This is a genomic window from Vibrio sp. SCSIO 43140, assembly GCF_023716585.1.
In the GTDB taxonomy this organism is placed as follows: domain Bacteria; phylum Pseudomonadota; class Gammaproteobacteria; order Enterobacterales; family Vibrionaceae; genus Vibrio; species Vibrio maritimus_B.
In genome coordinates this window covers 230687-288357 of sequence record NZ_CP071850.1, presented here as the reverse complement: position 1 = coordinate 288357, position 57671 = coordinate 230687, and the positions used below count along the sequence as shown (strand labels likewise).

The following is a 57671-nucleotide window of genomic DNA, read 5'->3' as shown; positions in this document are numbered from 1 at the left end:
AATAAAGAGATTCAAGCTCTCGAAGAGAGAATCAATGATATGGAGTGCAAAATGGCATTCCAAGAGCAGACCATCGAAGAACTCAATGATGCGTTGACTCAGCAACAGCTGCTGATCAGTAAAATGCAAGACCAGATGAAATATGTGGTTGGCAAAGTGAAAAACATGGATACCTCAAACTTGGCAGATCCATCAGAAGAGACACCACCACCGCACTATTAAGTCACTGTGTCATCAAATAGAAAAAACAAAGCCCCAGTTTCTTACTGGGGCTTTGTCGTTCGAGCATACTAATTACAGAGCGCGTTGGCGAACCGCTTCAAAAAGACAAATACCTGATGCCACCGAGACGTTTAAGCTCGATACCGCACCAGCCATTGGGATCTTGATAAGGTCATCACAGGTTTCACGAGTCAGGCGACGCATACCATCACCCTCTGCGCCCATAACAACCGCTAGAGAGCCAGACAGCTTCGCTTGATAAATATCGTGCGTCGCTTCGCCTGCAGTTCCAACGATCCAGATGCCTTTCTCTTGCAGCGCGCGCATTGTACGTGCCAAGTTGGTCACACGGATAAGAGGAACAGTCTCAGCAGCGCCACACGCTACCTTGCTAACTGTCGCGGTCATTGGTGCAGAGCGGTCTTTCGGTACAATCACCGCCGCCACACCCGCCGCATCCGCGTTACGCAGACATGCGCCAAGGTTATGCGGGTCGGTGACACCATCTAAAATAAGCAGTAACGGCTGTTCATGCTGCGCTAATACATCATCGAGATCGTTTTCGTTGAGCTGCTTAGCCGGTTTTACCTTAGCAATGATGCCTTGGTGATTCGCACCGCTGGCTTTGTCATCCAGTGTTTTGCGGTTCATTTGCTGAATCGACACACCAATTTGGTTGAGTTCGTTCAACAGCGGCATCAAGCGATCGTCTTGACGCCCTTTTAGTACATAGGCTTCCACAAAGCGCACTGGATCTTTTTCAAGAACCGCTTTAATCGCGTGGATACCGTAAATAAATTCATTACTCATGGAATAATCCTGAATTCGTTATTTCTTCGCTTTACTACGAGCCTTATTTTGGCGCGCCTTGCTCTTGCGTGATTTGGTGGCTTTGGACTTCTTGCGCTTATGAGGAAGCACATCCTCTTCTTGTCCATCTGGGCGTTTGGTAGCTTCGACCATCGGCTTCGCTGCTTTAGGGCTGCGCTTGCCTCTTACCTCAGCGACACGCTGTTTCGCTTTGGCTTTTTTCTTTTCAGCTTCAGCCATGCGTTTTTTCGCCGTCTTTCCTTTGCCGCGTAGCTTACGACTTGTTTCGACTAATTCAAAGTCTATTTGCTTGTCATCTAGGTTAACCGACAGCACTTTCACTTTAACGGCATCGCCCAAACGGTATATCGCACCGAAGCTTTCACCGATAAGTCTTTGACCAATAGGGTCAAATTGATAGTAGTCGTTCGCCAGTGACGAAATATGCACTAGTCCATCGATGTGCAGCTCTGTTAAGCGCACGAAGAAGCCAAAACCAGTCACGTTGGCAATCACGCCATCAAGGACTTCACCTACATGGTCTTGCATGTACTCACACTTGAGCCAATCGGCCACATCACGGGTTGCGTCATCGGCGCGACGTTCGGTCATAGAACACTGCTCACCGTAGTAATCCATATCGTCAAACGAGTAATGGTAACCACCAGTTGGTGTCCAGCGATCTGTATTGCGGCCTTCTTGCTTGGCAATGAGGTACTTGATTGCTCGGTGCAGCAGCAAATCTGGGTAACGACGAATTGGCGACGTAAAGTGCGCATAGCGTTTTAGCGCCAAGCCAAAGTGTCCGGCGTTATCGGCATTGTAGACTGCCTGCTTCATGGAGCGAAGCAGCATGGTTTGAATCAGCTCTTTATCTTGGCGCTCACCAATCTTTTTAATCAGCTCAGCATAGTCGGTCGGTGATGGTTCAAGACCGCCAGATAGATCAAGACCTAACTCGCCAAGGAAATCCCTAAAACCTTGCAGTCTCTCTTCACCGGGAGTTTCGTGCACTCGGTATAGAGCTGGCTCCTTGGCTTTTTCTACCAAAGAAGCAGAAGCGATATTCGCCAGAATCATACACTCTTCAATGATCTTGTGTGCGTCATTGCGAACCACAGGTTCGATGCGGTCGATCTTACGCTCGGCATTGAAAATAAACTTAGTTTCAACCGTTTCAAACTCAATCGCACCACGGTTATCACGGGCACCCTTGAGCACTTTATACATGTTGTGCAGCTCATGAAGGTGAGGAACCACAGCGCTGTAGCGCTCACGAAGCTCTTCGTTACCCTCAAGAATGTCGCTCACCTTGTTGTAAGTCAGACGCGCATGGGAGTTCATCACCGCTTCATAGTGTTTGTAGCCTGAAAGCTTGCCTGTCTCAGAAATGGTCATTTCACACACCATACACAAGCGATCCACTTGTGGGTTGAGTGAACAAAGGCCATTAGAGAGCACCTCTGGAAGCATAGGCACGACCTGAGACGGGAAGTAAACCGAGTTACCGCGCACGATCGCTTCTTTGTCGAGTGGTGTATCTGGGCGAACGTAGTAGCTGACATCCGCAATGGCGACCCATAAACGCCAACCACCGCTTTTCTTACGCTCACAGTAAACCGCATCGTCGAAGTCTCGGGCGTCTTCACCATCGATTGTGACCAGAGGCAGGTCACGAAGATCGACGCGCCCTTCTTTGGCTTCTTCTGGAACAAACTCGCCAAACTGTTTGACCTGCTTGTCGACTTCTTCAGGCCATTCATGAGGAATTTGATGAGTGCGGATCGCGATTTGCGTCTCCATACCCGGCGCCATGTTCTCACCGAGTACTTCCACCACTTGTCCCATCATGCCACGAGAGCGACTGCCGCGGTCGGTTACTTCAACCACCACCACATTACCCATACGAGCACCACCACGATGTTCATTTGGGATCAAGATGTCTTGGCTAATGCGAGAATCATCTGCAACCACGTAGGCGTAGCCGTATTCCATAAAGAAACGACCGACAACTTGGGTTTTTCGCTCTTCTAGAACGCGAACCAAACGACCTTCTTTTCGGCCACGCTTATCGGTACCCGATGGTTGAACCAATACGAAATCACCGTGTAGCAAGGTACGCATTTGATGATGTGGCAACAGCACATCATTGTCTTTATTCATGCTCCCTTCAGGTCGAACCCAGCCATGACCATCTTTATGGCCGATGACATAGCCTTTGATCATTTCTAGCTTGTCTGGGAGTGCATAACACTGACGTCGAGTAAACACCAACTGCCCATCGCGCTCCATTGCGCGCAAGCGACGGCGCAATCCTTCATACTGCTCTTCACCAGATAGACCCAATGCTTCGAACAGATCGTTTCTGTTCATGGGTACGTTAACACTTTCTAGGAAATCAGAGATGAACTCTCGGCTTGGGATGGGATTTTCGTAGTTCTCAGACTCTCTTGCTGCAAAAGGGTCGTCTACTTTTATATCGCTAGGCTTGTTCGACATAGTCTGACCTATATTTTAGGAGGGATAGGTCGATTATAACTGACGCAGCAGATAAGCTACAGAATTGCTTTACCTTTCTGCATCAGATTTAGAAGATTTAACGGCTACCAGAAGGTCGAACGACGCTTTGCTCGTGCAATGATGTTTTCCGGCATGCGCTGCTCAAGACCGCGCCTTAGCATAGAGATACGTTTGTGCTTACGACCGTCCGGTGTGACCGAGTTATAAAGCCAACGGTAAGCATCTTCATAATCAAGCGGGCTGCCGTAATCTCGCAGTAGCAGTTCAGCAAGTTGAATCCTCGCATCAATGTTGCCCATCGACGCGGCCTCTCGGAAATACGGGATAGCCCGCTCTTTGTCTTGTTGAACAAAAGTGCCTTTTGAGTAGTAGCGACCAAGTTGTTCAAGGGCAACAGGCAGACCTTGATGAGCGGCGTTCTCCATATAATAGAGCCCAAGCTCAACGTCTTGAGGAACACAGACGCCCCATGCCAGCATGTCCCCATAAAGAAACTCATAAGATGGCAGACTGATACGTGTGGCACGAGCCATGATGTCTTCGACAAGCTGACAATTATCTTCTTTCACGCGGGCTAGGTGTCGGTTCTCTTCAATCAAACCGATCAGCTCATCCTCGGAGTAAATAGGGATAGGCGCACCCACTTCTTTACTGTGCACTGCTTTTACAGGGCCGAGTAGCGCCATGCAAACAAGTGCTGCCAGTTTGTGTCGCTTAATCACTAATCCTGCTCCTCATGCTTAGAAACTGCCATCCACCAATAACTTGTCATTGGTCTCATTTTTATCGGCAGTCATCCGCCACGCTTTAGAAAAAACGGCAATATTTTGCCACTTTTCTTTCATCGAGTCGAAGCAACGTCAAATACTTGGCACAAGATCACACTAAGTAACTGAGTAAAGATAAAAATAGCAGGTACAAAAAAGCCAGCGACATGTCGCTGGCTCTCAATACTTACAAGGCTAAATTAAGACTCAAATGGGTGAATCTTGATGATAGTCTCGTTACGGTCAGGACCAGTAGAGATGATGTCTACAGGCACACCGGTTAGGTCTTCGATACGCTTGATGTAATCTAGAGCGGCTTGAGGTAGCTGCTCGATAGAAGTTGCACCAAATGTCGTTTCAGACCAGCCTGGCATGGTTTCGTAGATAGGCGTTGCTTCTTCGAATGACTCAGCAGCCATTGGAGAAACTTCTAGGATAGAGCCATCTTTCATCTTGTAACCAGTACAGATTTTTAGCTCTTCTAGACCATCTAGTACGTCTAGCTTAGTTAGACAGAAACCAGAGATAGAGTTGATTTGGATAGCGCGGCGCATTGCCACGGCATCGAACCAACCTGTACGACGAAGACGACCAGTCGTTGCGCCAAACTCGTGACCAACTGTACCTAGGTGCTTACCGATTGGATCTTGCTTGTCTACACCGTCGTATAGCTCAGTTGGGAATGGACCCGAACCTACACGAGTACAGTAAGCTTTAGTGATACCAAGGATGTATCCGATGTGACGAGGACCGAAACCAGAACCTGCCGCAACACCACCTGCTGTCGTGTTAGAAGAAGTTACGTACGGGTATGTACCGTGGTCGATATCTAGAAGCGTACCTTGAGCACCTTCGAACATGATCTTATCGCCACGCTTGCGCGCCGCGTCAAGTTCGTCAGTTACGTCGATAACCATAGAAGTGAGTAGGTCAGCGTAACCCATGCACTGCTCTAGTACGTCTTCGTAGCTTACTGTTTCAGTCTTGTAGAAGTGCTCTAGTTGGAAGTTGTGGAACTCCATCACTTCTTTTAGCTTCTCAGCGAAGACTTCTTTGTCAAACAGGTCGCCAACACGTAGACCACGACGAGCAACTTTGTCTTCGTACGCAGGACCGATACCACGACCCGTTGTACCAATCGCTTTTTTACCACGAGCGATTTCACGCGCTTGGTCGATAGCGATGTGGTAAGGAAGAATTAGAGGACAAGCTTCAGAAACGAAAAGACGCTCACGAACTGGAATGCCGCGCTCTTCAAGAGGCTTCATTTCTTTAATTAATGCTTCAGGAGATAGAACAACACCGTTACCGATAATGCACTTGATGTTATCGCGAAGAATACCTGATGGAATCAAATGAAGAACGGTTTTTTCACCGTCAATGACTAGAGTGTGACCTGCATTGTGACCGCCTTGGTAGCGAACCACGTATTTTGCATCTTCAGTTAAAAGGTCTACGATTTTACCTTTACCTTCGTCACCCCATTGGGTGCCCAGAACGACTACGTTATTTCCCATCTTTCCAATCTGATTGCTAGTTAAAAAAGGATTCTAGCACCGAAATCACAATTATGCAGTCATTTTTTAAGCATAAAAATGTCACAAAGGGGTAAGTCCCTGATGCTCACTAATAAAAAGTCAAATATTGCGGTTAATTTAACAACATAAACGTGATCACTGCCCCTGCGACGACAAGGCAGCCACCGACTCTACGAATCTGCTCGTCTGGCTGCTGAGCAAGCTGCAACACCATATTACGCCACCCTTTTGGGGCCAATAACGGTCCCAGCCCCTCAACAATCAAAACCAGACCGAGTGCCACCCACAATGATTGAGACATGTTTTTTCTCCAAAAAGATAGGGCTCCCTGAGGAGCCCTATTGTACAGTTTGTTAAACTCTTATTTCGCCGCTGGTGCGCCGTTCATGTCATTCATGTAACGGAAGAACTCGCTCTTAGGATCCAGAACGAGGATATCGCTCTTGTCCGCAAAAGAGGTCTTGTACGCAGATAGCGAGCGTAAGAAGCTAAAGAACTCAGGATCTTTGCTGTAAGCATCTGAGTAGATAGCCGCAGCTTCTGCATCCGCGCCACCTCGTGTTACACGAGCTGTTCTGTCCGCTTCCGCTAGTAGTGTCGCCACTTCTAGTTCCGCTTGTGCACGAATAACCTCAGCCTTCTCACGACCTTGAGAACGGTGCTTACGAGCAACCGATTCACGCTCTGCACGCATACGACGGTAGATCGATTCACTGATTTCATCAGGTAGGTTGATTTTCTTGATACGGAAATCCACCACTCGAACCCCTAAGTCGGTCATTGCGCTATCACGTGTATCTCTCAATACGTTGCTCATAACCTTGTCGCGCTCACCATCAATTTCTAGTGCTTGGCGTGCCGCTTCTGTTGTGACTTCTTCACTGTCCGCACTGTCTGGAAGTACATCGGTGTTACGAGGTCCAGAAACGATTTGCTTGATTTCACGCGAACCGATTTCAGAACGAAGTACGTCCGTCACCTTACGCTCTAGAAGCGCTTGTGCTGTTAGCGCGTCACCGCCACCTGTTGCCAGGTAGTACTGGCGGAAATCTTCAATCTTCCATTTAACATAGGTGTTAATGATTACGTCTTTTTTCTCAGACGTAACGAAGCGGTCACCGCGTCCATCCATTGTTTGAATACGCGCGTCTAGTGTTTTCACACGGTCAAACAGTGGCATTTTGAAATGCAGGCCCGGCTCGTAAATACGAGACACCTGATTATCATCAGAAAGAACACGACCAAATCGAATTACGATGCCACGCTCACCCTCAGGGATCACAAACAAGGACATCAGCATCAATGCTAAGGCAACGACTAATACTGGTATCATCAATTTACGCATTATTAGTATCTCCCTTGACGAGTCGAGTTATTACGAGACGTGTTGTCATTTGACGAAGTGCTGCTAGACGAAGGATCTAGTTGAATCTCTTCATAAGCCGACGTTTCTTTTGGCTTACGGGATTTCGATGCCCCTTCCTGGCCTGCTAGCTTGTCAATTGGCAGATACAGCAAGTTGCCGCTAGATTCAGAGTCAATCAACACCTTAGACGTGTTCGAATACACCTCTTCCATTGTGTCGAGGTATAGACGGTTACGCGTTACTTCTGGAGCTGATTGGTATTCAGGTAGCAGTTTCTCGAATTGAGCTACTTGACCTAGCGCTTCGTTAGTAATGCGCTCGGAGTAACCTTGCGCTTCTTTCTTCAAACGCTCAGAACGACCTGTCGCTTTAGGAATGATTTCGTTTTTGTACGCTTCCGCTTCACGGATGAAACGCTCTTCATCCTCACGCGCTGCAATCGCGTCATCAAACGCATCTTTAACCTGCTCAGGCGGACGTGCCGACTGGAAGTTGACGTCTACAATAGACAGACCCATGTCATAGTTGTCGATGATTTCGTTCAATGTTTCTTGTGTGCTCTGACGGATTTGCTGACGACCACTGGTCAAAATGCTATCCATTAGAGAATCACCAATTACCGCACGAAGCGCAGAGTCAGTCGCCTGGCTCAAGCTATCGTCAGCGTTAGTGACCACAAACAGGTATTTATACGGATCAGAAACGCGGTACTGAACGTCCATTGAGACGGATACTACGTTTTCATCCTTAGTCAGCATCGTTCCCGACGCTCTCAGAGAGCGAATCGCTTGAACGTTGACTGGTTCATATTCGTCGATAAAGCGAGGACGCCAGTTAAGACCTGGATCGACAATACGATCAAACTTACCTAGACGGAGCACGACGCCGCGCTCACCTTCGCTAATGGTGTAGAAGCCAGAAAAGAACCAAATGACAACCGCGATCAACGCAATCACGCCGAAGCCAATTGCACTACCACCGCCGCCAATTGATGGGCCACCGCCACCACGCTTGCCAAACTTACCACCGATTTTTTGACTCAGCTTGTTAAAGACTTCATCTAAATCAGGCGGTCCTTGATCACGACCACCGTTGTTACGGTCGCCTTGATTACGGTCTCCGCGATTGTTGTTCCCCCAAGGGTCCTTATCGCGGCCGTTGTTTCCATTGTTATTACCAGGCTCATTCCACGCCATTAGGAAGCTCCATCATTTAGTATGACGTTATACTGTAGCAGTCCTTTAAGTAACTATAAAGTCACCTAAAACTGCCCCTTCTCTTTTTTCAAGTCTAGACCAATCTACTTGTTGCATCCGAATATCAATCAACAAGTTACCTTCTGAATCATACTCTTCTCGTTGAATACAATTCATCTGGAAAAATGTGCTACGAAAACGCCCCTGAAATTGCGGCGGAATTCTCAGTTGATACTGAACCATTTGGCTTGCTAAACGCTCTGTGAGCGCTTCAAACAACAGTTCGATGCCTTGCCCTTCCATGGCAGAGACCCAAACGGTTCTCGGAATACCTTCGTCGTCACGTTCTATACGTGGACGCTGGCCATCTAGATTATCTATCTTGTTCATTACTACTAGTGTTGGTACCTCATCGGCATCAATTTCTTCTAGCACGTCATGAACAGCTTGAATATTCTCACGAAAACGCTCATCACTGGCATCGACAACATGTAACAAAATGTCAGCTTCCTGCGTTTCTTGCAGTGTTGCCTTAAATGCCGCGACCAAATCATGCGGAAGATGGCGAATAAATCCGACCGTGTCCGCCAAAATTGCCGAACCAACGTCCGCCAATTCTATTTTTCTCAATGTGGGGTCTAGAGTTGCGAATAACTGGTCAGCTGCATACACCCCAGCTTCAGTAATGCGGTTAAACAAGGTTGACTTGCCCGCATTGGTATAACCCACGAGGGAAATAGTGGGAATTTCGGCTCTATTTCGGGCTCGTCTGCCTTGTTCACGCTGTTTGGCAACTTTCTCTAAGCGACGCAAGATCGCTTTGATGCGGTCACGCAGCAATCGGCGGTCAGTTTCAAGCTGAGTTTCACCGGGACCACGTAGACCGATACCACCTTTCTGCCTCTCAAGGTGCGTCCAACCACGGATCAATCTTGTTGAGATATGACGTAGCTGTGCTAGCTCAACCTGCAACTTACCCTCATGGGTACGTGCGCGCTGGGCAAAAATGTCGAGGATCAGACCAGTACGGTCCAACACTCGACATTTACACAGACTTTCTAGGTTACGCTCTTGGGCAGGAGAAAGGGCATGATTGAAGATCACGATATCAGCACCAGTCAATTGAACCGTTTGTGCAATTTCCTGAGCTTTACCTTCCCCAACATAGTATTTGGGGTGAGGGGATTGTCTGCTACCCGTTACGGTCTGTAACGCGTTAACACCTGCAGAAGAGACCAGCATTTCAAATTCGCTAAGATCTTCCCACTCACCTTCTTGCGTGAAGTTGATATGAACAAGTACAGCCTGTTCACCCGATTCGTAACGGTCAAACAAGCGACCAACTCCTATTTAAGTATCTGTTTTTATTTATCTGGGTATTAATCGTCAGATTTCTCTTGTTGACGGTCACCACCAGAACGCTCACCACTGTGATGGCTAACAGCACGTGCTGGTACTACCGTTGAAATCGCATGCTTGTAAACCATTTGGTTTACAGTATTTTTCAGAAGGATCACAAACTGATCAAACGATTCAATCTGGCCTTGAAGCTTGATGCCGTTTACAAGGTAGATCGAAACAGGAATACGCTCGCGACGTAGTGCATTTAGGAATGGGTCTTGAAGAGATTGCCCCTTAGCCATTTTTATTTTCCTTATATTAGTATTGTAGTTTTAATTATTTAGCTATTGGTGCACTGCAATTTGGTGCTGCCTTTGCATCTGAGCTAAACCAATGAAATACCCCTTAGTTTTATAATCATAGAACAACAATCGTCTTTGAAAACAAAACTCAGTTCCTTTTTGGGTATTTGTACGCAAAAGCGACCACATTATACACAGTTAATACCATCAGATGCTATGGCGTCTGTGAGAGTTTTCATTGAATCCTCAATGTGTTCGCTATCGAGCCAAACCAAATCATCCCAACTCCTTAACCAGGTGATTTGTCGCTTGGCCAATTGTCGAGTCGCACAGATTCCGCGGAAAATCGCGTCGTCTAACGTACTCTCTCCATCTAAGTATTCCCACATCTGTCTGTAGCCGACACAACGGATCGACGGCAGATCTGGGTGAAGATCTTCTCGAGCATATAACGCTTTGACTTCATCTTCAAAGCCTGCTTTTATCATTTTCTCGAAGCGCAATTCAATGCGTTTATGTAACAAAGCGCGATCTTTGGGCGCTACCGCAAATTGTTTGACGCGAAACGGCAAAGGCTCCCCTTTGGTTTCAGTCAATTCTGTCAGAGACTTACCTGAGATTCGATACACCTCAAGTGCGCGTGACAAACGCTGCGGATCATTTGGATGAATCCTCTCTGCTGAGACAGGATCTATCTCTTTAAGTTCATTATGAAGTGCTTGCCAGCCCTTTTCTTGCGCCTCTTTGTCGATCTGCGCTCGAATGTCTGGATTAGCAGCAGGCAACGGCGATAATCCTTGAAGCAAAGCTTTGAAATACAGCATGGTCCCGCCAACCAATAGCGGTATCTTGCCCTCAGCATGGATCTTGGCAATCTCATTTAATGCATCGCGGCGAAAATCAGCCGCAGAGTAGGCCTCTGACGGGTCTAATATATCGATAAGACGATGAGGCGCTAGCGCAAGTTCTTGCGCATCCGGCTTCGCGGTACCGATATCCATACCTTTGTAAATCAGCGCAGAATCGACGCTGATGATCTCCACAGGGTACTGCTGACGAAGACGAATCGCTAACTCCGTCTTACCAGAGGCAGTAGGACCCATTAAAAACAGAACAAGTGGTAATTGTTGATTCATGATGAAAACGCTGCAATTGTGGCCGTAAAATCGACAGGGCGGACAAATTTAGGGTCGCTCAAAGGTAGCTTACCGTCGTAAAGCTGCTCTAGATTACCGAGTATCTGAACAGACTCAGATAAAGTGTAGCTACTTTTCACTTGCAGCACTTTTTTGGTTAGCCAAAGGCTCAAACGGCTCTTGCTAATGTCTTGCTGCTCAAGGGTCGCCAAGTATGACAGCATTTCATCAATTAACAATTGCAAATTTTGCTGACGAAGTGGCGACGGAACCCCCATCACCATAAGCGTCTGTTTGTTTCGAACCTTGATGTCGATACCAAACGCCAAAAGTAAGTCGACCTGAGCTTCTGCAAGCTCTCTTTGCTGATCCGTCACCTTAAGTGATAAAGGCACTAATAGAGGCTGCATCTTCAGGGGCTCAGCTTTCGGATCAAGCTGGGCAAATAATCGATAAAACTCGGCGCGGCGAAGAGAAACTAGGGCACAACAAGGCTCTGCTTTCACTAACACGTATGTGGGATCAGCCATAGCAATTGCTTTACCAACGCGCTCTATCATTACGTCATTGATCGCATCGTCACGCTCTACCGCTTGCTCCATGTCATTATCGGTCACAGGCGCTGGAAGATCTGGCGTTTGCATCAACTCTTGATAGACACGCACCTCTTCTGCGCTCGGGGTCTTTTCCGGCACTCGCGCTCCAGACTTCGTGCTGTTTCGCTGTGGTGTTGAACTTGACGTCCACTCATTGCGAGGGGTCGCCTCTGCCACTCCCTCGTCTTTGCGATTTGATTTTGAAGAATACTCGCTGTCGCGATTAGGCTGATAATCTGATCGCCCAGGATAAGCGGGAATACTCTCTACCGCCTGAATCAGTGATTCAGACACAGTGTGTGTGTCACTCTTTTCTGGGCGATTAGCATCGGTAACATTATCGAGCTCTGAGGCAGCGGGTTTTGCCTCCGCCTCAAAACGACTAAATGCAGAGGTTGACGCCGTAGGCGCTTCAATGGACTTCGCTTGCACCAAGGCATCACTGAGCGCTTGATAGATAAAGTCGTGTACCAACCTTGCCTGATGGAAGCGCACTTCGTGCTTTGCAGGGTGCACATTGACATCCACCTGATGCGGGTCAATCTCAATGAACAACACGTACGCGGCATACTGCTCAGGCGCTAGACTGGTTTCGTAGCTCTGGCGAATAGCATGATTGATGAGTTTATCTTTCATCATGCGCCCATTCACGTAGCAATATTGAAGATCGCTTTGAGCCCTAGCCCCTTCCGGGATGGTGATCCAACCATGAAGCTTTAGGTCATTGTGCTCTAACTCGATTTTCAACATATGACGAACAAATGGTGCACCACAAACGGCCGCAATTCGCTTCTCCATTTGCGCATCATTTTTCGCAGCACGATATTGCCTAATGAGCTTGCCGTTATGCTTTAAATTGATAGAGACATCGAAGCGGCTCAACGCAATTCGCTTTAGTAGCTCATCGATATGGTTGAACTCGGTTTTTTCCGTACGAAGAAACTTGCGACGCGCCGGAGTATTAAAAAACAGATCCAGCACTTCAAGTGTGGTACCAATCGGGTGGGCGGCAGGTTTAAGCTTCACCGCCATATCACGACCTTCGGCGTAGGCGCTCCATGCCTGCTCTTGAGTCGTAGGGCGAGAAGTCAGAGTGAGCCGTGCCACTGAGCTGATACTTGCCAATGCCTCACCGCGAAAGCCAAGACTCATAATAGCTTCGAGATCATCGAGCGTATGGATTTTCGAGGTGGCATGGCGACTGAGCGCCAACTGAAGCTCGTCTTTTGGGATACCTTTACCGTTATCCCTAACTCGAATCAGCTTGGCGCCGCCTTTTTCAATGTCGATATCGATTCGGGTCGCACCAGAGTCTAGGCTATTCTCGACCAGCTCTTTGACTACCGAGGCTGGCCTCTCAACCACCTCACCTGCTGCGATTTGGTTTGCCAGTCGAGCAGGTAGAATCTTTATCGTCACTCTGTTTCTCCGAACGAATCTGTCTAGATGAAATTACTTATGCGGAATCAACAACACTTGCCCAACAGCGAGTGAGTCTGAACGCAACTTATTGGCATCGCGGATGCTCTTAACACTCACCCCGTATTGCGACGCTATCTTGCCGAGATATTCTCCGCGCTTCACTGTGTGTTTGCGAAGTGGGAGATCCTTGAGGCTGACAGTGATCTTGAGCTTTTGACCCAACTTAAGCACGTCAGATTTTAAGTTGTTCTCACGCTTAATGTCCGCGACCGACACTTTATACTTGTTGGCAACCTTTCCAAGATAATCCCCCTTGACCACGGTATGAGTCACGGTCTTGGTTTCCACAGTATTCACTTTATTACTGACTTTGACAGGCGCGCTGCTGCCAGGAATTACCAGGGTTTGACCAACCGCTAATGACGTACTCTTAAGGTTATTCGCACTCTTAATTGCCGATACCGAAGAGCCATACTTCTGAGCGATCACTGATAGAGACTCGCCACGCTTCACTGTGTGCTTGCGCTGTTGTCCACGATTAGCGAACAACGTACCTTCAGGCGGATTTGCTTCAAAATATTGAACAATCGCTTTTGCCAATGCACGTGCGAGTTTGTCTTGGTGGCTGCGAGTGGTCAGAAGACGCTCTTCAGCCGGATTAGAAATAAAGCCTGTTTCAACCAGTACCGATGGAATATCCGGCGACTTCAATACCGCAAGACTGGCATTGACTGGTTCTTTCTTGTGTAAGTGTGCAACTTTACCCATCTCTCGCAGTATCTTGGTCGCCACCTTATAGCCCTCTTTCTGAGAGTGGCTAAACTGAAGATCGAGTAGAGTTTGGCTAACATTTCTATCATTGGTGTTCTTGGCGAGCACTTCCCCTGCACCGCCCAGAAGCTCTGATTGTTGCTCATGGTTTTCTACCCAACGAGCAATCTCTGTATTTGCTCGGCGAGTATTGAGAACAAACACCGACGCTCCGCGAGGCTGAGGCGTTCTAAATGCATCGGCGTGAACCGACACCAGTAAGTGAGCACCATTTTTACGAGCAATCTCAGAGCGTTTGTTGAGGTTTACGAAATAATCTCCGCGGCGCGTAAGCACGGCCTTCATCCCAGGGATCGCGTCAATTTGTGCGGCCAGCTTCTTAGACACGCTCAAGGTGACATGCTTTTCGTATTTCTTCGTTGGACCAATTGAGCCTGGGTCCTCACCGCCATGGCCTGCATCAATGGCAACAACAATGTCGGCATTGCCACGCAATTGCGACGCATCACGGCTCACTTTGGTTTTACTGCTTGGTGTGCTGACAGCAGGTTGGCTGGTCGCCTTCCCGTGAGGTAAATCAATCACCAATCGGTGGCCATACTGACCACCCGGCGTCGGGTTTAGCTTAAATATCTGTGGCGTCGAAGACTTCTTTAACTCAAAGACCAGCCTGTAGGTTCCCTTATTAGGCGGAGAACTTTTGCGAATTTTGCTAAGGACAGGGCTATCCGATACCCCTATCGGCAGCTTGGTATTGAGTGAGGTGTTTTTTAAATCAACCACGATTCGAGAAGGCCCCGTCAACGAGAAGTAGCTGTAATCCGCTTCAGACTTGAGGTCGATAACGACTCGAGTCTCGTCTGGAGATGGCCAAACACGAATACCCTCTAATGCATTTGCAAGAGTGATGGCAGGAAACAGTAAGCATAACGGCAGCATGACTTTCATCATGCTGCTAAGAAAACGACTGATCAATTTAACTCCAACTGACTAATTAACTCTCTTCCATAATCGCTATTTGCCGTGAAGGCGATCTCTCTCGCTTCTCCTACATAACGGATTTCGATATCCAGATCAGCAGAAGGCAAAATACCCTGGCCTTTCTCTGGCCATTCGACCAGACAAATGGCATCGTCTGAGAAATAATCACGGATGCCCATAAATTCCAGCTCTTCGGGATCCGCAAGACGATAAAGGTCAAAGTGGTAGACATTCCAACCATCAAGCTCATAGGGCTCAACTAACGTATAGGTTGGGCTTTTCACATTACCTTTGTGACCTAAGCTTTGAATAAAGCCACGACTGAATGTGGTTTTCCCCGCACCAAGGTCACCGTGCAAATAGATCGTTGTCTGTTTTGAACAGAGATTAGCCAGTTTAGTTCCAATTAAAATGGTTTCTGATTCATTAGCTAAGGAAAATTTTTTAGTACTCATCACATTTTTCTCTGAGTGGTGCCTTTGAGAGCCGAAATAGTAAACTGTGTCGCTTTTCACAGACAAGTGATCTTCTGTAAGTAATCAGAAAATTTACCATTATTTTCAATTTAACCCTACTGTGAAAGTACAAAATAGTCGCCGAAAGTTTGTACAAGGCAATAAAGCACTGAGCAATCCACAATGGATCATTGCTTTTTTGCCGCTCATACTTGGGTAGCATTGGTTTTGAGTATAGAATACGCGTCCTTTTCTACTTGGGTAATCGTGATGGACTTAAACAAGCTGGCTAGCGACATTAAAGTTTGGGCACAGGAACTCGGATTTCAAAAAGCCGGTATCAGCGATATCGACCTTCGAGATCAGGAGACTGTACTCAAAAGTTGGTTAGAAGCGGGCTATCACGGTGATATGGCTTGGATGGAAACGCATCAAGATCTGCGAATCCATCCTGACAAACTACATCCCAACACGTGCAGAATCATCAGCGTTCGCATGGATTACCTACCAGAGGATGCAAGCTTCGCTACTAACCTAGAAGACAAACATTCGGGTTATATCAGTCGCTACGCGCTTGGGCGTGACTATCACAAGCTTATCCGCAACAAACTTAAGAAACTTGGTCAACGTATCGAGCAAGAGGTCTCTGAACTGGGCTATCGACCATTTGTCGACTCGGCACCTGTCCTCGAACGACCGATTGCTGAAAAAGCAGGATTAGGTTGGACAGGAAAACACTCCCTATTACTCGATAAAGACGCGGGTTCTTGGTTCTTTCTTGGTGAGCTGTTTATAGACCTGCCGCTACCAGTAGATGCGCCTGTCGAGAATCAATGCGGTAAATGCTCTGCCTGTGTGACATCATGCCCCACCAACGCCATTCTTGATAATGGTGTCATTGATGCGAGACGCTGTATTTCTTACCTAACTATCGAATATAAAGGCGTGATTCCGGAATCATTGCGCTCTGCAATGGGCAACCGTATCTATGGCTGTGATGATTGCCAACTTGTTTGTCCTTGGAACCGCTTTGCCGATCTGGGTCAGCAACCAGACTTTCAAAGACGCCCTGCTTTTAATGACACCGACCTTGCCACTCTACTTACATGGGATGAAGCCAGGTTTCTAAAATATATGGAAGGCTCAGCGATTCGAAGAATTGGTCATGAGCAGTGGCAGAGAAACCTAATCATAGCGATAGGCAACGCCCCTTATTCCGAGCGATATATTGAGGCACTAGCATCGATTCAAGGTCAATCAGAGCTTCTTGATGAACATATTGTGTGGGCGCGTAAGCAACTACTCGATCAGTTGCCTAATTCCGTCGACTCCCAGCTCGCGACGAAAAACCAACGATTGATTCGTATCGTGAGAAAGGGATTGCCCCGCGACGCCTAGCCGCCAATGGCTGCAAAAAAATCAAATTAATTTTCTTGACTAACATCCCAAAATTCGATTTGTGGAAAAACTACATTTTCATCGACAGTTAGTCGTTGAGAAATCAGGTTAAACACAGATTCAATATATGACCAGGATCAAAAAAACGTCACTTGCTGATCATTTTACTGTCAAGTAAAAAGTAAAAACAAAATGACATATCCAATTAAAAACAACCACTTACACGTGTAAATTTAGTTTTCTATAACACCACTGTCATGTAAAGATCTTTCAAGTTTCACTATTTAAACAGTCTCAAAAACAATTTATCAACCAACTTATCCACAGAATAATAATGTGGATAACTCTGTTAATTTAAGTGTAACTGACCTGCAGCTAAGGCAATTGCCTACTGCGATAGCGGTGTGTAGAAAATAGAATACACAGCAAATATTTTCGATGACGTAATCAGTACAAATCGAAAATTAATAAGCGTTAAATTTTAGGGAGTGATGCTTCTCAGCATTAGGAAAGAGCATGCGGTTGTGGGACTAAGTTTCTCAACTTTGTTATAACCGCTTCTTAAACCATTTCGGGGGAGAAATGGAGCGACACACGAGGTTCGAACTCGTGACCTCAACCTTGGCAAGGTTGCGCTCTACCAACTGAGCTAGTGTCGCATGTTCTCATAGAGAGAATTGGTTGCGGGGGCCGGATTTGAACCGACGACCTTCGGGTTATGAGCCCGACGAGCTACCAAGCTGCTCCACCCCGCGTCCGTATTGTGTCACCGTTAAGTACGATGAAGACTATTTATTGGAGCGACACACGAGGTTCGAACTCGTGACCTCAACCTTGGCAAGGTTGCGCTCTACCAACTGAGCTAGTGTCGCATTTTGTCACCGTTAAGTACGATGAAGACTATCTATTTGGAGCGACACACGAGGTTCGAACTCGTGACCTCAACCTTGGCAAGGTTGCGCTCTACCAACTGAGCTAGTGTCGCATTTTGTCACCGTTAAGTACGATGAAGACTATCTGTTTGGAGCGACACACGAGGTTCGAACTCGTGACCTCAACCTTGGCAAGGTTGCGCTCTACCAACTGAGCTAGTGTCGCATGTTCTCATAGAGAGAATTGGTTGCGGGGGCCGGATTTGAACCGACGACCTTCGGGTTATGAGCCCGACGAGCTACCAAGCTGCTCCACCCCGCGTCCGTATTGTCTCACCGTTAAGCACGATGACAGCTATTAATTTGGAGCGACACACGAGGTTCGAACTCGTGACCTCAACCTTGGCAAGGTTGCGCTCTACCAACTGAGCTAGTGTCGCATGTTCTCATAAGAGAATTGGTTGCGGGGGCCGGATTTGAACCGACGACCTTCGGGTTATGAGCCCGACGAGCTACCAAGCTGCTCCACCCCGCGTCCGTAGTCATCATTCAAAGCATGATGAGAGCTTTTTAAACTGGAGCGACACACGAGGTTCGAACTCGTGACCTCAACCTTGGCAAGGTTGCGCTCTACCAACTGAGCTAGTGTCGCATATCAACAGCAGACGCTATTGATTAAATTTGGTTGCGGGGGCCGGATTTGAACCGACGACCTTCGGGTTATGAGCCCGACGAGCTACCAAGCTGCTCCACCCCGCGTCCGTAGTCACCATTCAAAGCATGATGAAAGCTTATTAATTTGGAGCGACACACGAGGTTCGAACTCGTGACCTCAACCTTGGCAAGGTTGCGCTCTACCAACTGAGCTAGTGTCGCATGTTCTCATAAGAGAATTGGTTGCGGGGGCCGGATTTGAACCGACGACCTTCGGGTTATGAGCCCGACGAGCTACCAAGCTGCTCCACCCCGCGTCCGTAATCATCATTTAAGGCATGATGAAAGCGCCTATCAAACTGGAGCGACACACGAGGTTCGAACTCGTGACCTCAACCTTGGCAAGGTTGCGCTCTACCAACTGAGCTAGTGTCGCATTGAACGTCTTTCGTCGTTCAGGGCTGCGAATTATAAGAGCATTTTTTTGTGATGCAAGTCCTTATCAGCAAAAAAATGATCTTTTTTCCCGTTTGATGAAAAAGCACACAATTTTGCGATGACTTCTTATCTTTCGCAGCTCAAAGTCATTGTTTTTAACAAGTATTCAACGATCAAATAGTGAAAATGGTTTCACGATAGAACTTAAGCTCAGCGATCGATTCTCGAATATCATCTAGCGCTAGGTGCGTACCCTGTTTAGTAAAGCCATCAAGCACCTCAGGCTTCCAGCGACGAGTCAGTTCTTTAATCGTGCTGACATCGACGTAACGGTAATGGAAGTACTCTTCAAGTTCTGGCATGTGTTTATACAAGAAACGACGATCTTGACCGATACTGTTGCCGCAAATAGGCGACTTACCTTTTGGTACCCACTTTTCCAAAAACGCGATAGTTTCACGGATCGCACTCTCCTCATCGTGGTCGCTTGCTTGAACACGAGCCACCAACCCACTCGCTGTGTGAGTATTGGTGCACCAGTCATCCATCTTCGCTAGTTCACTTTCTGGTTGATGGATGGCGATTACCGGTCCTTCAGCCAAGATATTCAACTCACTATCGGTCACAATGCTCGCGATCTCGATGATTTTGTGTGTCTCAGGATCCAGCCCGGTCATCTCCAGATCAACCCAGATCAAATTGTCATCGCTGAAAGACATAACGCCCTCGTCTATTTGTTTTCTGTCAAAAGAGGTACTATACCGAAATTAAATTCAGTAACCAAAATGGTTTGATGCGAATCGCATCAATGAAATATCGTGGCGAAAAAGAAAAAACTGACCAAAGGTCAAGTGCGTCGTGTACGCAGCAACCAAAAGAAGAAGCTAGCAAAAGAAGAAACCATCCAGTGGGATGAGACCATGCTTGGCAGCGTCAAGCAGGGGCTAGTGATCACTCGATTCGGTCAACATGCTGATATCGAAGATCTTGAAACCAAAGAAATCCATCGCTGCAACTTGCGTCGTGGCATTGAATCCTTGGTGTCTGGCGACCGCGTGAAATGGCGCATTGGTCTGGAATCAATGCACGGGATCTCCGGTGTCGTCGAGGCCGTTGAACCAAGAAGCTCGATGCTGACGCGCCCAGATTACTACGACGGCCTCAAGCCCGTCGCCGCTAACGTTGATCAAATGGTTATTGTGTCAGCAGTAGTACCAGAGCTTTCACTGAATATCATCGACCGCTACCTTATCGCCTCGGAAACACTTCAGATTGCTCCATTAGTCGTGCTAAACAAGATTGACCTACTTCCAGAAGAGAGTCGCGACGAGTTTTACGAGCTGTTGGAGGTGTATAAAAACATCGGCTACAAGGTGCTACTCGTCAGTAAAGAATCTGGTGAAGGCATTGCGGAGCTTGAAGCTCACCTCAAAGACAAAATCAACATCTTCGTTGGTCAGTCTGGCGTAGGTAAATCTAGCTTGGTCAACGCACTCATGCCAGAGCTTGATGTGGAAGAAGGCGCGGTTTCTGAAAACTCAGGCCTAGGTCAGCACACCACGACAGCCGCTAGACTTTATCACTTCCCTTCCGGTGGTGATTTGATCGATTCTCCAGGGGTTCGAGAGTTTGGTTTGTGGCACTTAGAGCCGAGCGAAGTCACTGAAGCCTTTGTCGAATTCAGACCTTATCTGGGTGGATGTAAGTTCCGCGATTGCAAGCACTTGGATGACCCTGGCTGTATTTTGCGTGAAGCAGTGGAAGATGGAAAAATCGACCCGGTTCGATTTGATAACTATCACCGCATCATTGATAGCATGGCAGAAGGTAAAGCCAACCGTCAGTACTCACGGAACAAGAAAGCCGATCTGTAGTTCATGATAAAACTCGGACTGGTTTAACACTCTGTCCGTGTACTTGTCACAATTTGCTGACATTTGAAGCGATTTCCATTAGTATCTCGCGCCCTGAAGTAATATCAATCAATTAACGTTGGAATTTTAGACAATGGATAAGATTAAAGTTGGACTGCAATACTGGATACCTCAACATGGGCTAACGCGCCTAGTAGGTAAGCTGGCATCAGCAAAAGCTGGCGGTCTAACAACAGCGATCATTCGTTGGTTTATCAAGCAATATAACGTCAACATGGATGAAGCGCTGCACAGCGATCCAAAGCACTTCAAAACGTTTAACGAGTTTTTCGTTCGTGAGTTAAAGCCGGGTATGCGTCCTATCGCCGAGGGCGAGTCAGTGATCGCTCACCCAGCGGATGCGTGTGTGAGCCAGTTTGGACCTATCACCGACGGTAAGCTTATCCAAGCGAAAAACCATGACTACACCGCTCAAGAACTACTAGGTGGCAGCCCAGAGCTTGCAGCCGAGTTTGCTGAAGGTGAGTTTGCGACTCTGTACCTATCTCCACGTGACTACCACCGCGTTCATATGCCGTGTGATGGTACACTGCGTCAGATGATTTACGTGCCAGGCGACTTGTTCTCTGTAAACCCTCTAACGGCTGAGAACGTACCCAATCTGTTCGCTCGTAATGAGCGAGTGGTATGTATCTTCGATACCGAGTTTGGTCCTATGGCACAAGTACTGGTTGGGGCAACCATCGTAGGTGCTATCGAGCTCATCTGGGCCGGTACGGTAACTCCACCACGTGGTAATACCGTTTACACTTGGGACTACCCTGCTGAAGGCGACAAAGCGGTTGTACTCAAGAAAGGTGAGGAAATGGGCCGCTTCAAGCTTGGCTCTACCGTCATCAACCTGTTTGCTAAAGACGCCATTCGTTTTGATGAGACTATGGCCAACAATGCGCCGACGGTAATGGGCACACCTTACGCACACGCAGTGAAACCAGAAGCTCAAACTGATTCTGATAGCGAGTCAGAAAGCGAAGCTTAACAAAAGAAAACGGCGCTAAGGCGCCGTTTTTATTGGCAAAAAGATCGTGCTACCCGCCGCTTTCCTTGCTCAAATACCGACGCGATTTTTGATACAAAGCAAAACACCATTCAAATCTTCCCTCGACTTTTCAAAACTTTAACGCCAGTCTAAGACCAAACGACGTTTATATTTTAACCTAGGTGGCAGTCTAACTTTTAACCCTGGTGCCGCGCCTATGCCGAAGATGAATCGCGGGACACTAATCAGGCTGCTGATCTGCTTCTTAGTGCCCCTTGGCGTCTTAATGATGCCAATTGATTGGATTCCAATCGATGACCTCACGTTGATCCAACACCGTCTGTTGGCAATATTCTTGCTCGCAGCCCTACTTTGGGTACTGGAGCCTGTCCCTGTTTTTGCTACCTCCATTCTGATTATTGCACTTGAGCTTGTGATGATTTCAGATAAAGGGCTGCATCTATTCCGTACACCACCAGCCGGTCATGATATTGGTGAGTTATTGGTGTATACCGATATCTTTAGTGCTTTCTCCTCACCGATAATCATCCTCTTCATGGGTGGTTTTGCTCTGGCTATTGCGGCTTCCAAATATGAATTGGACAACAACTTAGCCCGTGTACTTTTGCGCCCTTTTGGTGACCAACCCAAATTCATCATGCTTGGACTGATGCTGATTACTGCCGTGTTCTCGATGTTTATGTCTAACACGGCGACGACCGTCATGATGCTGGCTCTGCTTGGCCCCATCGTCGCCTCCGCCCCTAAAGGGGACCTTGGCATCAAGGCGTTGGTCCTCTGTATTCCGATTGCCGCCAATACTGGTGGCATTGCAACGCCAATAGGCACACCACCTAACGCTATCGCCTTGCAATACTTAACTGGTGAGAACACGATCGACTTCTTGCAATGGATGATGATGGGGCTCCCCTTCGTGATTATCCAACTCACTATCGCTTGGTTCCTACTGCAAAAGCTATTTCCATCCTCAGAAGGAAAGATGGTGCTCAAGCTCGAAGGCAAGTTCCAGCGTAATTGGCGAGCCATGGTCGTGTACGCCACCTTTGCAGCGACTATTTTATTGTGGATGACCACAAAGCTTCACGGCATGAACACCTATGTTGTGTCCATTATCCCACTCGCCGTGTTCACCCTGACGGGCATCATGGGCAAAGAGGAACTCAAGCTGATTAACTGGGATGTACTCTGGCTAGTTGCCGGTGGTATTGCGATCGGTATTGGTTTGGATAAAACGGGGCTCGCAGAAGCGCTCGCTCATGCCATCGATTATGAATCTTTGTCTCCATTTGCCGTAGTGATTACCTTGTCTATAGTCTGCTGGTTAATGGCAAACTTCATGTCTAATACCGCAACCGCTAACTTGCTCATGCCAATTGCCGCAGCGATTGGGGCATCAATGGAAAGCTTGGCAGCCATTGGTGGCTTGCAAGGCTTACTCGTTGTGGTCGCCTTCTCTGCATCACTTGGCATGATCTTACCTGTTTCGACACCGCCTAACTCTCTCGCCTATTCGACAGGGCTTATTGAGAGTAAAGACATGGCGAAGACCGGTCTTATCATAGGTATCATTGGTCTGCTTATCGTCTACGCGGCAATGCTAATACTGACCTAGGCATCCCTCTACATTCAAACCAGAAATCCTCTCGCTAACGTGAGAGGATTTCAATTGCACTTTCTCACACCTCATAGTAAAACCTAGTTAAATCATTAATTAATCACTTATGCCCGCGTCGTCGGGTATCAAACACGCACTAGGGATAGCAATGGGATTTGAATGGCTGGCTCTTATCGCCGCATTTTTGTGGGCGGTCTCAAGTATTATTTCAGTCAAACCAGCTAAACACCTTGGTTCGTTTTCTTATAGCCGTTGGAGAATGGGCTGTACCGCGTTCATACTCTCTTCGATGGCGGCGATAACGGGTGGCTGGACAAGTGTCGAATCGGTACACATCACCCCAATGATGCTGTCTGGTCTTATCGGTATCTTTATCGGTGATACCGCTCTGTTTGCTTGCTTAAATCGAATGGGACCAAGGCAGGCTGGGCTTCTGTTCTCTTGCCATGCGGTGTTTTCTGCGGTACTGGGCTACTTCCTGTTTTCAGAAACTATGTCACCACTGGAACTACTTGGATCTGCTCTGGTGTTCTCTGGTGTCGCCACAGCGATTTTCTTTGGTCGTAAGAGCTCTAACAAACAGACTGGCTCACAAAACAACAAAGCATCCGAGCTTGAAACCATCAAAGGTAATGTTTGGTTTGGCGTTGGACTCGGTATTACAGCGGCACTGTGTCAGGCATTAGGGGGCATAATTGCTAAACCTGTCATGCAGACCGAGATTGATCCTGTCGCCGCTTCTGCTATTCGCATGATCACAGCATTCATCGCCCATAGTCTGTTCCTATTTACAGGTGCCAGACACGCCAAAAGCCTTAACCCTATCAACTGGTCTATCTTTGGCATTACTGCGCTGAATGGCTTCTTAGCCATGGCTGTCGGGATGACCTTGATTCTGTTTGCATTGCAAACGGGGAATGTGGGAATGGTCGCCTTACTGTCATCGACCACACCCATTATGGTTCTGCCGCTACTGTGGATTTATACTAAGCAGAGACCAAACAAATACGCTTGGCTCGGCGCCGCCCTTGCCGTCGCGGGTACCAGCATTTTGGTCAGCTAGCCCAGTTAGTTAAGCTCGAGGTTAAGCTCGAGGAAACGGAAACGCCACAACCTCATCAATATGAGTCGCCCCTAAGGCCAACATAATCAGTCTATCAATACCTAATGCCACACCAGCACATGCGGGCAGACCTGATTTCAGCGCTTCAATCAAATGATAATCAATGGGTTGAGGTGCAAGCCCCATCTTCTCGCGCTTACTATTATCGTCTTTAAAGCGCGCCAATTGTTCATCCGGGTTATCCAGCTCATGAAAACCATTGGCTAATTCGACTCCCTTGAAATACACCTCAAACCGATCCGCGACACGTTCGTCATTTAGGTTCACCTTAGCGAGCGCCGCTTGCGATGCGGGAAAGTCATAAACGAACGCGGGGACTTGTTTACCGATTTTCGTTTCAACACCCATACTAAAGAGCAATTGAAGCAAGGTATCGCGATCTTCTTCTTGATCAGCGATATCACTCAGCCCCAAAGGAGCCGCCGCCTCTTTCAGAGAAGACATTTCGGCCGTTAGTGGGCAAACGCCAAGCTGTGAAATAAACGCCTGTTGATAGGTCATACGCTCAGCTTTAGCACAGTTAAGTACCATCATGAGTAAGTCGTCCATCTCATCCATTAACTGATGATGATCAAACCCCACACGATACCATTCGAGCATAGTGAACTCAGGGTTGTGGTAACGCCCACTCTCTTCGTTGCGAAAAGCTTTGTTAATCTGATAAATCGATCCACTGCCAGCAGCGAGTAATCGCTTCATATGAAATTCAGGGCTCGTCATAAAGTAAAGCTGACGTCCATCCGCGTAGCCCGGGCCAACAAACTCGGTTTTAAAGGTATGCAAATGCACATCGGTCACCGTTGCATGGCTCATTGCAGGGGTATCGACTTCCATTACCTCTCTTGACAGAAAGAAGCTACGAATCGCCTGTATCAGCTCGGCACGCTTTTTAAGTAAAGCCATAGAGGCTGTGGGCTGCCACTGGTTGGTAATCATTATCATGCTCATTAGTTAATGTTATTAATTATTGTAAGTGCGCACTCAAAAGTTCTCAATCACAAGTGATATTAATCACACATCATAGAAATACTATGCCTCGCAGTGCATTACCGAAGCAAAAACCTAACTCAGTCAATTTTTTTGCCATCTCGCTTATCTACACTGATTGCCTAAATAAAAAAGCTTTCAAGCCTTTAACTATAACTCGCGAGCAAAACTCGCTCTCACACACTGGAGGATAACTGTGAAAACAATTACCACAGATATCGCAGTCATCGGCGCAGGCGGCGCTGGTCTTCGTACTGCCATTGCAGCAGCAGAAGCTAACCCAGAAATGGAAGTAGCTCTGATCTCGAAAGTCTACCCTATGCGTTCACATACCGTGGCGGCTGAAGGTGGTTCTGCGGCTGTAATTAAGGATGAAGATAGCCTAGATAACCACTTCAACGATACCGTTGGCGGTGGTGACTGGCTTTGTGAACAGGATGTTGTTGAATATTTCGTTGAAAATGCCACACGTGAAATGATCCAGATGGAACAATGGGGGTGTCCATGGAGCCGTAAAGAAAACGGTGAAGTGAACGTCCGTCGTTTCGGTGGTATGAAGGTAGAACGCACATGGTTTGCGGCGGATAAAACCGGCTTCCATATGCTACATACGCTGTTCCAAACGTCGATGAAGTACGAGCAAATCAAACGATTTGATGAGTACTTTGTGGTTGACCTACTTGTGGTTGAAGGCGAGGTTCAGGGCCTGATTGCAATTCATATGTCTGAAGGTGAACTGGTCACTATCAAGGCAAAATCAGTTGTCCTAGCAACCGGCGGCGCGGGTCGTGTGTATCACTGTAATACTAACGGCGGTATCGTGACTGGCGACGGTATGGCGATGGCGTATCGTCACGGCGTTCCACTGCGTGATATGGAGTTTGTTCAATACCACCCAACAGGTCTACCTGGTACCGGTATCCTGATGACCGAAGGTTGTCGTGGTGAAGGCGGTATCATCGTCAACAAGAACGGCTACCGTTACCTACAAGACTATGGCATGGGCCCTGAAACACCGGTTGGCGAGCCGAAAAACAAATACATGGAACTCGGTCCTCGTGACAAGGTTTCTCAAGCATTCTGGCATGAGCAGCAAAAAGGCAACACCATCAAGCACCCACTGGGCGATGTGGTTCACCTTGACCTTCGCCACCTTGGTGAAGAGTACCTGCAAGAGCGTCTACCGTTTATCTGTGAGCTTGCCAAAGCGTACGTCAACGTTGACCCAGCAAAAGAGCCAATCCCAATTCGTCCAACCGTGCACTACACCATGGGTGGTATCGAAACCAACGGGACTTGTGAAACTCGTATCCAAGGTTTATTCGCGGTTGGTGAGTGTGCGTCTGTTGGCCTTCACGGTGCGAACCGCCTGGGGTCTAACTCTCTCGCTGAGTTTGTGGTCTTCGGCCGTGTTGCCGGTGAGCAAGCGGTTGAGCGCGCTAAAGCGTTCAAGGGCTGGGATGACAGCGCTATCGAAGAACAAGTGAAGGCAGTAGAAGCACGCATTGCCGCGCTAATGGATCAAGAAGGCGATGAAAACTGGGCTGAAATCCGCACTGAAATGGGTCACACCATGGAAGCGGGCTGTGGTATCTACCGCCAAGAAGATCTGATGCAAGCAACGCTTGAGAAGATTGCCGAGCTTAAGCAGCGCTATAAGAAAATCAGCATCAAAGACAAAGGCAAAGTGTTCAACACAGACCTTCTGTACGCCATTGAAGTGGGTTATGGCCTAGAAGTTGCGGAAGCCATGGTTCACTCTGCAATCTTGCGTAAAGAGTCTCGTGGTGCGCACCAGCGTCTTGATGACGGTTGTACTGAACGTGATGATGAGAACTACCTAAAACACTCGCTAGCCTTCTTTAACGAAGATAATGCACCAAGCATTGACTACAGCAACGTTACTATCACTAAGTCGCAGCCTAAGGCACGTCTATACGGTGAGGCAGCTGAAAAAGCAGCAGCAGAAGAAGCGGCGAAGCAAGCCAACAAAGATCAAAATGCGGAGGAGCAAGCATAATGTCAGCAAACCGTATTCAGAAAGTGGAAATCCTGCGCTACGACCCAGAGAAAGACGCAGAGCCGTATTTCCAAACCTTCGAAGTACCGTTCGATGAGACCATGTCTGTGCTCGATGCGATTGGTTACATCAAAGACCACCTAGACAAAGATCTGTCTTACCGCTGGTCTTGTCGTATGGCGATTTGTGGCTCTTGCGGCATCATGGTGAACGGCGTGCCAAAACTGGCGTGTAAGAGCTTCCTCCGTGATCATCAAAATGGTCTGAAGATTGAGCCTCTTGCGAACTTCCCAATCGAGAAAGACTTGATTGTCGACATGACGCCGTTTATCGAGCGCCTAGAAGCCATCAAGCCATACATCATTGGTAACGACCGCAAGCCAGAAGACGGCACCAACATCCAAACACCTGAGCAAATGGCGAAATACAAGCAGTTTGCTGGTTGTATCAACTGTGGTCTTTGCTACGCGGCATGTCCTCAGTTTGGTCTAAACCCTGAGTTCATCGGTCCTGCGGCGCTCACGCTGGCGCATCGTTATAACCTCGACAGCCGTGATAATGGTGCGGCTGAACGTATGAAGATGATCAACGGTGAGAACGGTGCATGGGGCTGTACGTTTGTGGGCTACTGTTCTGAGGTTTGCCCGAAGAACGTTGACCCTGCCGCGGCAGTAAACCAAGGCAAAGTGGCGTCTTCACAAGACTTCGTTATTGCCATGCTAAAACCACAGGAGGCATAAGATGAGCAACAGAAAACCTTATGTTCGTGAAATGAAGCGAACTTGGTGGAAAGATCACCCATTTTATCGCTTCTACATGCTACGTGAAGCCACCGTACTGCCACTGATCCTATTCACGATATTCCTGACATTTGGTCTAGGTTCGCTAGTGAAAGGCCCAGAAGCTTGGCAAGGCTGGCTAGACTTTATGGCTAACCCAGTGGTTATCGCGATCAACATCGTGGCACTTGCGGGGAGCCTGTTCCACGCGCAAACCTTCTTCAGCATGATGCCACAGGTAATGCCAATCAAACTGAAAGGCAAGCCAGTCGAGAAGAAGACCATTGTCCTCGCTCAGTGGGCGGCGGTTGCGGCTATCTCACTAGTTGTTCTCATCATTGTATAAGGAGTGAATCGTGATTAATCAAAACCCAAAACGCTCTGACGAACCAGTATGGTGGGGACTATTTGGTGCCGGTGGTACATGGTTTGCCATGATCACCCCTGTGACAGTACTCGTGCTAGGCATCCTAGTACCAATGGGCATTATCAGCCCAGAGGCGATGAGCTATGAGCGTGTGGCTGATTTTGCTACCAGCATCATCGGCGCGCTATTTATTATCGCTACCCTAGCACTGCCAATGTGGCATGCAATGCACCGTCTACACCACGGTATGCACGATCTTAAGATCCATGCGGGTGTGGTTGGTAAGATTGCTTGCTACTTTTTTGCAGCGCTTATCAGTGCACTGTCGGTTATCTTCATTTTCATGATCTAATCGCTCGGTAAAGAAAAGGCCGATGAGCAGTTAAGCTCATCGGCCTTTTTTATGTCTTGCGTTAAGACTACTGCTCAGCGGCTAATTGCTTGGTCTGGTTCATCAGCCCTAGAGCGCCAAAACCGGTAATCACATCTAGGTTGGTCGTCAAACCTTGCTCTTGTCCACCGCCAATGTAGTTTTGCGGCATTTGCACCTGGAAGTTAGTTAAGTTGTTGTAGAGCGAGTTCGCCACATCTCGATTGAGCTCAGCCAGGTACACCTCGTGATTAGCCCCCAACGCGGCGTATTTTGCTTTCAGTACCTCCGCTTCTGCGCGACCTTTCTCCAAAATCGCCTTAGCTTCAAACTCTGCTGACAACGCATTGGCTTTTTGAATCGCTAGGTTAGCCTCTGCAATGGCTAGCTCTTTCTCTTTATCTACCTCAGCCAGACGCTTAGTTTTCTCAACTTCTACGATTTCCCGCTCGGCAATTTGTCTAGCAACTTCAACTTCTTTTTGCTGCGAAATGATCGCCAACTCTTTCTGACGCTGCGCATCTTGAACTTCACGCGTACGTTGGATCTCTTTACGCAGTTGCTCCGTTTCGGCTTGAGCCTTTGACGTTTCTTGCTCTTGGATTGCGCGAATACGATCGGCAACCAAACGCTTTTTGTCGGCAAGTAACTGATCAAGCTGCTTTTCCGGTTGTGGGTCACCAATCGTAACCTGAGTTACCTGAATACCGTATTGCTGCAACGGGTTATCTTGACGTATCGGCTGACCCGTAGAGTCTGCAACGGGCACCGTTTTCCAGACTAACTGTTTAGTTCTCTGCAATTGATTGGCATTCGATTGATCTACCCCAACAGGAGCCAGATCCATCTCCTCCACTTCAACCTGTCTACGCTCTGTCAGGTAAATACCTTCACGCAACTGATCGCCAAGCTTAGACTTGAACTGGTTGAGACCACCTTGGAAAAACTCTTCACCCGTGTATTGGGTCGCGGTTATCACGGTTACATTGCGCGCATTTTTGACCAGAAGCGCATCGATTAAGTTGCTGTTATTTCGAAATTCTCGGTGCATTTTCTTCATTGCTTCCGGATCGTTACTCAGCTTAAAGCGAAATGTGACCGGTATTTGACCTATGTAGGTATCGGCAAATCTCACCTGAATCGGATCTTGTGCTTGAAGTCGCTGATACAAGTTCTCTTCGATGCTATTGCCAAAAGAGACCGTGATGACTTGATCATACTTAGTGATCTTTGACAGGAACGGCATTCGAAAATGAATCCCCGGCTCTGTAAAGACATCCAACTCGCCCGTTAGGTTATTCTGATGGACGTAGCTGTAACCGGCATCCGTCATTAACACGGAACTGTTCACCGTTAGCCCCACTGCCAGAATCGGCAATGCATAGACCATGGCTTTGATCCCATTGTGTAGCCATTTACGACGTTCAGTTATCTTCAGACTCTCTCCTATTCCACGACTTTCCATGTATATCTCCTGTTTGTTGTCGTTGCGAAAATTTGACTTCAAAATATGCAACCAATTGACAACGCAATTAATGTATCAAAATGTTAACTGATGTAAAAATCGAATAATTCGCTTATATAACAAGGAATGGCCGAAGTAATTAGCAATTGAGAAAGTTGCGAGCCAGTAGACGCCATATGGACTCAGTGAACATTCGTGTGACACGGTAAGCGCGTGTACATACCCATACATTGTTACCGACACTCTATCGATAAAATCATCAGCGATTTATAACAACAAGAGATGTAACAATGAAAAAGTCTATTTGCGCACTACTGATTTCCAGTGCGCTGTTTGGGTGCGGTTCTACTGTCATGATGAAAAAATCGGAAGCGGTGGCTGCACAGCCTGAGCTACTGCTCAAGACCGACGGATCTTTCTGGGGATTTGGCCCAGAAGGCACCTTCGATATCGCGGGACGCTACCACGGTAAGTACTCCCGTAGCGCATCAACCAGTTCTTGGTTCAACACCATCAATACTAAAGATGGTGAAATGGTCGCTGAAGTCACACGCAATGATAACGGCGAAACCTGGACCCTAGTTTGTAGTGGCGGTGGTACCAGTGTTGATATTGGTAGCTTCTCATTTGGTGGCAATGACCCGTACATCTGCCAAATCAGTGAGCAAGGCGCTAACATTGGCGAGTATAAGATGGAACGCAAGTCTGAAGCGATCAGTCTCTCTACCGCAAAAAAAGAGCACGGTTTTATCCGCCTTGGCAGCACACATTTCAATGTCGCTTCGGTACACGATGGTGAAGGGCTAATGATGAGCGTTGATAATCCACTTGGTTATAGCTTTAGTCGTGGCAGCGTAGAGGTTGCTGCGGCGCAAACCAATGGCAGTATCACACTGCAAACCCTCTCTGGATTACCAGAAGCAGAAATGGACACCTTGGCACTAGGCACCGTCGCCAGTGCTCTGAGCTGGCGACCTGAAGAGTAATCCCCTCAAACTCAAATAGTCAGCGCTAAGTTGCCGATACAAAAAAGGTCGCCCTTGGGCGACCTTTCAAATTCTTAAGTATCTCTATTGATTACTTAACGCGACCTACGTATTCCGCAGTACGAGTATCAACTTTGATCACTTCACCAATCTGGATGAACAGCGGTACACGTACCACAGCGCCAGTTGTTAGTGTTGCAGGCTTACCACCAGTACCTTGAGTATCACCTTTCAGACCTGGATCCGTTTCTGTTACTTCTAGCTCAACAAAGTTAGGCGGAGTCACAGTAATTGGGTTACCATTCCAAAGAGTAATCATACAAGTGTTGTTTTCTACCAACCATTTCGCGTTATCGCCAACCGCTTTAACGTCTGCAGCGATTTGTTCGAATGTTTCGCTGTTCATAAAGTGGTAGAATTCACCATCTGTGTATAGGTAATCTAGGTCGATATCCATCACGTCAGCAACTTCAACAGTTTCGCCAGACTTGAAGGTTTTCTCTAGAACTTTACCAGACAGTAGCTTACGAATTTTAACGCGGTTGAACGCTTGACCTTTACCTGGCTTCACGTATTCGTTTTCTAGAATTACGCAAGGCTCGTTGTCCAGCATTAGTTTAAGACCGCCTTTAAATTCATTGGTGCTAACAGTAGCCATTGTATCCTCTTAGTGTTCTTCGAGTTAAATTTAATGTCGCCTATCATAACCCGAAATCTTGTTTCTGTTGAGCAAAACTGGCTCAAACAGCTATCGAATGCGATCTCAGACCCTTACAAACTGCTTGAACAGTTAGAAATTGAGGCGACCCCTTGGGAAAACGGACTCAAAGCAAGACGATTGTTTCCCATGCGCGTTCCTCAAAGCTTTGTCGATCGCATGGAAAAAGGCAACCCGTACGATCCTTTGCTTAGACAGGTGCTGCCCCTCAGCCAAGAGTTTGAGGTCCATGACGGCTACTCAGAGGATCCTCTTGAAGAACAAGACAATGCCGTACCCGGCTTGCTCCACAAATACCGCAATCGCGCTTTAATGATTGTCAAAGGTGGCTGCGCCGTGAACTGTCGCTACTGCTTTCGCCGCCATTTTCCGTACGACGAGAACAAAGGTGGCAAAGGCAACTGGCAACTGGCGCTCGACTACATCGCTGACAAGCCGGAGATTGATGAGCTCATCTTATCTGGTGGCGATCCATTGATGGCCAAAGATAGTGAACTTCTTTGGCTGATTGAGCGTGCTGAACAGATCCCACACCTTAAAACGCTTCGAATTCATTCTCGCCTTCCGGTCGTGATACCAGCGCGAATTACAGAGCAGCTTTGTGACATGCTAGCCAACACTCGCCTCAATACTGTGCTGGTCACTCATATCAACCATGCCAACGAGATAGATAATGAGCTCAAGCTAGCGATGGCGCGTATTAAAGCTAGCGGTACGACACTTCTCAATCAAGGCGTACTGCTCAAAGGAGTCAACGATAGCGTGGAGGCTCAGTTCGAGCTCAGTCACGCGCTGTTTGGCGCAGGAATTCTGCCGTATTACCTGCATGTACTCGATAAAGTGCAAGGTGCAGCGCATTTCTACGTCAGTGATGAACAAGCGAAAGCGATCATCCAAGGTCTGATTGCTCGTGTTTCAGGGTACCTAGTACCTAAGCTCACGCGAGAAGAAGGCGGTAAGGCGAGTAAAACGCCACTTGATCTGCATCTCGAGTAATTTTTTCCGTCTCGACAAAATGATTTTGTTCGATCAGGCGGTCTTTTAGTCAGATACTGCGCTTTTTAGGAGGCAATGTGGAACTGACACAACTACTCGATATGGGACCATTCTCATGGCAAGCTTTGGGAGCCTGTGTTCTCAACGGTGCACTGGTGGGTCTTGAACGACAAACTCGTGGTAAGCCAGTAGGTATTCGCACCGCTATCTTAATCGTCTCTGGTACTTACCTGTTTATGTCCATGGCGGTATCGCTCTCCCCTAACACGCTCGATCAAGCGCGCGTACTCGGTCAAATCATTACTGGTGTGGGCTTTTTAGGCGCAGGGGTAATGATGACTCAAGACGGTAAAATCCATGGGGTGACGTCGGCTGCGGTGATCTGGGTGTTGGCCGGTCTCGGCATGATGATAGGGCTGGGGCATCACAAAGAATCGGTGATCTTAACGGTGTTAGCACTAACGGTACTACTTGGTGTCGATAAGATTGAGAGCAGCTTTAAGAGCTTGCGACGTGGTGTGCACCAAACCATGAAAAACCGCAATCGCATGAGAAAGTAAAAAGCCCTGCTTGTGCAGGGCTTTATCGACTTTTAGCACTCTAAGCTAGAGTCAAAATTACTTCGCAAAGTTGATGATCGGGAAGCACTTGAAGAAGCCGTTGTCAGCACAGTTGATTAGACCAATCTGTACGCCATCAATGTTGTTTGTCTTGTTGAAAAGACCAAACTGGAAGTTAGACTTGTTTGAGAAGCTCGCGATACCAACGTCTGCCATTGTGTAGCCTTCAGAGTAGTTCACCGCACTCCAGTTAAGACCTTTCACATCGTTAGTGACGTTCACTGCTGCAAGGTTAACACCTGTCGTTTTACCTGTGTTCCAGTTGAAGATACCTAGAGACGCACCTTTCATTTCTTGCGTTACTTTAGAAGCACCAAAGAATAGACCGAAGTTCACACCCGTTGTACGCTGAGTTTCAGACATACCTAGTACAGAGAAGTCTACACCTTTAACTTCGTTCACTTGACCGTGAAGAACCGCTAGACGTACCCCACCTACTGCATTTGCATCAGGTGCGTTGAAACCGTTTAGTGATGAGAACATCACTGGGGTGCTTTCTGCTAGCGCCAATGGTGATGCCATTGCTGCTGCCACTGCTAGTACTGCTACTGCCTTTTTCATAATAGTCTCCACTGACTTTTTTTTGTTATCGACTGATAAGTGTAGGTGATGCTAGTGACGCTGACCATATGTTTTGTCAGGGTTTTGTCATATCCTGCAACACTCTCACGAAACATTGGTTAATTATGAAGCAAGCACAAAAAAAGCCGAAGGTTTCCCTTCGGCTTTGTCAGAATCGTCTGATGGATTACATCATACCTGGCATGCCACCCATACCGCCCATATCAGGCATAGCTGGTGCGTCTTTCTGAGGTACGTCAGTCACCATCGCTTCTGTTGTGATCATCAGACCTGCAACTGATGCTGCGAACTGAAGTGCAGAGCGAGTTACTTTTGTTGGATCTAGGATACCCATTGCGATCATGTCGCCGTACTCACCTGTTGCTGCGTTGTAGCCGTAGCTGCCTTCGCCTGCTTTCACGTTGTTTGCAACCACAGACTCTTCGTCACCTGCGTTTGCAGTGATTTGACGAATTGGTGCTTCCATAGCGCGAAGTGCAACGCGGATACCCACATTTTGTTCTTCGTTAGCACCTTCAAGACCTTCCACTTTTGACGCCGCGCGAATAAGTGCAACACCACCGCCCGCTACTACGCCTTCTTCAACCGCTGCGCGAGTTGCGTGTAGTGCATCTTCAACGCGGTCTTTCTTCTCTTTCATTTCAACTTCAGTTGCTGCGCCAACTTTGATTACCGCAACACCGCCAGCTAGCTTAGCTACGCGCTCTTGAAGCTTCTCTTTATCGTAGTCAGACGTCGCGTCTTCGATTTGTTGACGAATTTGAGTTACACGGCCTTGAATCATCGCTTCTTCACCCACGCCATCGATGATAGTCGTGTTTTCTTTAGTGATAGAAACGCGCTTCGCTTGACCTAGGTCTTCTAGCGTTACTTTCTCAAGGTCTAGACCGACTTCTTCAGAGATCACGGTACCAGCAGTTAGAACAGCGATATCTTGAAGCATAGACTTACGACGGTCACCGAAACCAGGCGCTTTAACAGCCGCTACTTTCACGATGCCACGCATGTTGTTCACAACGAGCGTTGCTAGTGCTTCACCTTCTACGTCTTCTGCAATGATAAGCAGTGGACGAGATGCTTTAGCAACCGCTTCTAGTGTTGGAAGTAGCTCACGGATGTTCGATACTTTCTTGTCAATAAGAAGGATGAATGGGCTCTCTAGATCAACAGAACCCGCTTCTTGGTTGTTGATGAAGTATGGAGATAGGTAACCACGGTCGAACTGCATACCTTCAACCACGTCTAGCTCGTCTTGTAGAGCCTGACCTTCTTCAACCGTGATAACACCATCACGACCTACTTTTTCCATCGCTTCAGCAATGATGTTACCTACGCTCTCATCAGAGTTCGCAGAGATAGTACCAACCTGAGCAATCGCTTTAGTATCTTCACAAGGAACAGACAGCGCTTTTAGCTCTTCAACCGCAGCGATAACTGCTTTGTCGATACCGCGCTTAAGATCCATTGGGTTCATGCCAGCAGCAACGGCTTTTAGGCCTTCGTTTACGATAGCTTGCGCTAGAACTGTTGCTGTTGTTGTACCGTCACCAGCAGCATCGTTCGCTTGAGATGCTACTTCTTTAACCATTTGCGCGCCCATGTTTTGGAACTTGTCTTCAAGCTCGATTTCGCGCGCTACAGATACACCATCTTTAGTGATAGTTGGTGCACCGAAAGATTTATCTAGAACTACGTTACGGCCTTTAGGACCTAGTGTTACTTTTACTGCATCCGCTAGAACGTTTACACCTTCTAGCATTTTAACTCGTGCGTCGTTACCAAACTTAACGTCTTTAGCAGCCATTGTTATTTCCTTATCTAAATTCAGTGGATAGCTTGTTTAGAGTAAAAAATTACTCAACGTCTACTTAATTATTCAACGATAGCCATGATGTCATTTTCAGACATGATCAGAACTTCTTTACCGTCGATCTTTTCTGTCTTAGTGCCGTAGCCTTCAGCAAAGATCACCGTATCACCTACTTTCACGTCTAGCGGCTGTACCGTACCGTTTTCTAGGATGCGGCCTTTGCCCACAGCCAAAACTGTACCACGTGTTGATTTTTCTGCCGCAGAACCAGTTAAAACGATGCCACCAGCAGATTTAGATTCAACTTCTTGGCGCTCAACGATAACTCGGTCGTGTAGAGGACGGATATTCATCGGTCGATTCTCCTGATTATTTTCCATTTAGCTTATTAGGTTGCCTTCAAGGCCTTGTGTTGAATATGTTGGGGGCATTTTTGACAATCCCAAGGGGAAGATGCCAAAAAATTGTGACAAAAATAACGAAATTTAAGATTGGGTTGCGAAAGCTGGGCTGCTGCGAGCCCGTTGTCGCACCAACTGGTTAATTACTGTATTCTAGCCACCTGTTTACCAAGCTTAGAATGCCATGCAAGACAAACACGGCCTGCTGTCCGCGCCGATATCCACTGTGCTTCGAAATATGACCGTGCCTATGGTCTTTGGCATGGTGGCGATACTGGCATTCAACCTTGTCGACACCTTCTTTATCTCGCTGCTTGGAACCCAAGCCCTCGCAGCCATTAGCTTCACTTTCCCTGTGACCTTTGGTGTTAACTGCATCACCATGGGCATTGGTATGGGATTGTCCACCAATATCGGACGCCTACTTGGTCAAGGGAATACGCAACACGCAGCCCGTTTCTCAACACATGGTTTATTGCTAGCTGTGGTTTTAGTCATGCTAGCTTCCACCTTGGGTCTCTACACCATCGAGCCACTATTCAAACTACTGGGTGCCAGCGATGACATTATTCCGCTGATCCGAGAGTATATGGTGATCTGGTACTTCACTGTGCCACTGTTGGTGATTCCGATGGCGGGCAACAGCGCTATTCGAGCCACCGGCGATACCAAAACACCGGCTAAGATCATGATGCTGTCTGGCTTTATTAATGGCCTTCTCGACCCACTGCTGATTTTTGGTATCGGTCCATTTCCTGAGCTCGGCATTCAAGGTGCAGCGATTGCGAGTGGTATCGCGTGGCTTGGGGCACTTACTGGCTCTCTGTATGTACTCACCAAGCGAGAAAAACTCCTCGGCCAACTCAAACCTTCGCAGATTTGGCAAGATTGGATAGCAATACTGCGCATTGGCATGCCTTCTGGTTTATCGACGGCGATGTCGCCCATCTCAGGGGCAATCTTAATGAAGATGCTCTCTGTTCATGGTACGGCCGCTGTGGCAGCCTATGGGGCGGCGCAGCGTGTTGAGTCGATTCTTATCTTAGTGCTGATATCACTCAGCTCGGCCCTCACGCCATTTATGTCGCAAAACTTTGGTGCCAAGCAAGCCGACCGCAGCTTTGCTGGACTGTTCCTGAGCATGCGTTTTTCGTTGTTATTTCAATTGCTGGTCTTTGTGATGATGGTGCCGCTCAGCATTCCAATCTCTGCGTTATTCTCTCAAGAGCAAGCGGTGCGAGATATCCTTTGGCACTACCTGCTCGTCGTGCCATTTAGCTACGGCTTTCAGGGCATCATCATGATGCTTGGTAGTGGCATGAATGCGCTGCATGAGCCCAACAAAGCATTTATGTGGAGTGCCATGAGGCTGTTTTTGTTTACACTTCCAGCCGCCGCACTGGGTAGCATGCTATATGGTGTTGAGGGAATGTTTATTGGTGTGGCTTTAGGGAATGTCGTTGGTGGCGTGCTTGCCTACTTGTATGCACTGTCGGTTAGGCGAAAACATCTGCCTTCACTGGCCAAATAGACAGAAAGCCAAGGCACTGCCTTGGCTTTTTAGCATTCTGCTTCGGTTATCGGTTAGATACCATCGCCGCCCATAAAGGTCTGTGACTTGCCATTAAACTGCTGATCCATGTCCAGAGATGGCATATCCGTTTTAGGCTTACCAACAATTTTCGCAGGTACACCCGCTGCCGTAGTATGAGGAGGGACAGGCTGAAGCACCACTGAGCAAGAGCCTATTTTGGCACCTTTACCCACTTCGATATTGCCGAGGATCTTAGCACCAGCACCAATCATCACGCCTTCGCGGATTTTAGGATGTCGGTCACCACATTCTTTACCTGTACCACCCAGTGTGACGTTCTGTAGGATAGAGACATCATTCTCCACCACCGCCGTTTCACCAATAACGATGCCCGTCGCATGGTCAAGCATGATGCCTTTACCGATACGCGCTGCCGGATGGATATCCACCTGACACGCTACTGAGATTTGATTCTGAAGATACGTCGCCAAAGCGTTACGCCCCTGAGACCAGAGCCAGTTTGCGACTCGATAACCTTGCAGGGCATGATAGCCTTTTAGGTATAGAAGCGGCATTGAGTACATGGATACCGCAGGATCTCGATTCACTGTTGCACAAATATCACACGCCGCTGCATCGGTAATGCTCGGGTCAGCATTAAATGCTTGCTCAACCACTTCACGCACAGCCATAGCCGGCATTGACGCTGTCTTTAGCTTGTTAGCAAGGATGTAGCTTAGCGCTGCTCCAAAGCTTTCATGGTTAATTATGGTGGCATGATAGAAGCTGGCCAGCATCGGCTCTTGTTCCGCAGACTCACGGGCTTCTCTTACAATGCACTCCCAGACATTTTGTTTTTCACAGTGTTTCATTTTCGGTCCTACGATGAATACTCAATCATCCGTCGAGCGATTATTGCTGCTCGGCTTTTTTATCCCTAGCGAGTAGATCTTGCGCCGCAAGGCGCGCGTCCTTTCCTTGATACAATACTTGATAGATTTGGTCAACAATTGGCATCTCTACACCCATGCGTTGAGACAACAACCACACCTCTTTGGTATTGCGATAGCCTTCCACTACCTGACCAATTTCGGTTTGTGCGGTATCGACATCCTTACCTTCGCCCAGCGCAAGACCAAAGCGACGGTTGCGCGATTGGTTATCGGTACACGTCAATACCAAATCGCCCAGGCCTGCCATTCCCATAAAGGTATCAGGCTTAGCGCCGAGCGCTGCACCCAGGCGAGTCATCTCCGCGAGACCACGAGTGATAAGTGCGGTACGAGCATTGGCACCAAAGCCAATGCCATCCGACATACCCGCGCCAATCGCGATGACGTTCTTCACGGCGCCGCCAAGCTGCATACCAGTGAAGTCATCGTTGGCATAGACGCGGAATGTTTTGCTGCAGTGGATCTTTTCTTGTAGATCCGCCACAAACTGCACATCTGGAGAGGCAACGGCGATCGCCGTCGGTAGGCCAGCTGCCAGCTCTTTAGCAAAGGTTGGGCCTGATAGTACCGCTAGCGGGTAATTCTCACCAATGATGTCGTGTGCTACATCTTTAAGTAAGCGCCCTGTCTCCGGCTCAAGCCCTTTCGTCGCCCAGCAGATACGACTGTCTTCTCTGAGGTGTGGCTTAATGCTGTTGAGCACGATACCAAACACATGGCTTGGGACCACAACCAGTAAGTCACGACTCGCCTGAACCGCTTTCTGCAGATCCGATTCAACAATCAAAGACTCTGGAAACTCAATGCCAGGCAAGAACTCATGGTTTGCACGATCGGCTTCTAGTTTTGCCATGTGTTCAGGTTCGTGTCCCCAAATCACCACATTCGCACCGTTTCTCGCTAGCGAAATCGCAAGCGACGTGCCATAAGAGCCAGCACCAATAACGGTCATTGCGATTTCTTTTCCATATGCGTTATTCATAACACCACCTAATTTGTCGGTATGATTATGTTTCTTTGTTATACCCAAGTGACCCTAAAAGCGGCAATCTCTCGAGATGACTTGGGTATAAGTCTAAACCTGTATAAGCAAATAAAAAATGCACATCGCGGCGCGCTGTGCATTTTCATTACATAGACTCGTTAACGCAGAATCAGTCTGCGAAGGAGATTAAGCTTCCGCTTGACCTTCTTGCTGAGCTTGCTGCTGTAGGTAGTTCATGAACAGTGCGTCAAAGTTAACTGGCGCTAGATTCAGTTGAGGGAACGTACCTTTCATCGTTAGGCTTGAGATAGTTTCACGAGCGTATGGGAATAGGATGTTCGGGCAGAATGCACCTAGGCAATGTGCAAGTTGACCAGCTTCCATTTGCTCTGCAGTGAAGATACCACCTTGTTGTACTTCACATAGGAATGCAGTTTCTTCTGCATTTTTCACTGTCACTGTCAGGCGAAGAACAACTTCGTATACGCCTTGACCTAGTTCACGGCTTTGAGTGTCAAGATCTAGCTTAACATCAGGGTTCCAGTCTTTCTGGAACATATCTGGCGAGTTTGGCGCCTCAAATGATACGTCTTTTAGAAAGATACGTTGGATTGAGAAGTTTTGTTGTGCTTCTTGTGGAGCTGCTTCAGCCATGATGATTTCCTTAAATACGTCTAAATTTGTCAAAACGTTAATGAGTTTTCTTGCAGACTAGCCGAGCCAATGTTTGATGACTAGGCGAGCCGTGAATTCCGTGGCATTTATCACATCCCTTAGTCATAACTGCCGCGAAATTACTCAAAATTCTGTGTTACTTCTTGCCTTTGATCAGCGGTAGGTTTGCTTCGCTCCAAGCCACTAGACCATTTTTCAGCAAGTAAACCTTTTCAAACCCTGCTTTTGCAAGCAAGTTCGCGCTCTCTTGCGCCGTTTGACCAGTCTTACATACCACAATGATTGGGTCTGATTTGTGGTTTTCAAGGCTGCCGAAAGAACCCGCTTTGATATCTGAAGGTAAAACGTGAAGTGCGTCAGTAATGTGACCACGTTTGAATTCGTCTTTTGAACGAATATCCACCACGATGCCATTCTCACGGTTCATCATGTGTGTGACTTGTGCTGCAGAGACTTCTTTATATGCTGCGTTCGCTGATTTAAAGATGTTAGCGATCAGAGCAACAAATAGTGCAACCCACACTAGCGACATGATCATGTTTTGTTGAAAAAATTCTAAATACTCTTGCATAGCTTGCGCTCTTAGATAGTTGAACATTAAATCAGTCGAGGAGTATAGCGGCTTAGCCTCGCCGTGGCGAGAGGGGAAAATGTTTCGAACGGAGAATTGGGATCCTTCTCCTCGCCTTGCCTGGCAATAGCGGCGCTAGACACTATTGCAGAGATAGAAAAAACCGATTAGTCAAAGCGACTGAACAAGGCGTATTAATAGAGATAAAGCCGAGGTATCTCACGATAATAACGTCTATGATTACCTCACAAAGAACATAAACAGACGAATTAGCTAGATAAAACTGTAACCCAGCAACGGTAATCACAAACATTATTTGATCTGCCACTACAGTTATGGGTAAAAAGTGTAGTAAAATTACGCTAATTTGTTTTCTGTAAAGTTACTATCGATTTGACGAGGTTATAACTATGTCAGCTAAGAAGCCAATGGCTCTAGTGATTCTTGACGGTTGGGGTTACCGTGAAGACAACGCAAGCAACGCAATCAACAACGCAAAAACTCCAGTAATGGATGGCTTGTGGGCAAACAACCCACGTACTCTTATTTCGGCTTCTGGTATGGACGTAGGTCTACCAGACGGTCAAATGGGTAACTCAGAAGTAGGTCACACTAACATCGGCGCGGGTCGTGTTGTTTATCAAGACCTAACTCGCATCACTAAATCAATCGCTGACGGTGAGTTCTCTCAGAACGAAGCGCTTGTTGCCGCTATCGACAAAGCAGTCGCAGCAGGTAAAGCGGTTCACCTAATGGGTCTTATGTCTCCAGGTGGTGTTCACTCTCACGAAGACCACATCTACGCAGCCGTTAAAATGGCAGCAGAGCGTGGCGCTGAGAAAATCTACCTACACTGCTTCCTAGACGGCCGTGATACACCGCCTCGTAGCGCTGAAGGTTCACTAAAGCGTTTCGACGAGCTATTTGCTGAGCTTGGCAAAGGCCGCGTAGCGTCTCTTGTTGGTCGTTACTACGCAATGGATCGTGATAACAACTGGGATCGCGTACAAGTTGCTTACGACTTACTGACTCAAGGTAAAGCTGAGTTCACTTACGACAATGCAGTAGCAGGTCTTGAAGCAGCTTACGCTCGTGAAGAGAACGATGAGTTCGTTAAAGCAACAGCTATCAAAGCAGAAGGTCAAGAAGACGCAGCGATCCAAGATGGTGACGCAGTTATCTTCATGAACTACCGTGCTGACCGTGCACGTCAAATCACTCGTACTTTCGTACCTGAGTTTGATGGTTTTGAGCGCGCAGTATTCCCAGCGATCGACTTCGTCATGCTAACGCAATACGCAGCTGACATCCCGCTATCTATCGCTTTCCCACCAGCGTCTCTTGAGAACACGTACGGCGAGTGGCTATCTAAAGCAGGTAAGACTCAGCTACGTATCTCTGAAACAGAGAAATACGCACACGTGACGTTCTTCTTCAACGGTGGTGTTGAGAACGAGTTTGATGGTGAAGAGCGTCAGCTCGTTGCTTCTCCAAAAGTAGCGACTTACGACCTACAGCCAGAAATGAGCTCTGAAGAGCTAACAGAGAAGATGGTTGCGGCTATCAAGTCTGGTAAGTACGACACTATCATCTGTAACTATCCAAACGCAGACATGGTTGGTCACACAGGTGTTTACGAAGCTGCTGAGCAAGCTATCGAAGCTCTTGATGCAAGCGTTGGCCAAGTAGTAGACGCGATCAAAGAAGTGGGCGGTCAAATGCTGATCACGGCTGACCACGGTAACGCTGAGATGATGGTAGACCCAGTGACTGGCGGTACGCACACTGCTCACACTAACCTACCAGTACCTCTAATCTACGTAGGTGACAAAGCGGTTGAGTTCAAAGAAGGCGGTAAACTGTCTGACCTTGCGCCAACAATGCTAGCGATGACTGACATGGAAATTCCAGCAGAGATGTCTGGTGAGATCCTAGTTAAGTAATTGCCTTTCGCAGTCATGAAAAACGCCGATGTTTTCTACATCGGCGTTTTTGTTTGCTTGCGCCTAAGGTGCCATGTGTGGATATAATGGCAACATCACTTTAGAGGTGCGGATTGCGAACAGCTATAGTGAACTATCAATCAGTTATGATTACTATTGAATGAGCAAACTCGTGTCGCTGCGTGTAGTGGAATTAGGATGAAACCAAACAGAATTAGGCTTTTTACCCCTCGTTTGTCTGCACTGGTCGTGTGTTTAGGGCTCGCTTTACCCAGCGCTCATAGCCTTGCTAACCAAAATGAACTCACAGGTGTAAAAAGTGAGATAAGTCGTCAGCAAAAATCACTATCTGCGCAGCAAAAAGAGCTCGATACACTGCAAAAATCCCTGCGTGAGCAAGAGATTGGCATTTCTAATGTCGAGAAAGAAATCAAAGCAACAACGGCAGCGCTTGCTCAAGCCAACCGCAACCTAGATGGGTTTCATAGCCAAGTTGAGGCACTAACACAGCAAAAAGAGCAGCAACAAAAGGTGCTCGCTGAACTGGTACAAACCTACTACATCACCAAGCAAAATAACTCCGCGTCTGGTGTGCTTAGTACAGACCCAGACCAAGACCGTATCAGTCAATACTATCAACATCTAGCGAAGGCCCGCGCCGAAACACTGGAACAACTTGCCGAGACCGAACGCAAGCTAGCGGAAAGTGAGCGAGCGTTGGAGCTTGAGCGCAATCAGATCGCTCAGCTTCTAGAGCAACAAAAAGCCAAGCGTGACACCTTAGCTAAGAATCGAAGCAGCCGACAAAGCACGGTAAGCAAAATTCGCCGCAGTATCTCCAGCGATAAAAATTACCTCGCAGAGCTACAGCGCAATGAAACTAGACTAAAAGCGGAAATCGCCAAAGCGGCGAAGCGCAACCAAGTACCGATGGATGGTCTTGCTCGTCAAAAAGGTCGTCTTCCATGGCCAGTAAAAGGCAAGGTGCTACATAGCTTTGGTACCAAGCAAACCGGACAAGTCAACTGGAAAGGCATGGTCATCGCTGCCAACTATGGCGACTCGGTTAAGTCAGTTTACTCTGGTACCGTGGTATTCGCCGACTATCTGCGCGGCTATGGACTCGTAGTTCTGCTCGACCATGGTAAAGGCGATATGACGTTATATGGCTACAACCAAACCCTACTAAAGAAAGAGGGTGATAAGGTCGCAGCTGGCGAAACCATTGCTCTTGCCGGCGATACAGGCGGTCAAGACAGCTCATCCCTCTACTTTGAGATCCGCCGTAATAGTAAAGTCCAAAACCCGAAAAGCTGGTTAAAGCGCTAGCTCAGTACCGCTACTCATTGCTTTGAGTAGCGTGTTGTTGAAATCTCAATCAGCCTTTCTAGCTCGCTCTCTGGCATGCTGTTAATGCCGCCCGCCGCCTCTCTGCCACCACCGGTGGCAAACTGACTGCAAATTTCTCCTGCCCCTTGCTTATTATTAAGTGGCGCTCTCACCGAAACGGTATAGCACGGCTCTCCCGATACATCGCTTCTTGGCACCAATGAGACGTGCGCTTGATTAGGGGATTGATTGGCAAGTCTATTAATCCAGGTACCCGACATTCGTCTCGCTGCCGCACTATCCGGCAGCAAGACCACTTTAAGCACCGCTGAATCATGGCGTGTCTGCGCTGCGCTCAGCGCTGATTCGTCCTGCGCAAAGGCCGCTTTGAGTACATGATATGGGGAGCGGTGATCACCAATACACTCAAAAGGATCATGGTAGGCCAAAAGCTGCTGATACAAATCAACCGGATTAAAATGCAGGTCCTCGAGGCTTTCACCGTAGCCGTTGTAATTGATCAGCGTACCCAGCTCATTCAGTAAGCGGCGCTGCTCATCACTCAGCCCTAAAGTCGATGCCAATGCCTCAGCACTTGCCAGCATGTTGTCCCCATACGCAGCAGCAACCGCCCATAACCTAAATTGGCCTTGGAGCAACTTGTCGACAATCAGTGCCGTACAGGTATTCGCATCAAGGTCAATATGAGCATCAAGGTATTGGCTATTTGGAATGGAAGATGCCTTGTGATGGTCGATATAAGTAGTAGGAACATGATGATCCAAAAGCCCCTCGAGCGCGGCTTGATTTTTATCCATCGAGATATCAAGCACAGTCACTGAGCTTGCCTGCTCGAGTGGCACCTGCTGCAACAAAGCGATATCACGTTTAATGCCCGAGATGAGCTGACTCTCTATTGGCTGCGCCAAACGTAGTTGCAGTAAGGCAAGTATGCCGTCGGCATCGCCATTGAATACATCGTAATGCACCTTCACACTCTTCCTTTAATGCGGGGATAGAAACCACAAACCCTACTTGTTAAGTAGGGTTTGGACAATACGAATTGGCTATATATCATGCCGTTAGCAACAGTTAGCTTGTTGGGCTACCCATCATGCGAACGCCATCTTCTAGCAGCGTCAGTTGCTCTTTACCTTTATCAGTCGCCAGAGGCTTAACCACATGGATCATTTGTAGCATACCTTGTTGGATCACCTCTTCGGTGATTTTAGTGCGTGGTGACATCGCCGACTGATAGCTTAACCAACCCACTGCCATCATGTGCAGGGTTGTGACCAGTGACTTCAGCTCTTTATCGTTGATGGTGAGCAACTCGAGCTCTACAAATGCTTTAAGAATATTGACCAAGTTGCCCTGCAAACGCTCTTGGACCTCGATGTACTCTTCGTGCAGCTTCGGGTCTCGCTGCAAAATCTCTGGCAGATTGGCATAGAAAAAGCGGTATTTCCACATCAGAGTGAAGATGGAATCCAGGTAATGTTTCAGCAGTGCTAGGCTCTCTTGCTGGCCTTGGACTGGGGTAAAACGCTCGATGAGCTCTTGCGAGTAAAGCGCAAAAATCTCGCGAACGATTTCTTGTTTGTTTCGGAAATGGTAGTAGAGATTGCCCGGGCTAATCTCAATGTGCGCCGCAATATGGTTGGTTGTCACGTTGCGCTCGCCATCAGTATTGAACAAGTCGAGGGCGGCATAGACTATTTTGTCACGTGTTTTCATTCTAACTTTTCCTTTCCCTAGTTAGAGTTAGTATACGTGCTCAACTTGTACACGAAAAGTCAAGAGACAGTGAGTTACACTGGTTAGACCAAACAACACCGGTGTTTCGCATGTTCACCACGTGATCCATTCATGGTGAAAAAACAAAAAAGCACCCAATGCAGGGTGCTTTCAATATTCTCGAATGAGCGAAAAATTACTCTACTTCGTCCATTTTACCTAGTAGGTTGCGAATGCGCTCTTGCCATTGGCTATGCTCGCGCTGCATCTGTTCCGTCTTCTGCTCTAGCTCTACACGGCTGCTGCGTAGCTCTTCAGCTTGGTTCGCTAGCTGTGCTTTCTCTTCTTTCAATTCCTCTACTTCCATTTGAAGAAGAGCGATTGTGTCAACTGCAGTTTGAATTTTTGCTTCTAGTTGTTCCAGTACTTCAAAAGACATCTCGGCCTACCCTTGTTTAATCCTGTGAAATGAAAATGCTTCATTCTATATACCCTATAGTGCCCCATTCTACTCAGCCTAGAGAAGATAGACACGTCCTATATTGCAGATTTTTCACTATTCGGTCAAAAAAGCGCCGTAAACTGACCTGCCGTTTACTAAAAAACGTTATTCAATATTGGCTTCGGCTTTGCAAGCTCTCCACCATCTGCGATTTTAACGACAAGATCGCCACCAAACAGATAAAAAGGCAAACGTTTCCCTTCTGATATGCTAGAATTCGCGCCGTAAATCATTTGTCATTTTTCATTAAATTGGAGTCAGTATGAAGCGCGATTTAGCAATGGCTTTTTCACGAGTTACCGAAGGTGCCGCACTAGCAGGTTATAAGTGGCTAGGACGAGGCGACAAAAATGCTGCCGATGGTGCAGCGGTGGAGGTCATGCGCAGCCTACTGAACAAGACCGATATCGAAGGTGAAATCGTTATTGGTGAGGGTGAAATCGACGATGCACCTATGCTGTACATTGGTGAGCACGTAGGTATCGGTGGCGATGCGGTAGATATCGCTGTTGACCCAATTGAAGGCACACGTATGACGGCGATGGGGCAGTCTAACGCGCTAGCCGTTCTTGCTGCGGGCGAGAAAGGCAGCTTCTTGAAAGCTCCAGATATGTACATGGAAAAGCTGGTTGTGGGCCCTGGCGCTAAAGGCGTCATTGACCTTAACAAGCCACTCAAAGAAAACCTAAACAACATCGCAGCCGCGCTGGGCAAAACCCTTGATACTCTCGTAGTGACCACGCTAGCAAAACCACGCCACGATCAGGTTATCGCTGAGATGCAAGCAATGGGTGTTCGCGTGTTCGCAGTGCCAGATGGTGATGTAGCAGCATCGATTCTCACGTGTATGCCAGACAGTGAAGTCGACGTGATGTACTGCATCGGTGGCGCGCCCGAGGGTGTGGTTTCTGCTGCGGTAATTCGTGCGCTTGATGGTGACATGAACGGTCGTCTATTGCCTCGCCACGCCGTAAAAGGCGATACCGAAGAAAACCGTAAAGCAGGACAAGATGAGCTTGAGCGCTGCGCGGAAATGGGCGTTGAAGCGAATGTCGTGCTGCGTATGGAAGATATGGCACGTAGCGACAATGTCGTATTCTCGGCAACGGGCATCACTAAGGGTGACCTACTTGAGGGCATCACTCGCCAAGGCAACATCGCGACAACAGAAACCCTGCTGATTCGTGGGCGCTGTCGTACCATTCGACGCATCAAGTCTACGCACTACCTAGAGCGTAAAGACCCAGAGATCCGCGACATCATCCTTTAAGCGAGTTCGCGATAGAAAAGCGCTGATCTTCATCAGCGCTTTTTTTATTTGGTTAGACGTCATTTATCCATACGCAACATTGTAAATAATTTGCTTTATTAACCTTATCCGCCATAATACCTCGACTATCTTTACCTTAAGGCTGAACAAACAGAACGGATGCACTGATGAAAGCCACTGATCACATCATAGACATCATAAAACGCGAGGGAGCCGTCACCGCAAAACGTATTGCGGAGCGTTTGGGCATCACGACCATGGGTGCAAGGCAGCACCTCCAAAGCCTTGAAGAGGATGGATTGTTGCGATTCGAAGACGTCAAAGTCAAAGTGGGTCGCCCCAATAGACATTGGTCCTTGACCGCTCAAGGTCATGCGCGCTTTTCCGACCGCCATAGCGACCTCACCATTCAGTTTATTGACGCCATTGAGAATGTGTTTGGCAGTGAGGGGCTTGAAAAAGTCTCCAAAGAACGCGAGTTCAACACCCTCTCAACCTACCAGCCGCACTTTGATGAATTGCCCGACTTGCAAAGCAAGGTTCGGAAACTGACTGAATTGCGCGAGAAAGATGGCTACATGGCAGAGCTTGAGCAAACCGATGATGGGTTTGTGCTCATCGAGAATCACTGCCCTATTTGCAAAGCGGCTTCTCGCTGCGAAGCGCTATGTCAATCTGAGCTCAATGTATTCCAAGCCTTGGTTGGCAGCGACGTTAACGTCGAGCGCGATGAGCATATCGTTAAAGGCGCCAGACGATGCGTCTACAAGTTCCACGCAAAACAATAAGCCCAACCTACGTGTCTCAACTCTGAGACACGTCATGCATTTAAGTTTGTCTTTTCTCATTAAGTCCTACGCTATGAATATGGTTCGATAACGTTAGGCATAGGAAGGCAAACATGGCAGAGCCGATTTCACTTCCCTCTTTTGAGGATCTAGCAGCGATGGCAAAAGAAGACCCAGAGAAGCTCAGCCAACTGCGACATCAACTGTGTGAGCAATTTATCGAGAGCTGCTCGAGTGACATGCAACCAAGATTGCATGCCCAGCAATCCCACATTGAGCGAGTGCTGCAGCGCGCCAAAAACCCTATCCACGCTAATGTGCTGTTGAGAGAAGAGCTCCACAAGCAGATCGTTAAATTTTCAGAGGCGCTGCATGGTGATCTCCCATCGCCAAAACAAACGGCCGATGTATTGCCATTTCGCCGCGATGAGGAGTGGCGCTGAACCAGCTCATACGTAATAGAAAACAGTCGCGCACTAAAAAGGGAAGCCAATGCTTCCCTTTTCTCACACGATTCGTAAGCACATTACTTGGGCTCATCACCGTATTGGTTAGGACCTTCGGTGCCCTTAAGAAAACCGCACTCCACTAAAATCCATGCACCACACACTAGGGCTGAGAACGACAACAAACTTTGCACCATCGACGGCTGAGCGGCTGTCGCAGGATCTAACGTCGGTAAACTCATGCGCCCAAACACCAATGGCAAGTTAAGCAATAGCCACCAATTAGATTTATTGCGGTCATGCCAACGCTTCGCCGTGATAGCTAGGTCAGGGATAAGCAACATCAGCAATAGCAAGGGCAACAAAAACTGCATCACATTAGGGAATAGAAAATTAAGCCCCTGTGCAACAATCATAATGGCTAAGTAGTAACAGACATTCCACATCCAGAATGTCTTACGCCCAATGCGTCCATTGAATGAAAACAGTAACGATTTTAACGGCATCAAATCACTCTCGTATTAATTGGTAATCTTTTGAAAGCAGGTCTTGTCCATATCGCGAATGTTCACTGTTAAGCTCTTAATATGGCTCGCCTGCTCTCTTAGCACTTCCATCAGCTTTCTTGAAAGCTCGCGTTTTTGCTCATCTGTTCTTCCAGATAATAGCTCAAAGCTGATGTGCACAAAATCTTCGCTGTCACCATACTCGCCAATCAACCAGTTGTGGCTGCGCAGGGAACGCGACTTAACAGAATCACCGTCAAACAGTCCGCAGTTCAACGTCACTCGGTGTAGGTCTTCCAATAACCCTTGTACATTCAACCTTTCATCGGCTGTATTCGAATATTCTAGAACCAGATTCGGCATACGACTTCCCTTTGTTGTGACCAATAGGCGACAAGGTATAGCAAGCCGCGAGTAAAATTCCGAGAAGTATTCTATTATTCTGTTTACTGGATCACTTGGGCGAGCCATTCTGGGCAATTGTTAGGATAAGATACCAAAGCGATAAAGAAATGACCCCAATCATGATCTACATGAATTAATCTGTTATATTCTTTCGTAATCACGTTTATTTTTTACATTCGTTTTTTACAAACACTGATTTTGGAGAAAATCTCATGCGTCAACCTGTAGTTATGGGTAACTGGAAACTCAACGGCAGCAAAGCAATGGTAACTGAGCTGCTAACTGGTCTAAACGCTGAACTTGAAGGCGTAACTGGTGTAGACGTGGCGGTAGCTCCACCAGCACTATACATCGATCTAGCTGAGCGTGTAATCGCGGAAGGCGGCAACAAGATCATCCTTGGTGCACAAAACACAGACCTAAACAACAGCGGTGCTTTCACTGGCGACATGTCTCCAGAAATGCTGAAAGACTTCGGTGCTACTCACATCATCATCGGTCACTCTGAGCGTCGTGAGTACCACAACGAATCAGACGAGTTCATCGCTAAGAAATTCGCATTCCTAAAAGAGAACGGCCTGAAGCCAGTTTTCTGTATCGGTGAATCTGAAGCGCAAAACGAAGCAGGCGAAACTGAAGCAGTTTGTGCACGTCAAATCAACGCAGTGATCGACGCTTACGGTGTTGAAGCACTTAACGACGCTATCATCGCATACGAGCCAATCTGGGCTATCGGTACTGGTAAAGCAGCAACTGCAGAAGATGCACAGCGCATCCACGCTTCTATCCGCGCTCTAATCGCAGAGAAAGACGCAGCAGTAGCTGAGCAAGTAATCATCCAATACGGTGGTTCTGTTAAGCCAGAGAACGCAGAAGCTTACTTCTCACAACCAGACATCGACGGTGCTCTAGTTGGTGGTGCATCTCTAGATGCTAAGAGCTTCGCAGCTATCGCTAAAGCAGCGGCGGCAGCTAAAGCTAAGTAATCTCTATTGATTACCAAAGAGCCGGTTCTTGGGGAGCCGGCTTTTTTGTGCCTGCTCGCTAGGCATGCTGCTCCGGGCTCGCGCATAAAAAAGCCGCTGCAAATGCAGCGGCTTTTCACGAATATTTCGGTGCAAGTTCTATTAGAACAGCTCTTCAGCTACCTTGAATAGGTCATCACGTACTGGACGCTTCATGTTCTCAATCGCATCAATGATGTCGTGGTGAACAAGCTGCTCTTTCTGGATACCAACACAACGGCCACCGTGACCTTCTAGAAGAAGGTGAACCGCGTAGTTACCCATGCGAGATGCTAGAACACGGTCGAACGCCGTTGGACGACCACCACGCTGAATGTGACCAAGTACCGTTGCGCGAGTCTCACGACCTGTTGCGTCTTCGATCTCTTTTGCTAGCTCATTGGCATCCATCATTAGCTCAGTAAGTGCAATGATGGCGTGCTTCTTACCTTTAGCAATACCGTCTTGGATGTTGCTGATAAGCTGGTCTTTATTCAGACCCGTTTCTGGAGTAATGATGTACTCACAGCCACCAGCGATTGCAGACATCAGGGTTAGATCACCACAGTGACGACCCATGATTTCTACGATAGAAATACGTTGGTGAGATGATGATGTGTCACGCAGACGGTCGATCGCGTCGATTACCGTGTTTAGTGCCGTTAGGTAACCGATCGTGTAGTCAGTACCTGCGATGTCGTTGTCGATAGTGCCTGGAAGACCGATACATGGGTAACCCATCTCTGTTAGCTTTTTCGCACCCATGTAAGAGCCGTCACCACCAATAACCACTAGTGCATCGATGCCGTGCTTCTTAAGGTTCTCGATCGCTTTTTCACGAACTTCCACTTCTTTAAACTCAGGGAAACGTGCAGAACCTAGGAATGTACCACCACGGTTGATCACGTCAGAAACGCTTGAACGATCAAGCGGCTTGATACGGTCTTCATAAAGACCAAGGTAGCCGTCGAATACGCCGTACACTTCCAAGCCCTCTGACAGAGCAGTACGAACCACGCCGCGTACCGCAGCATTCATACCAGGTGCGTCACCACCACTTGTCAAAACACCAATTTTCTTAATCATGCTCACCCTCGATTTGGCAATCTAATTTTAAACTTTAAGTAGGTCGCATAAACCTGCGCCCCACGGAAATCTTGTTGTTATCGTTACTCTTTGTCAGCGCGTTCCCCAAAACATCACTGACGTAACTTTATTACTTATGTAAGAGTATTACAGTTTATACTGGCTCTTACGTTGATTCACATCAGAATCGCACTTTTTTATCACGCGCATTGATAATAGACAATTGAATTTAACATTGCCATGTCTACTCAGCCTCACCCCATAGTGCTGCTTGCTCTACGCCCCGTGCGTTAAAACTCTTGTTTCTTCTGTTCTGCCTCTTCATGCAACACCACTGAATACGGGTCCTGATGAATGATGACGTCTGCGCCCGGGAATGCCTCTATCACTTTTTCTTCTGCGAGATCGGCAATGCGATGTGCTTCTATCAGTGGTAAATGGTCATCCAGCTCTAAGTGTAACTGAATGAAACGAACCGGTCCGGACATGCGCGTTCTGAGCTGATGGACACCGATCACCCCTTCTACGTTATTACAGACCTGACGAATCACAACCAGCTCTTCTTCTGGTAGCTGACGGTCCAAAAGCGATTGAACCGCTTCATAAGCCATCTTAATCGCACTCACCAGAATGAAGACGCCAATCGCGACTGCGAACACAGAGTCAGCCTGACCAATGCCATACCAGCTCAGTCCTAACGCCACCATAATTGCAACATTCATATATAGGTCGGTTTGATAATGCAAAGAGTCTGCGGCAATGGCCTGACTGCCGGTCTTTTTCACTACATATTTTTGAAAAGCTACCAAACCCGACGTGAGCACCAATGCGAATAAACTGACATAGATGCCAAGCTCAGGAGAATTAAGCTCATGGGGTCTAAAGAAGCGGTCAACACCGTTGAGAATGAGGAAGCAGGCTGAGCCGGTGATAAACATTGATTGCGCCAACGCAGCCAGGGATTCGGCTTTGCCATGCCCAAAGGTATGCTCTTTGTCTGCCGGTTGCAGAGAGTATCGAACCACCACTAAGTTAATAACTGAAGCGGCAATATCTAGTAGGGAATCAATTAAAGAGGCGAGTAAGCTGACCGAGCCTGTCACCCACCAGGTGATCACCTTTGCTATCAGCAAAATGGTCGCTATCGTCGTTGCAGCCCATGCTGCGGTTGTCACCAGTTTCGCGTAGTTATCCTTCATGCGCTAAGTGTTAGGTCCTTGGGTTATTTCTAAACACAAAGCAAGTATACCGATTATTGATGACAAAAATAGAAAAAAGCGACCAAATTTGGTCGCAACAGATAGTGACAAAAGTGAATGAGAAAAAGTCACTATAAGGGAAATTCACAATCATCAGGTCGCAGGACCCAAAGAAAAGCCATCGCGAACCGCGATGGCTTTTAGACTATTACTCTTCAGAAAACTTCTCTGCGCGCTTCTCCATTTTCGCGAAGCATTTTTCCATACGCTCTTGAGACAGTTCTTTGAACTTCACTTTTTGCTCTGGCGTTAGAATGCTCATCATCTCATGCTGCTTCTCTAGCTTTTTCACGCGACGTTCGGCTTGTTTTTCAACCATTTCCGTTGCTAGAGCATTCGCAGCTTCTGCATCAAAGGTATCGGCCAATACCAAATCTTGCATTTGTTGCTGGCGGGCCTGCATTTCCGCTTTCTTAGCAGCAAAATCACCACCAAACTTCTGTTTCATCTGCTGCTTGTTGCTTTCGCGAAGCTGCTTCATCTGCTCTTTCTGAGCGTCAGTTAAGTCAAGTTCGCGGAACATGCGCTTGCCATCGAATCCACCGCACATACCCTCACCACCTTTACCGTGATGACCACCTTTACCACCACCGTATGCGAGTGCGCTTGCTGAGCCTAGAGCGAGTGGAAGAACTGTTGCAGCGATAACCAATTTTTTTGAAAGTTTCATAATCTTTACCCTTATGTGATTCATACCATGGCTGCCTCTGCAGCGCTTGAGTATAGAATAGGGGCTAGCGCGTAAAGCAACGTACAGCGAGCGTAAAGAATCGTAAAGATCGCTTTTTTGGGACATTAACGCTTTATTATTACAGGGCACAATAGATTCTGAGGTAGATATGACACACATTCTTCTTATCGATGACGACACTGAACTCACCAGCTTATTAAAAGATATTCTCAGCTATGAGGGCTTTGATGTTTCCGAAGCTAACGATGGTTTCGCAGGTCTAGAAGCGATGAGCGAAGAGATCGATTTGGTATTAATGGATGTGATGATGCCGCGCCTAAATGGCATGGACACACTCAAGAAGCTGCGTGAAAGCTGGGAAACGCCGGTATTAATGCTCACCGCGAAAGGCGAAGAGATCGACCGTGTCATTGGTTTAGAGCTCGGCGCTGACGACTACTTACCAAAGCCCTTTAGTGATAGGGAGCTGTTAGCACGTATCAAAGCGATCCTCAGACGCACCTCCAACAAATCCGAGACCAATACCTCTGACGGTGTGCGTTTCGACGATATTGAAGTTTTCCCAGCAAGACAAGAAGCAACCTGTCAGGGCAACCTGCTCGATCTCACTACAACCGAGTTCGCACTGCTGCAATACTTTGTGCAAAAGCCTGGGGAAACCTTAACCAAAGAAGCGCTCAGTCTTGATGTGCTCGGCAAGCGACTGTCTGCGTTTGACCGCGCTGTCGATATGCACGTATCGAACCTAAGAAAAAAACTTCCCGAGAAATTAGACGGCAAGCCTAGAATCAAGACCCTTCGTGGTCGCGGCTACTTGCTAGTGAAGGAATAATGATGAAACTGCCCAAGATCACCAGCCTGTATGGTCGTATTTTTGCCATCTTTTGGTTTACCATGTTGTTGGTGCTGATTGCAGTACTGGCACTCCCGCACCTTGATCCTCGTGTGGCAAAAGAGGTCTCCGGAGAAACACTTGGGCAGATGACCAATGTTCGCGACAGAATTGAGCGCGAATTTGCTGGTGAGGACAATATTGGGCGTATCGTCTACAAGATTGACAAGTCTGAACGACAGCACAATAAAGACCATAAATCCAAAGGACCGAGCTTCTTTATTGTCGACCAAGAAGGCAACATTCTGAGCACGCAAAAGCGCACAGACTTCAAAGAGCGTATGCTCAAAAACTTCATCACCTCGGTTGACGCCTTCGATACGCCAATGCAAAAGCTCTACGGGCGCTATATGCTTGTAGGACCGATGCCGATCGAGCTAGCGAATCAGGATTACTATCTCTATATCGGACTGCGCTGGACGCAGCCACCACCGTTTCTGCTCCGTATGTTTGATAAGCCGTTCCAGCTTTTGCTCGTGGTGATGGCAGTCAGTACACCGCTACTGCTGTGGCTTGCCTGGGCGCTTAGCCAGCCTGCAAGACGCCTTGAGCGCGCCGCCAAACGGGTCGCCAATGGAGAGTTCAAGCCAGATCCAGACCTAGAAACCGGTACGACGGAATTTCGACAAGCCGGTCAGAGCTTTAACCAAATGGTGCTGGCCGTAAATCAAATGATTTCAGGTCAGCAGCGGCTGCTCTCTGATATCTCTCACGAGCTTCGTTCACCACTTACGCGCCTTAGAATGGCGACAGGCCTCGCGGCACGTAAGCAAGGAGAAAGTGCAGAGCTTACACGTATTGATACCGAGGCGCAGCGGTTAGAACAGATGATAGGTGAACTGCTCGAACTATCGCGCATGAGTACTGACAGTCACGTCACGCGAGAAAGCCAACCAGCAAGCAGCCTTTGGGAAGAGATCTTCAGTGACGCTCAGTTTGAGGCTGAACAAGTGGGTAAAGCGCTGCACTTCTCCGAGATACCTGACGTTTCCATTGTCGGTAACCCGAAGCTTCTTATGAGCGCTATCGAGAATATCGTTCGTAACGCCATTCGCTATAGCGAATCAGAGATCAACATCGCCGTCTATCAGCAATCAGAGATGCTAAACATCATCGTAGAGGATGATGGTCCTGGTGTGCCTGATGACGAGCTTGAAGATATCTTTAGACCTTTCTATCGCGTCTCTACCGCACGCGATCGTGACTCTGGGGGGACGGGTCTTGGTCTGGCGATCACGCAAAGCGCTATCGTTCAACACAGTGGACAAATTAACGCCTCACGCAGTGAGCTCGGTGGCTTAAAAATGCACGTTGAATTGCCGCTATAAAATCAGCAATTCAGCGATATTGATTCTACACTCTTTGTGGTAGCCTCTCGGCTCATGCTCAACATAGAATAAGAGAATCAAGCAGATGAAGATCTTCAGTAATTTCGAGAGTGGCAACATTGAGGTTGTCAGCATTGAAAACAGAGACGATATCCAGCTAAAAATACAAAACGACAACCAGTCTGAGTTCTATCAATGGTTTCACTTCCGACTAGAAACTCAGGCTGAACAGTCTCACACCATTAAGATCCTTGACCTCGCTAAGTCTGCCTACCCTGAAGGTTGGAAGGGCTATGACGTCGTTGCTTCTTACGACCGAGAAGAATGGTTCCGCATCCCATCCGAGTTCGATGGTGATACCTTAAGCTTTCACGTCCTTCCTGAGCGTGGTTCGATGTACTTTGCCTACTTTGCACCGTACTCCTACGACCGTCACCTAGACCTTCTACACATGGCGCAAACCGAGCACCACTGCACTTTAGAGACCCTAGGCCACACACTAGATAACAATGACATGTCGCTACTGACCTTTGGTGAGCCAGAAGAAGGTAAGAAGAATATCTGGGTTATCGCGCGTCAGCACCCTGGTGAGACCATGGCAGAGTGGTTTATGGAAGGCCTTATTCAGCGCCTTGTCGATGAAACCGACACCACGGCGCAAGCGCTGCTAGAAAAAGCCGTACTTTACGTGGTACCAAACATGAACCCAGATGGCGCAAATCGCGGCCACCTGCGCACGAATGCGGTTGGTGTAAACCTAAACCGTGAATGGCAGTCTCCTTCGATGGAGAAAAGTCCAGAGGTGTTCCTGGTTCGTGAGAAGATGCTGCAAACAGGTGTCGATATGTTCTTAGACATCCACGGTGATGAAGCGATCCCCTACAACTTTGCAGCAGGCTCTGAAGGCATCCCTTCTTACGACGAGCGTCACGCAGGGCTTGAGAATGCGTTCAAACAAGCGCTACTCACCATTACTCCTGAGTTCCAAGACGACTACGGCTATGATAAAGATGAACCGGGCAAGGCTAACCTGACCGTTGGTTCAAACTGGGTAGCAGAGCAGTTCCGCTGCCTGTCATACACCATTGAAATGCCGTTTAAAGACAACAACAACTACCCAGATCCTTTATATGGCTGGTCGCCTGAGCGCAGTATTAAGTTTGGTCATGATATGGTGGCGGCAACGATGGCGGTGACGGATAAGCTGTA

Annotated in this window: 55 protein-coding genes and 13 tRNA genes (2 of these 68 running past the window's edge); 23 read left to right on the top strand and 45 right to left on the bottom strand. The window is 47.8% G+C overall.

Going from position 1 to position 57671, the window contains the following annotated elements:
* Positions 1 to 222: the 3' portion of a SlyX family protein gene (locus J4N45_RS01435; RefSeq protein WP_042478959.1), read on the top strand. Its footprint begins 6 nt before the window's first position; the window shows 222 of its 228 coding nt (coding positions 7–228); its start codon lies off the left edge, out of view; its stop codon occupies positions 220 to 222.
* Positions 223 to 294: 72 nt separating this feature from the next.
* On the opposite strand, the gene rlmB is transcribed toward J4N45_RS01435, so the two are convergent.
* From rlmB to tsaE, 13 genes are all read right to left on the bottom strand, one after another.
* Positions 295 to 1032 carry a 23S rRNA (guanosine(2251)-2'-O)-methyltransferase RlmB gene (gene rlmB / locus J4N45_RS01430; RefSeq protein WP_042478943.1) on the bottom strand — a complete coding sequence of 246 codons (738 nt, stop codon included), beginning with the start codon at positions 1030 to 1032 and terminating at the stop codon, positions 295 to 297.
* A gap of 18 nt (positions 1033 to 1050) precedes the next feature.
* Positions 1051 to 3531, bottom strand: coding sequence for a ribonuclease R (rnr, locus tag J4N45_RS01425; RefSeq protein WP_252013181.1), 2481 nt, complete (start codon positions 3529 to 3531; stop codon positions 1051 to 1053).
* 104 nt (positions 3532 to 3635) lie between these two features.
* A complete protein-coding gene (gene motX, locus J4N45_RS01420; protein WP_503056836.1) occupies positions 3636 to 4256 on the bottom strand; it encodes a flagellar protein MotX in 621 nt (206 codons plus the stop codon).
* 263 nt (positions 4257 to 4519) lie between these two features.
* A complete protein-coding gene (locus J4N45_RS01415; protein WP_252013180.1) occupies positions 4520 to 5836 on the bottom strand; it encodes an adenylosuccinate synthase in 1317 nt (438 codons plus the stop codon).
* 133 nt (positions 5837 to 5969) lie between these two features.
* Positions 5970 to 6158, bottom strand: a complete 189-nt coding sequence (locus J4N45_RS01410) for a DUF2065 domain-containing protein (RefSeq protein ID WP_042478945.1) — start codon at positions 6156 to 6158, stop codon at positions 5970 to 5972.
* Positions 6159 to 6218: 60 nt separating this feature from the next.
* Positions 6219 to 7202: a protease modulator HflC gene (gene hflC / locus J4N45_RS01405; protein ID WP_252013178.1), complete on the bottom strand. Its 984-nt coding sequence runs from the start codon at positions 7200 to 7202 to the stop codon at positions 6219 to 6221.
* Between the two features lie 2 nt (positions 7203 to 7204).
* Positions 7205 to 8419 carry an FtsH protease activity modulator HflK gene (gene hflK, locus J4N45_RS01400; protein ID WP_252013176.1) on the bottom strand — a complete coding sequence of 405 codons (1215 nt, stop codon included), beginning with the start codon at positions 8417 to 8419 and terminating at the stop codon, positions 7205 to 7207.
* Between the two features lie 45 nt (positions 8420 to 8464).
* Complete coding sequence (gene hflX, locus J4N45_RS01395) at positions 8465 to 9754, bottom strand: ribosome rescue GTPase HflX (protein WP_128650082.1); 1290 nt, start codon at positions 9752 to 9754, stop codon at positions 8465 to 8467.
* Positions 9755 to 9798: 44 nt separating this feature from the next.
* Positions 9799 to 10062 (bottom strand): RNA chaperone Hfq, encoded by a 264-nt coding sequence (gene hfq, locus J4N45_RS01390; RefSeq protein WP_042478951.1) that lies wholly within the window; start codon positions 10060 to 10062, stop codon positions 9799 to 9801.
* 188 nt (positions 10063 to 10250) lie between these two features.
* Positions 10251 to 11198 carry a tRNA (adenosine(37)-N6)-dimethylallyltransferase MiaA gene (gene miaA / locus J4N45_RS01385; protein ID WP_234494658.1) on the bottom strand — a complete coding sequence of 316 codons (948 nt, stop codon included), beginning with the start codon at positions 11196 to 11198 and terminating at the stop codon, positions 10251 to 10253.
* A complete protein-coding gene (gene mutL, locus J4N45_RS01380) occupies positions 11195 to 13213 on the bottom strand; it encodes a DNA mismatch repair endonuclease MutL (protein WP_252013173.1) in 2019 nt (672 codons plus the stop codon). Before mutL ends, miaA begins: the two co-directional genes overlap by 4 nt.
* 33 nt (positions 13214 to 13246) lie before the next feature.
* Positions 13247 to 14938 carry a LysM peptidoglycan-binding domain-containing protein gene (locus J4N45_RS01375; RefSeq protein WP_252014631.1) on the bottom strand — a complete coding sequence of 564 codons (1692 nt, stop codon included), beginning with the start codon at positions 14936 to 14938 and terminating at the stop codon, positions 13247 to 13249.
* Between the two features lie 20 nt (positions 14939 to 14958).
* Complete coding sequence (tsaE, locus tag J4N45_RS01370; protein ID WP_252013171.1) at positions 14959 to 15423, bottom strand: tRNA (adenosine(37)-N6)-threonylcarbamoyltransferase complex ATPase subunit type 1 TsaE; 465 nt, start codon at positions 15421 to 15423, stop codon at positions 14959 to 14961.
* Positions 15424 to 15693: 270 nt separating this feature from the next.
* On the opposite strand from tsaE, the gene queG reads away from it, so the two are divergent.
* Positions 15694 to 16821: a tRNA epoxyqueuosine(34) reductase QueG gene (queG, locus tag J4N45_RS01365; RefSeq protein WP_252014630.1), complete on the top strand. Its 1128-nt coding sequence runs from the start codon at positions 15694 to 15696 to the stop codon at positions 16819 to 16821.
* A 583-nt stretch (positions 16822 to 17404) separates the two neighbouring features.
* Here the strand turns inward: queG and J4N45_RS01360 are convergent.
* From J4N45_RS01360 to orn, 14 genes are all read right to left on the bottom strand, one after another.
* Positions 17405 to 17480: transfer RNA gene (locus J4N45_RS01360), tRNA-Gly, on the bottom strand.
* A gap of 19 nt (positions 17481 to 17499) precedes the next feature.
* Positions 17500 to 17576: transfer RNA gene (locus J4N45_RS01355), tRNA-Met, on the bottom strand.
* A 41-nt stretch (positions 17577 to 17617) separates the two neighbouring features.
* Positions 17618 to 17693: transfer RNA gene (locus J4N45_RS01350), tRNA-Gly, on the bottom strand.
* Positions 17694 to 17730: 37 nt separating this feature from the next.
* Positions 17731 to 17806 (bottom strand) — tRNA-Gly (locus J4N45_RS01345).
* A gap of 37 nt (positions 17807 to 17843) precedes the next feature.
* Positions 17844 to 17919 (bottom strand) — tRNA-Gly (locus tag J4N45_RS01340).
* 19 nt (positions 17920 to 17938) lie between these two features.
* Positions 17939 to 18015 (bottom strand) — tRNA-Met (locus J4N45_RS01335).
* Between the two features lie 42 nt (positions 18016 to 18057).
* Positions 18058 to 18133, bottom strand: a tRNA-Gly gene (locus tag J4N45_RS01330).
* 18 nt (positions 18134 to 18151) lie between these two features.
* Positions 18152 to 18228: transfer RNA gene (locus tag J4N45_RS01325), tRNA-Met, on the bottom strand.
* Positions 18229 to 18269: 41 nt separating this feature from the next.
* Positions 18270 to 18345, bottom strand: a tRNA-Gly gene (locus J4N45_RS01320).
* Positions 18346 to 18375: 30 nt separating this feature from the next.
* A tRNA-Met gene (locus tag J4N45_RS01315) sits at positions 18376 to 18452 on the bottom strand.
* A gap of 41 nt (positions 18453 to 18493) precedes the next feature.
* A tRNA-Gly gene (locus tag J4N45_RS01310) sits at positions 18494 to 18569 on the bottom strand.
* An 18-nt stretch (positions 18570 to 18587) separates the two neighbouring features.
* Positions 18588 to 18664 (bottom strand) — tRNA-Met (locus tag J4N45_RS01305).
* Positions 18665 to 18707: 43 nt separating this feature from the next.
* Positions 18708 to 18783, bottom strand: a tRNA-Gly gene (locus J4N45_RS01300).
* A 175-nt stretch (positions 18784 to 18958) separates the two neighbouring features.
* Positions 18959 to 19504, bottom strand: a complete 546-nt coding sequence (gene orn, locus J4N45_RS01295; protein ID WP_042478877.1) for an oligoribonuclease — start codon at positions 19502 to 19504, stop codon at positions 18959 to 18961.
* Positions 19505 to 19603: 99 nt separating this feature from the next.
* Here orn and rsgA point away from each other — a divergent pair, with 99 nt between their 5' ends.
* The 4 genes from rsgA (at position 19604) to J4N45_RS01275 (ending at position 24397) form a co-directional block, all read left to right on the top strand.
* Positions 19604 to 20659, top strand: a complete 1056-nt coding sequence (gene rsgA / locus J4N45_RS01290; protein WP_252013169.1) for a small ribosomal subunit biogenesis GTPase RsgA — start codon at positions 19604 to 19606, stop codon at positions 20657 to 20659.
* Positions 20660 to 20792: 133 nt separating this feature from the next.
* Positions 20793 to 21698 (top strand): archaetidylserine decarboxylase, encoded by a 906-nt coding sequence (asd, locus tag J4N45_RS01285; protein WP_252013167.1) that lies wholly within the window; start codon positions 20793 to 20795, stop codon positions 21696 to 21698.
* 217 nt (positions 21699 to 21915) lie between these two features.
* The gene (locus J4N45_RS01280) at positions 21916 to 23331 is read left to right on the top strand and encodes an SLC13 family permease (RefSeq protein WP_234494667.1); all 1416 of its coding nucleotides are present in this window, start codon (positions 21916 to 21918) and stop codon (positions 23329 to 23331) included.
* 151 nt (positions 23332 to 23482) lie between these two features.
* On the top strand, positions 23483 to 24397 hold the full coding sequence (locus tag J4N45_RS01275) for a DMT family transporter (protein ID WP_042478873.1): 915 nt from the start codon (positions 23483 to 23485) through the stop codon (positions 24395 to 24397).
* Between the two features lie 21 nt (positions 24398 to 24418).
* On the opposite strand, the gene epmA is transcribed toward J4N45_RS01275, so the two are convergent.
* The gene (gene epmA / locus J4N45_RS01270) at positions 24419 to 25390 is read right to left on the bottom strand and encodes an elongation factor P--(R)-beta-lysine ligase (RefSeq protein WP_252014629.1); all 972 of its coding nucleotides are present in this window, start codon (positions 25388 to 25390) and stop codon (positions 24419 to 24421) included.
* Positions 25391 to 25640: 250 nt separating this feature from the next.
* Between epmA and frdA the strand changes: the two genes are divergently transcribed.
* From frdA to frdD, 4 genes are read left to right on the top strand one after another with little or no spacing between them, the layout of a single operon-like run.
* Positions 25641 to 27464 (top strand): fumarate reductase (quinol) flavoprotein subunit, encoded by a 1824-nt coding sequence (gene frdA, locus J4N45_RS01265; RefSeq protein ID WP_252013165.1) that lies wholly within the window; start codon positions 25641 to 25643, stop codon positions 27462 to 27464.
* Positions 27464 to 28204: a succinate dehydrogenase/fumarate reductase iron-sulfur subunit gene (locus tag J4N45_RS01260; protein WP_042478869.1), complete on the top strand. Its 741-nt coding sequence runs from the start codon at positions 27464 to 27466 to the stop codon at positions 28202 to 28204. The genes frdA and J4N45_RS01260 overlap by 1 nt, the downstream gene beginning before the upstream one ends.
* 1 nt (position 28205) lies before the next feature.
* Positions 28206 to 28589 (top strand): fumarate reductase subunit FrdC, encoded by a 384-nt coding sequence (gene frdC, locus J4N45_RS01255; RefSeq protein ID WP_234494670.1) that lies wholly within the window; start codon positions 28206 to 28208, stop codon positions 28587 to 28589.
* Between the two features lie 10 nt (positions 28590 to 28599).
* Positions 28600 to 28962, top strand: coding sequence for a fumarate reductase subunit FrdD (gene frdD / locus J4N45_RS01250; protein ID WP_234494672.1), 363 nt, complete (start codon positions 28600 to 28602; stop codon positions 28960 to 28962).
* Between the two features lie 67 nt (positions 28963 to 29029).
* Here frdD and J4N45_RS01245 read toward each other — a convergent pair whose 3' ends face one another.
* Positions 29030 to 30445 (bottom strand): SPFH domain-containing protein, encoded by a 1416-nt coding sequence (locus J4N45_RS01245; RefSeq protein ID WP_252013163.1) that lies wholly within the window; start codon positions 30443 to 30445, stop codon positions 29030 to 29032.
* A gap of 290 nt (positions 30446 to 30735) precedes the next feature.
* On the opposite strand from J4N45_RS01245, the gene J4N45_RS01240 reads away from it, so the two are divergent.
* Positions 30736 to 31431, top strand: a complete 696-nt coding sequence (locus J4N45_RS01240) for a VV20781 family protein (RefSeq protein ID WP_252013160.1) — start codon at positions 30736 to 30738, stop codon at positions 31429 to 31431.
* A gap of 91 nt (positions 31432 to 31522) precedes the next feature.
* Here J4N45_RS01240 and efp read toward each other — a convergent pair whose 3' ends face one another.
* Positions 31523 to 32089, bottom strand: a complete 567-nt coding sequence (efp, locus tag J4N45_RS01235; protein WP_042478865.1) for an elongation factor P — start codon at positions 32087 to 32089, stop codon at positions 31523 to 31525.
* A 33-nt stretch (positions 32090 to 32122) separates the two neighbouring features.
* On the opposite strand from efp, the gene epmB reads away from it, so the two are divergent.
* Positions 32123 to 33145 carry an EF-P beta-lysylation protein EpmB gene (gene epmB / locus J4N45_RS01230; RefSeq protein ID WP_252013158.1) on the top strand — a complete coding sequence of 341 codons (1023 nt, stop codon included), beginning with the start codon at positions 32123 to 32125 and terminating at the stop codon, positions 33143 to 33145.
* 101 nt (positions 33146 to 33246) lie between these two features.
* On the top strand, positions 33247 to 33705 hold the full coding sequence (locus J4N45_RS01225) for an MgtC/SapB family protein (RefSeq protein ID WP_252014628.1): 459 nt from the start codon (positions 33247 to 33249) through the stop codon (positions 33703 to 33705).
* 57 nt (positions 33706 to 33762) lie between these two features.
* Here J4N45_RS01225 and J4N45_RS01220 read toward each other — a convergent pair whose 3' ends face one another.
* From J4N45_RS01220 to J4N45_RS01210, 3 genes are all read right to left on the bottom strand, one after another.
* Complete coding sequence (locus J4N45_RS01220) at positions 33763 to 34326, bottom strand: VC2662 family protein (RefSeq protein WP_252013156.1); 564 nt, start codon at positions 34324 to 34326, stop codon at positions 33763 to 33765.
* 187 nt (positions 34327 to 34513) lie between these two features.
* Positions 34514 to 36151: a chaperonin GroEL gene (groL, locus tag J4N45_RS01215; RefSeq protein ID WP_042478861.1), complete on the bottom strand. Its 1638-nt coding sequence runs from the start codon at positions 36149 to 36151 to the stop codon at positions 34514 to 34516.
* 68 nt (positions 36152 to 36219) lie between these two features.
* A complete protein-coding gene (locus tag J4N45_RS01210; protein ID WP_031493033.1) occupies positions 36220 to 36510 on the bottom strand; it encodes a co-chaperone GroES in 291 nt (96 codons plus the stop codon).
* Positions 36511 to 36742: 232 nt separating this feature from the next.
* On the opposite strand from J4N45_RS01210, the gene J4N45_RS01205 reads away from it, so the two are divergent.
* Positions 36743 to 38089 (top strand): MATE family efflux transporter, encoded by a 1347-nt coding sequence (locus J4N45_RS01205; RefSeq protein ID WP_252013154.1) that lies wholly within the window; start codon positions 36743 to 36745, stop codon positions 38087 to 38089.
* Positions 38090 to 38142: 53 nt separating this feature from the next.
* Here J4N45_RS01205 and cysE read toward each other — a convergent pair whose 3' ends face one another.
* The 4 genes from cysE to J4N45_RS01185 form a co-directional block, all read right to left on the bottom strand.
* Positions 38143 to 38964: a serine O-acetyltransferase gene (gene cysE, locus J4N45_RS01200; protein ID WP_128649662.1), complete on the bottom strand. Its 822-nt coding sequence runs from the start codon at positions 38962 to 38964 to the stop codon at positions 38143 to 38145.
* A 40-nt stretch (positions 38965 to 39004) separates the two neighbouring features.
* Positions 39005 to 40027 (bottom strand): NAD(P)H-dependent glycerol-3-phosphate dehydrogenase, encoded by a 1023-nt coding sequence (gene gpsA / locus J4N45_RS01195; protein ID WP_252013152.1) that lies wholly within the window; start codon positions 40025 to 40027, stop codon positions 39005 to 39007.
* A gap of 189 nt (positions 40028 to 40216) precedes the next feature.
* On the bottom strand, positions 40217 to 40684 hold the full coding sequence (gene secB, locus J4N45_RS01190; protein ID WP_042478856.1) for a protein-export chaperone SecB: 468 nt from the start codon (positions 40682 to 40684) through the stop codon (positions 40217 to 40219).
* Between the two features lie 157 nt (positions 40685 to 40841).
* Positions 40842 to 41276 carry a rhodanese-like domain-containing protein gene (locus J4N45_RS01185; protein ID WP_128649664.1) on the bottom strand — a complete coding sequence of 145 codons (435 nt, stop codon included), beginning with the start codon at positions 41274 to 41276 and terminating at the stop codon, positions 40842 to 40844.
* A gap of 410 nt (positions 41277 to 41686) precedes the next feature.
* Between J4N45_RS01185 and gpmM the strand changes: the two genes are divergently transcribed.
* Together gpmM and J4N45_RS01175 are read left to right on the top strand one after the other, a co-directional pair.
* Positions 41687 to 43219, top strand: coding sequence for a 2,3-bisphosphoglycerate-independent phosphoglycerate mutase (gene gpmM / locus J4N45_RS01180; RefSeq protein ID WP_042478852.1), 1533 nt, complete (start codon positions 41687 to 41689; stop codon positions 43217 to 43219).
* A gap of 198 nt (positions 43220 to 43417) precedes the next feature.
* Positions 43418 to 44548 (top strand): murein hydrolase activator EnvC family protein, encoded by a 1131-nt coding sequence (locus tag J4N45_RS01175; protein WP_252013149.1) that lies wholly within the window; start codon positions 43418 to 43420, stop codon positions 44546 to 44548.
* A 14-nt stretch (positions 44549 to 44562) separates the two neighbouring features.
* Here J4N45_RS01175 and J4N45_RS01170 read toward each other — a convergent pair whose 3' ends face one another.
* The 3 genes from J4N45_RS01170 to zapB form a co-directional block, all read right to left on the bottom strand.
* Positions 44563 to 45537: a DHH family phosphoesterase gene (locus J4N45_RS01170; protein WP_252014627.1), complete on the bottom strand. Its 975-nt coding sequence runs from the start codon at positions 45535 to 45537 to the stop codon at positions 44563 to 44565.
* 103 nt (positions 45538 to 45640) lie between these two features.
* On the bottom strand, positions 45641 to 46285 hold the full coding sequence (locus J4N45_RS01165; RefSeq protein WP_252013147.1) for a TetR/AcrR family transcriptional regulator: 645 nt from the start codon (positions 46283 to 46285) through the stop codon (positions 45641 to 45643).
* 196 nt (positions 46286 to 46481) lie between these two features.
* The gene (zapB, locus tag J4N45_RS01160; RefSeq protein WP_042478850.1) at positions 46482 to 46724 is read right to left on the bottom strand and encodes a cell division protein ZapB; all 243 of its coding nucleotides are present in this window, start codon (positions 46722 to 46724) and stop codon (positions 46482 to 46484) included.
* A 325-nt stretch (positions 46725 to 47049) separates the two neighbouring features.
* Here zapB and glpX point away from each other — a divergent pair, with 325 nt between their 5' ends.
* From glpX to J4N45_RS01145, 3 genes are all read left to right on the top strand, one after another.
* Positions 47050 to 48057, top strand: coding sequence for a class II fructose-bisphosphatase (gene glpX / locus J4N45_RS01155; RefSeq protein ID WP_042478847.1), 1008 nt, complete (start codon positions 47050 to 47052; stop codon positions 48055 to 48057).
* Positions 48058 to 48224: 167 nt separating this feature from the next.
* Positions 48225 to 48845, top strand: coding sequence for a helix-turn-helix transcriptional regulator (locus J4N45_RS01150; RefSeq protein ID WP_252013145.1), 621 nt, complete (start codon positions 48225 to 48227; stop codon positions 48843 to 48845).
* 113 nt (positions 48846 to 48958) lie between these two features.
* A complete protein-coding gene (locus tag J4N45_RS01145; RefSeq protein ID WP_252013143.1) occupies positions 48959 to 49288 on the top strand; it encodes a DUF3135 domain-containing protein in 330 nt (109 codons plus the stop codon).
* Positions 49289 to 49371: 83 nt separating this feature from the next.
* Here the strand turns inward: J4N45_RS01145 and J4N45_RS01140 are convergent, their stop codons facing one another.
* On the bottom strand, positions 49372 to 49797 hold the full coding sequence (locus J4N45_RS01140; RefSeq protein ID WP_252013141.1) for a DUF805 domain-containing protein: 426 nt from the start codon (positions 49795 to 49797) through the stop codon (positions 49372 to 49374).
* Between the two features lie 15 nt (positions 49798 to 49812).
* Positions 49813 to 50160: a 5-carboxymethyl-2-hydroxymuconate Delta-isomerase gene (locus J4N45_RS01135; protein WP_252013139.1), complete on the bottom strand. Its 348-nt coding sequence runs from the start codon at positions 50158 to 50160 to the stop codon at positions 49813 to 49815.
* 254 nt (positions 50161 to 50414) lie between these two features.
* Here J4N45_RS01135 and tpiA point away from each other — a divergent pair, with 254 nt between their 5' ends.
* The gene (tpiA, locus tag J4N45_RS01130; RefSeq protein WP_042478835.1) at positions 50415 to 51188 is read left to right on the top strand and encodes a triose-phosphate isomerase; all 774 of its coding nucleotides are present in this window, start codon (positions 50415 to 50417) and stop codon (positions 51186 to 51188) included.
* A gap of 141 nt (positions 51189 to 51329) precedes the next feature.
* Here the strand turns inward: tpiA and pfkA are convergent, their stop codons facing one another.
* The 3 genes from pfkA to J4N45_RS01115 form a co-directional block, all read right to left on the bottom strand.
* The gene (gene pfkA, locus J4N45_RS01125; RefSeq protein WP_252013137.1) at positions 51330 to 52292 is read right to left on the bottom strand and encodes a 6-phosphofructokinase; all 963 of its coding nucleotides are present in this window, start codon (positions 52290 to 52292) and stop codon (positions 51330 to 51332) included.
* Between the two features lie 290 nt (positions 52293 to 52582).
* Entirely contained in the window at positions 52583 to 53491 is a 909-nt protein-coding gene (gene fieF / locus J4N45_RS01120; protein WP_252013135.1) for a CDF family cation-efflux transporter FieF, read from the bottom strand.
* Positions 53492 to 53699: 208 nt separating this feature from the next.
* Positions 53700 to 54221, bottom strand: coding sequence for a CpxP family protein (locus J4N45_RS01115; RefSeq protein ID WP_252013133.1), 522 nt, complete (start codon positions 54219 to 54221; stop codon positions 53700 to 53702).
* Positions 54222 to 54390: 169 nt separating this feature from the next.
* Between J4N45_RS01115 and J4N45_RS01110 the strand changes: the two genes are divergently transcribed.
* The 3 genes from J4N45_RS01110 to J4N45_RS01100 all read left to right on the top strand — a co-directional run.
* Positions 54391 to 55074: a response regulator gene (locus J4N45_RS01110; protein ID WP_252013131.1), complete on the top strand. Its 684-nt coding sequence runs from the start codon at positions 54391 to 54393 to the stop codon at positions 55072 to 55074.
* A 2-nt stretch (positions 55075 to 55076) separates the two neighbouring features.
* Positions 55077 to 56462 carry an envelope stress sensor histidine kinase CpxA gene (gene cpxA / locus J4N45_RS01105; protein WP_252013130.1) on the top strand — a complete coding sequence of 462 codons (1386 nt, stop codon included), beginning with the start codon at positions 55077 to 55079 and terminating at the stop codon, positions 56460 to 56462.
* Between the two features lie 85 nt (positions 56463 to 56547).
* A protein-coding gene (locus J4N45_RS01100; RefSeq protein WP_252013129.1) for a M14 family metallopeptidase crosses the window boundary here: on the top strand, positions 56548 to 57671 show its 5' portion. The gene runs 1 nt beyond the window's last position; the window shows 1124 of its 1125 coding nt (coding positions 1–1124); it begins with the start codon at positions 56548 to 56550; only part of the stop codon is in view: it crosses the right edge, with 2 bases visible at positions 57670 to 57671.

Coding starts and splice junctions, on each gene's coding strand:
- rlmB (WP_042478943.1), bottom strand. CDS start 1,032: ATGAGTAATGAATTTATTTACGGTATCCACGCGATTAAAGCGGTTCTT.
- rnr (WP_252013181.1), bottom strand. CDS start 3,531: ATGTCGAACAAGCCTAGCGATATAAAAGTAGACGACCCTTTTGCAGCA.
- J4N45_RS01415 (WP_252013180.1), bottom strand. CDS start 5,836: ATGGGAAATAACGTAGTCGTTCTGGGCACCCAATGGGGTGACGAAGGT.
- J4N45_RS01410 (WP_042478945.1), bottom strand. CDS start 6,158: ATGTCTCAATCATTGTGGGTGGCACTCGGTCTGGTTTTGATTGTTGAG.
- hflC (WP_252013178.1), bottom strand. CDS start 7,202: ATGCGTAAATTGATGATACCAGTATTAGTCGTTGCCTTAGCATTGATG.
- hflK (WP_252013176.1), bottom strand. CDS start 8,419: ATGGCGTGGAATGAGCCTGGTAATAACAATGGAAACAACGGCCGCGAT.
- hfq (WP_042478951.1), bottom strand. CDS start 10,062: ATGGCTAAGGGGCAATCTCTTCAAGACCCATTCCTAAATGCACTACGT.
- miaA (WP_234494658.1), bottom strand. CDS start 11,198: ATGAATCAACAATTACCACTTGTTCTGTTTTTAATGGGTCCTACTGCC.
- J4N45_RS01375 (WP_252014631.1), bottom strand. CDS start 14,938: ATGATGAAAGTCATGCTGCCGTTATGCTTACTGTTTCCTGCCATCACT.
- tsaE (WP_252013171.1), bottom strand. CDS start 15,423: ATGAGTACTAAAAAATTTTCCTTAGCTAATGAATCAGAAACCATTTTA.
- queG (WP_252014630.1), top strand. CDS start 15,694: ATGGACTTAAACAAGCTGGCTAGCGACATTAAAGTTTGGGCACAGGAA.
- orn (WP_042478877.1), bottom strand. CDS start 19,504: ATGTCTTTCAGCGATGACAATTTGATCTGGGTTGATCTGGAGATGACC.
- asd (WP_252013167.1), top strand. CDS start 20,793: ATGGATAAGATTAAAGTTGGACTGCAATACTGGATACCTCAACATGGG.
- J4N45_RS01280 (WP_234494667.1), top strand. CDS start 21,916: ATGCCGAAGATGAATCGCGGGACACTAATCAGGCTGCTGATCTGCTTC.
- J4N45_RS01275 (WP_042478873.1), top strand. CDS start 23,483: ATGGGATTTGAATGGCTGGCTCTTATCGCCGCATTTTTGTGGGCGGTC.
- J4N45_RS01260 (WP_042478869.1), top strand. CDS start 27,464: ATGTCAGCAAACCGTATTCAGAAAGTGGAAATCCTGCGCTACGACCCA.
- frdC (WP_234494670.1), top strand. CDS start 28,206: ATGAGCAACAGAAAACCTTATGTTCGTGAAATGAAGCGAACTTGGTGG.
- J4N45_RS01245 (WP_252013163.1), bottom strand. CDS start 30,445: ATGGAAAGTCGTGGAATAGGAGAGAGTCTGAAGATAACTGAACGTCGT.
- J4N45_RS01240 (WP_252013160.1), top strand. CDS start 30,736: ATGAAAAAGTCTATTTGCGCACTACTGATTTCCAGTGCGCTGTTTGGG.
- efp (WP_042478865.1), bottom strand. CDS start 32,089: ATGGCTACTGTTAGCACCAATGAATTTAAAGGCGGTCTTAAACTAATG.
- epmB (WP_252013158.1), top strand. CDS start 32,123: ATGTCGCCTATCATAACCCGAAATCTTGTTTCTGTTGAGCAAAACTGG.
- J4N45_RS01225 (WP_252014628.1), top strand. CDS start 33,247: ATGGGACCATTCTCATGGCAAGCTTTGGGAGCCTGTGTTCTCAACGGT.
- J4N45_RS01220 (WP_252013156.1), bottom strand. CDS start 34,326: ATGAAAAAGGCAGTAGCAGTACTAGCAGTGGCAGCAGCAATGGCATCA.
- groL (WP_042478861.1), bottom strand. CDS start 36,151: ATGGCTGCTAAAGACGTTAAGTTTGGTAACGACGCACGAGTTAAAATG.
- J4N45_RS01210 (WP_031493033.1), bottom strand. CDS start 36,510: ATGAATATCCGTCCTCTACACGACCGAGTTATCGTTGAGCGCCAAGAA.
- J4N45_RS01205 (WP_252013154.1), top strand. CDS start 36,743: ATGCAAGACAAACACGGCCTGCTGTCCGCGCCGATATCCACTGTGCTT.
- cysE (WP_128649662.1), bottom strand. CDS start 38,964: ATGAAACACTGTGAAAAACAAAATGTCTGGGAGTGCATTGTAAGAGAA.
- gpsA (WP_252013152.1), bottom strand. CDS start 40,027: ATGAATAACGCATATGGAAAAGAAATCGCAATGACCGTTATTGGTGCT.
- secB (WP_042478856.1), bottom strand. CDS start 40,684: ATGGCTGAAGCAGCTCCACAAGAAGCACAACAAAACTTCTCAATCCAA.
- J4N45_RS01185 (WP_128649664.1), bottom strand. CDS start 41,276: ATGCAAGAGTATTTAGAATTTTTTCAACAAAACATGATCATGTCGCTA.
- gpmM (WP_042478852.1), top strand. CDS start 41,687: ATGTCAGCTAAGAAGCCAATGGCTCTAGTGATTCTTGACGGTTGGGGT.
- J4N45_RS01175 (WP_252013149.1), top strand. CDS start 43,418: ATGAAACCAAACAGAATTAGGCTTTTTACCCCTCGTTTGTCTGCACTG.
- J4N45_RS01165 (WP_252013147.1), bottom strand. CDS start 46,285: ATGAAAACACGTGACAAAATAGTCTATGCCGCCCTCGACTTGTTCAAT.
- zapB (WP_042478850.1), bottom strand. CDS start 46,724: ATGTCTTTTGAAGTACTGGAACAACTAGAAGCAAAAATTCAAACTGCA.
- glpX (WP_042478847.1), top strand. CDS start 47,050: ATGAAGCGCGATTTAGCAATGGCTTTTTCACGAGTTACCGAAGGTGCC.
- J4N45_RS01150 (WP_252013145.1), top strand. CDS start 48,225: ATGAAAGCCACTGATCACATCATAGACATCATAAAACGCGAGGGAGCC.
- J4N45_RS01145 (WP_252013143.1), top strand. CDS start 48,959: ATGGCAGAGCCGATTTCACTTCCCTCTTTTGAGGATCTAGCAGCGATG.
- J4N45_RS01140 (WP_252013141.1), bottom strand. CDS start 49,797: ATGCCGTTAAAATCGTTACTGTTTTCATTCAATGGACGCATTGGGCGT.
- J4N45_RS01135 (WP_252013139.1), bottom strand. CDS start 50,160: ATGCCGAATCTGGTTCTAGAATATTCGAATACAGCCGATGAAAGGTTG.
- tpiA (WP_042478835.1), top strand. CDS start 50,415: ATGCGTCAACCTGTAGTTATGGGTAACTGGAAACTCAACGGCAGCAAA.
- pfkA (WP_252013137.1), bottom strand. CDS start 52,292: ATGATTAAGAAAATTGGTGTTTTGACAAGTGGTGGTGACGCACCTGGT.
- fieF (WP_252013135.1), bottom strand. CDS start 53,491: ATGAAGGATAACTACGCGAAACTGGTGACAACCGCAGCATGGGCTGCA.
- J4N45_RS01115 (WP_252013133.1), bottom strand. CDS start 54,221: ATGAAACTTTCAAAAAAATTGGTTATCGCTGCAACAGTTCTTCCACTC.
- J4N45_RS01110 (WP_252013131.1), top strand. CDS start 54,391: ATGACACACATTCTTCTTATCGATGACGACACTGAACTCACCAGCTTA.
- cpxA (WP_252013130.1), top strand. CDS start 55,077: ATGAAACTGCCCAAGATCACCAGCCTGTATGGTCGTATTTTTGCCATC.